Source organism: Gemmatimonadaceae bacterium, assembly GCA_036003045.1.
GTDB lineage: Bacteria > Gemmatimonadota > Gemmatimonadetes > Gemmatimonadales > Gemmatimonadaceae > JAQBQB01.
The window spans coordinates 1-57,671 of the sequence record DASYSS010000070.1; the positions used below are offsets into that span (position 1 = coordinate 1).

The 57,671-nt window shown below is 66.2% G+C and carries 39 protein-coding genes (1 of these 39 running past the window's edge); 18 read left to right on the forward strand and 21 right to left on the reverse strand.

From position 1 onward, the window contains the following. The 4 genes from VGQ44_16855 to VGQ44_16870 form a co-directional block, all read right to left on the reverse strand. A partial coding sequence (locus tag VGQ44_16855) for a hypothetical protein (GenBank protein HEV8448503.1) occupies positions 1–187 on the reverse strand: 187 nt, incomplete at its 3' end. A 518-nt stretch (positions 188–705) separates the two neighbouring features. Then, positions 706–2,481: a mechanosensitive ion channel domain-containing protein gene (locus VGQ44_16860; GenBank protein ID HEV8448504.1), complete on the reverse strand. Its 1,776-nt coding sequence runs from the start codon at positions 2,479–2,481 to the stop codon at positions 706–708. 90 nt (positions 2,482–2,571) lie between these two features. Then, the gene (locus tag VGQ44_16865; GenBank protein HEV8448505.1) at positions 2,572–5,046 is read right to left on the reverse strand and encodes an ABC transporter permease; all 2,475 of its coding nucleotides are present in this window, start codon (positions 5,044–5,046) and stop codon (positions 2,572–2,574) included. An 86-nt stretch (positions 5,047–5,132) separates the two neighbouring features. Further along, a complete protein-coding gene (locus VGQ44_16870) occupies positions 5,133–5,687 on the reverse strand; it encodes a DinB family protein (protein ID HEV8448506.1) in 555 nt (184 codons plus the stop codon). Between the two features lie 123 nt (positions 5,688–5,810). On the opposite strand from VGQ44_16870, the gene VGQ44_16875 reads away from it, so the two are divergent. The 3 genes from VGQ44_16875 to VGQ44_16885 all read left to right on the forward strand — a co-directional run bounded on the left by VGQ44_16875 (position 5,811) and on the right by VGQ44_16885 (position 9,609). Next, on the forward strand, positions 5,811–7,091 hold the full coding sequence (locus tag VGQ44_16875; protein ID HEV8448507.1) for an MFS transporter: 1,281 nt from the start codon (positions 5,811–5,813) through the stop codon (positions 7,089–7,091). Between the two features lie 501 nt (positions 7,092–7,592). Then, a complete protein-coding gene (locus tag VGQ44_16880; protein ID HEV8448508.1) occupies positions 7,593–9,137 on the forward strand; it encodes a hypothetical protein in 1,545 nt (514 codons plus the stop codon). Continuing rightward, positions 9,085–9,609 carry a GNAT family N-acetyltransferase gene (locus VGQ44_16885; GenBank protein ID HEV8448509.1) on the forward strand — a complete coding sequence of 175 codons (525 nt, stop codon included), beginning with the start codon at positions 9,085–9,087 and terminating at the stop codon, positions 9,607–9,609. Before VGQ44_16880 ends, VGQ44_16885 begins: the two co-directional genes overlap by 53 nt. A 40-nt stretch (positions 9,610–9,649) precedes the next feature. Here the strand turns inward: VGQ44_16885 and VGQ44_16890 are convergent, their stop codons facing one another. Further along, complete coding sequence (locus tag VGQ44_16890) at positions 9,650–12,145, reverse strand: ABC transporter permease (GenBank protein HEV8448510.1); 2,496 nt, start codon at positions 12,143–12,145, stop codon at positions 9,650–9,652. Positions 12,146–12,226: 81 nt separating this feature from the next. After that, positions 12,227–15,514: a glycosyl hydrolase gene (locus VGQ44_16895; protein ID HEV8448511.1), complete on the reverse strand. Its 3,288-nt coding sequence runs from the start codon at positions 15,512–15,514 to the stop codon at positions 12,227–12,229. Between the two features lie 216 nt (positions 15,515–15,730). Here VGQ44_16895 and VGQ44_16900 point away from each other — a divergent pair, with 216 nt between their 5' ends. The 3 genes from VGQ44_16900 to VGQ44_16910 all read left to right on the forward strand — a co-directional run bounded on the left by VGQ44_16900 (position 15,731) and on the right by VGQ44_16910 (position 18,742). Next, on the forward strand, positions 15,731–16,123 hold the full coding sequence (locus VGQ44_16900; protein HEV8448512.1) for a DUF1761 domain-containing protein: 393 nt from the start codon (positions 15,731–15,733) through the stop codon (positions 16,121–16,123). A gap of 143 nt (positions 16,124–16,266) precedes the next feature. Further along, positions 16,267–17,502, forward strand: a complete 1,236-nt coding sequence (locus tag VGQ44_16905; GenBank protein HEV8448513.1) for a S53 family peptidase — start codon at positions 16,267–16,269, stop codon at positions 17,500–17,502. A gap of 199 nt (positions 17,503–17,701) precedes the next feature. Continuing rightward, on the forward strand, positions 17,702–18,742 hold the full coding sequence (locus tag VGQ44_16910) for a hypothetical protein (GenBank protein ID HEV8448514.1): 1,041 nt from the start codon (positions 17,702–17,704) through the stop codon (positions 18,740–18,742). Positions 18,743–18,809: 67 nt separating this feature from the next. On the opposite strand, the gene VGQ44_16915 is transcribed toward VGQ44_16910, so the two are convergent. From VGQ44_16915 to VGQ44_16950, 8 genes are all read right to left on the reverse strand, one after another. Then, on the reverse strand, positions 18,810–20,249 hold the full coding sequence (locus tag VGQ44_16915; GenBank protein ID HEV8448515.1) for an amidohydrolase family protein: 1,440 nt from the start codon (positions 20,247–20,249) through the stop codon (positions 18,810–18,812). 61 nt (positions 20,250–20,310) lie between these two features. Then, positions 20,311–21,552, reverse strand: a complete 1,242-nt coding sequence (locus VGQ44_16920; GenBank protein HEV8448516.1) for a di-heme oxidoredictase family protein — start codon at positions 21,550–21,552, stop codon at positions 20,311–20,313. Between the two features lie 240 nt (positions 21,553–21,792). After that, positions 21,793–23,037 carry an alpha/beta hydrolase gene (locus VGQ44_16925; protein ID HEV8448517.1) on the reverse strand — a complete coding sequence of 415 codons (1,245 nt, stop codon included), beginning with the start codon at positions 23,035–23,037 and terminating at the stop codon, positions 21,793–21,795. Between the two features lies 1 nt (position 23,038). Then, positions 23,039–24,580 (reverse strand): amidohydrolase family protein, encoded by a 1,542-nt coding sequence (locus VGQ44_16930; GenBank protein ID HEV8448518.1) that lies wholly within the window; start codon positions 24,578–24,580, stop codon positions 23,039–23,041. A gap of 109 nt (positions 24,581–24,689) precedes the next feature. Then, the gene (locus VGQ44_16935) at positions 24,690–25,130 is read right to left on the reverse strand and encodes a MaoC family dehydratase (protein ID HEV8448519.1); all 441 of its coding nucleotides are present in this window, start codon (positions 25,128–25,130) and stop codon (positions 24,690–24,692) included. Positions 25,131–25,140: 10 nt separating this feature from the next. Beyond that, on the reverse strand, positions 25,141–25,755 hold the full coding sequence (locus VGQ44_16940; GenBank protein ID HEV8448520.1) for a hypothetical protein: 615 nt from the start codon (positions 25,753–25,755) through the stop codon (positions 25,141–25,143). A gap of 41 nt (positions 25,756–25,796) precedes the next feature. Further along, complete coding sequence (locus VGQ44_16945; GenBank protein HEV8448521.1) at positions 25,797–26,990, reverse strand: hypothetical protein; 1,194 nt, start codon at positions 26,988–26,990, stop codon at positions 25,797–25,799. After that, the gene (locus VGQ44_16950; GenBank protein ID HEV8448522.1) at positions 26,987–28,318 is read right to left on the reverse strand and encodes an NHL repeat-containing protein; all 1,332 of its coding nucleotides are present in this window, start codon (positions 28,316–28,318) and stop codon (positions 26,987–26,989) included. The genes VGQ44_16945 and VGQ44_16950 overlap by 4 nt, the downstream gene beginning before the upstream one ends. A gap of 117 nt (positions 28,319–28,435) precedes the next feature. Here VGQ44_16950 and VGQ44_16955 point away from each other — a divergent pair, with 117 nt between their 5' ends. From VGQ44_16955 to VGQ44_16965, 3 genes are read left to right on the forward strand one after another with little or no spacing between them, the layout of a single operon-like run. Next, positions 28,436–29,809 carry a HupE/UreJ family protein gene (locus tag VGQ44_16955; protein ID HEV8448523.1) on the forward strand — a complete coding sequence of 458 codons (1,374 nt, stop codon included), beginning with the start codon at positions 28,436–28,438 and terminating at the stop codon, positions 29,807–29,809. A gap of 17 nt (positions 29,810–29,826) precedes the next feature. Further along, the gene (locus VGQ44_16960; GenBank protein ID HEV8448524.1) at positions 29,827–30,303 is read left to right on the forward strand and encodes a c-type cytochrome; all 477 of its coding nucleotides are present in this window, start codon (positions 29,827–29,829) and stop codon (positions 30,301–30,303) included. After that, positions 30,300–32,627 carry a PQQ-binding-like beta-propeller repeat protein gene (locus VGQ44_16965; GenBank protein ID HEV8448525.1) on the forward strand — a complete coding sequence of 776 codons (2,328 nt, stop codon included), beginning with the start codon at positions 30,300–30,302 and terminating at the stop codon, positions 32,625–32,627. The genes VGQ44_16960 and VGQ44_16965 overlap by 4 nt, the downstream gene beginning before the upstream one ends. Positions 32,628–32,881: 254 nt before the next feature. Here VGQ44_16965 and VGQ44_16970 read toward each other — a convergent pair whose 3' ends face one another. Together VGQ44_16970 and VGQ44_16975 are read right to left on the reverse strand one after the other, a co-directional pair. Beyond that, positions 32,882–34,039, reverse strand: a complete 1,158-nt coding sequence (locus VGQ44_16970; protein ID HEV8448526.1) for a peptidyl-alpha-hydroxyglycine alpha-amidating lyase family protein — start codon at positions 34,037–34,039, stop codon at positions 32,882–32,884. 9 nt (positions 34,040–34,048) lie between these two features. Then, on the reverse strand, positions 34,049–34,549 hold the full coding sequence (locus VGQ44_16975) for a cytochrome c (GenBank protein HEV8448527.1): 501 nt from the start codon (positions 34,547–34,549) through the stop codon (positions 34,049–34,051). Between the two features lie 113 nt (positions 34,550–34,662). Here VGQ44_16975 and VGQ44_16980 point away from each other — a divergent pair, with 113 nt between their 5' ends. Beyond that, on the forward strand, positions 34,663–36,465 hold the full coding sequence (locus tag VGQ44_16980) for an FAD-dependent oxidoreductase (protein ID HEV8448528.1): 1,803 nt from the start codon (positions 34,663–34,665) through the stop codon (positions 36,463–36,465). 321 nt (positions 36,466–36,786) lie between these two features. On the opposite strand, the gene VGQ44_16985 is transcribed toward VGQ44_16980, so the two are convergent. Further along, positions 36,787–37,236 carry a cytochrome c gene (locus tag VGQ44_16985; GenBank protein HEV8448529.1) on the reverse strand — a complete coding sequence of 150 codons (450 nt, stop codon included), beginning with the start codon at positions 37,234–37,236 and terminating at the stop codon, positions 36,787–36,789. Between the two features lie 10 nt (positions 37,237–37,246). Beyond that, positions 37,247–38,395 carry a hypothetical protein gene (locus VGQ44_16990; protein ID HEV8448530.1) on the reverse strand — a complete coding sequence of 383 codons (1,149 nt, stop codon included), beginning with the start codon at positions 38,393–38,395 and terminating at the stop codon, positions 37,247–37,249. A 176-nt stretch (positions 38,396–38,571) separates the two neighbouring features. Here VGQ44_16990 and VGQ44_16995 point away from each other — a divergent pair, with 176 nt between their 5' ends. The 4 genes from VGQ44_16995 (at position 38,572) to VGQ44_17010 (ending at position 44,158) form a co-directional block, all read left to right on the forward strand. Then, entirely contained in the window at positions 38,572–40,092 is a 1,521-nt protein-coding gene (locus VGQ44_16995; GenBank protein HEV8448531.1) for a S8 family peptidase, read from the forward strand. Positions 40,093–40,101: 9 nt separating this feature from the next. Beyond that, on the forward strand, positions 40,102–41,439 hold the full coding sequence (locus tag VGQ44_17000) for a hypothetical protein (protein ID HEV8448532.1): 1,338 nt from the start codon (positions 40,102–40,104) through the stop codon (positions 41,437–41,439). A gap of 143 nt (positions 41,440–41,582) precedes the next feature. Further along, positions 41,583–42,542 (forward strand): branched-chain amino acid transaminase, encoded by a 960-nt coding sequence (locus VGQ44_17005; GenBank protein ID HEV8448533.1) that lies wholly within the window; start codon positions 41,583–41,585, stop codon positions 42,540–42,542. Then, positions 42,488–44,158: a lysozyme inhibitor LprI family protein gene (locus tag VGQ44_17010; GenBank protein ID HEV8448534.1), complete on the forward strand. Its 1,671-nt coding sequence runs from the start codon at positions 42,488–42,490 to the stop codon at positions 44,156–44,158. Before VGQ44_17005 ends, VGQ44_17010 begins: the two co-directional genes overlap by 55 nt. Before the next feature lie 7 nt (positions 44,159–44,165). Here VGQ44_17010 and VGQ44_17015 read toward each other — a convergent pair whose 3' ends face one another. Then, positions 44,166–47,777, reverse strand: a complete 3,612-nt coding sequence (locus VGQ44_17015; protein ID HEV8448535.1) for a hypothetical protein — start codon at positions 47,775–47,777, stop codon at positions 44,166–44,168. Between the two features lie 112 nt (positions 47,778–47,889). On the opposite strand from VGQ44_17015, the gene VGQ44_17020 reads away from it, so the two are divergent. After that, on the forward strand, positions 47,890–49,869 hold the full coding sequence (locus VGQ44_17020) for a protein kinase (GenBank protein HEV8448536.1): 1,980 nt from the start codon (positions 47,890–47,892) through the stop codon (positions 49,867–49,869). A 55-nt stretch (positions 49,870–49,924) separates the two neighbouring features. Then, the gene (locus VGQ44_17025; protein HEV8448537.1) at positions 49,925–50,311 is read left to right on the forward strand and encodes an OsmC family protein; all 387 of its coding nucleotides are present in this window, start codon (positions 49,925–49,927) and stop codon (positions 50,309–50,311) included. Positions 50,312–50,411: 100 nt separating this feature from the next. Here VGQ44_17025 and VGQ44_17030 read toward each other — a convergent pair whose 3' ends face one another. Beyond that, positions 50,412–51,446: a glycosyl hydrolase family 18 protein gene (locus VGQ44_17030; GenBank protein HEV8448538.1), complete on the reverse strand. Its 1,035-nt coding sequence runs from the start codon at positions 51,444–51,446 to the stop codon at positions 50,412–50,414. Positions 51,447–51,648: 202 nt separating this feature from the next. On the opposite strand from VGQ44_17030, the gene VGQ44_17035 reads away from it, so the two are divergent. Beyond that, a complete protein-coding gene (locus VGQ44_17035) occupies positions 51,649–53,790 on the forward strand; it encodes a formyltransferase family protein (protein ID HEV8448539.1) in 2,142 nt (713 codons plus the stop codon). 51 nt (positions 53,791–53,841) lie between these two features. Here the strand turns inward: VGQ44_17035 and VGQ44_17040 are convergent, their stop codons facing one another. Continuing rightward, positions 53,842–55,488, reverse strand: a complete 1,647-nt coding sequence (locus tag VGQ44_17040) for a M1 family metallopeptidase (protein ID HEV8448540.1) — start codon at positions 55,486–55,488, stop codon at positions 53,842–53,844. Positions 55,489–55,604: 116 nt separating this feature from the next. Here VGQ44_17040 and VGQ44_17045 point away from each other — a divergent pair, with 116 nt between their 5' ends. Further along, positions 55,605–57,671: the 5' portion of a M13 family metallopeptidase gene (locus VGQ44_17045; GenBank protein HEV8448541.1), read on the forward strand. It continues 6 nt past the right edge of the window; 2,067 of the gene's 2,073 nt are visible here — the first part of the coding sequence; the start codon lies at positions 55,605–55,607; its stop codon lies off the right edge, out of view.

The following is a 57,671-nucleotide window of genomic DNA, read 5'->3' on the forward strand; positions in this document are numbered from 1 at the left end:
TCGCGCCGTCGAGAACAGATGAGAGAAGCGGAGGTGGCGAGAGCACGATGTGCCCGCTCACGGGAACGAGACTGCTGGTCGGCGACTGCCAACTGATGATCGACTGGGCCGCCGCGTCGTCGGTCGCGAAGAATCGTTGAGACACGACGAGACCGACGACGACGGCCGCCGCCGCGGCGATCCACACTCGGGCGTGAGCTGCAGGACTTCACGTTGTCGCCGTGAAAGGCGAGCGAGCGCACGCGCGAGCGTCACAGTCCGCTCATCGTCCTCGACATGCCTGTCGGCCGGAATCGCCGAATCCGCCACGTCGCGCGCCGCCTCTGTCCGTTGGTGGCGAGTGCTCCACAACCACGCCCGCCGTCTTTCGGATCGTGCCGTCATTCGTATCACGCCGAACACCCAGGTCTTGAAGCTCGATTTTCCGCTGAAGCGCGCCCGTCCCGACACGATTCGGAGGTAGGCCACCTGAAGAACCTCCTCCGCCAAGTCGCGGTCGCGCGCGCAACACGTAAGGGCCCATCCCCAGCTCTCGGCGTGCAGACTCTCCAGGTCGCCTTCCAACGCGCAGCGTTCCACCGCCAATGGCCGAGGCTCGATCGCTGTCATGCTGGAGATGAGTGCCGGCGAAGCGCTCGTCATATGACGTCGGCCTTGAACGGACGCCCAGCGTCCTTGACGACGGGCTCCTTGATCGGAAGCCGGCTATCGGGTTGGCGCCGCCTGCGCGACGCCGGCGCTGTACCTGGGCCCGTCCTTCGCCGCGAGCAATTCGATCGCGGTCTGGTAAAGACGCGCGCGAAGCGTGTCGCGCTCCGAAGCCTGCGTGATGTAGCGCGCCACGATCTCGAAGCCGCTCGACGCCGGACGAATGCTGATCGACGGCGCGGCCTCGATCGTTGCGGCGTGCGGCGACCGCCGCGCCTCGCGCCACTCCTCCTGGGCTCGTTGCGCGCTCTCGGTCGTCGCGGCCTCGATCTGCGCCTCGAGGGCCGCGGCGATGGCGTGCGGGTCGCGCGCGGACGGGACCTGGATTCGAACTTCGTCCCACATCCAACGGCCGGACGTCGAGAAGTTGAAGTAGTGTCCTTCGATCGCGAAGCTGTTCGTGAACGTCACGCGGCGGCCCGTCGGGTGTGACTCGGACCACGCGCCGGTCTCGAGCAGCACCGTGTAGAACATGCCAATCTCGACTACTTCTCCGGTCACGCCGTTGATCTCGACCTGGTCGCCCACGCGGATGCCGTTCTTCCCCATCAGCACGAACCAGCCGAGGAAGCCCACGATAAAGTCCTTGAGTGCGACGGAGAGTCCGGCGGCGGCAAGCCCGAGGACCGTTCCAACGTCGTTCGGCGGACCGAACACGACCAGCAGGATCAAGAGAACGCCGAGCACTTGGAGCGTCGCGCGGGCGATCATGTAGATCGTTTGCGCGCGCCGGTGATCCGCCGTGCGTCCGCGCACCAGTCGTTCGAACCAGCGCGCGAGCAGCATTCCCACCAGAACGATGGAGAGAATCGTGGCGGCGCCGCGCAACACCTGGTTGAGCATGGCGCGCGCTTGTGACGCGACGACCGCGCTCCAACCGGAGTAGGTCTCGGACAGCCGGTGCTGATTATCGACGCGCTGGTCGAGCGTCGCGCGGCGCTTTTCGCTCGCGGCCCGGTTGCGCGTGAGCTCGAGGAGCGCCGCCGACGAGTCGTGCGTCAAATGCGCGTTTGCGCTGTCGACCATTCGCGCGACGCGCGCCTCGATGCTGTCGTGGCGTTGTTGGAAGATCGTGGCGAGAGAATCGGCCGAGCCCTTCGCGACGTCGAGCTGCCGAACCTTGTCGCGGAGCGTGAACACCGCGTCCGCGGCGCCGAGCATGCCGCGCGGCGGCGCCGCGCGGGTGATGACGATTCGCGTGCTATCCGACGCGCGTGAAGCCGCTTCGTGCTCGGCGACGATCGACTGAATTCGTCCCTGTGGGTCGCCGCCGGCGCGCTGCAAGTCTTGGCGGGCGTCGTCGACTTCGTCTTGGTCGAGCGCCAACTGTGCCTTCGCCAGCTCGAGCCGGTCGGTGAGCGCCTGCACGGTCGAGGGCCCCGCTTTCGCGACCGCGGCCGTGAGCTCGGTGACCTGCGCCTGATCGGCGGCGGCGGCGCGAAGGGCTTGATCGAGTTGCTGGGTGAGCTGCGAGACCTCCGGGGACTTGGTCGGCGCCTGCGTCGAGGCGCGGCGCACGGCTTGAGCAAAGGCGAGATCCATCTCCTGGTCCGCCAGCCGCAGCGCGTCGGAGGCGAACGACCGTTCCTCGGGGGTCGTCGGCTGTCTCACGAGCTGCTCGGCGGTCACGAGCGAGCTCTGATCGACGTTCAGCGACCGACGCGTGGCGCGCGCCTGAACGACCGTCTTTTGATTGGTGCGGAAAATCCCGATCCCCACGGCGACGAGCGCCGCGGCGATGAGGAGGAGGAAAGTGTTCTGTCTGAAACGCATGCGAGGGAGGAGGCCAGAGAGCTTGGCTTTTGGAATATCGGGGTTGGCGCAGATGAGGGGGAGCCCAACCCCGATCTCCTCTCCGCGGCGTCAGTCCGAGCGGAGAGCCTCGGTCGGGTCAACCATCGACGCTCGACGCGCCGGAATCCAGCTCGCCAACAAGGCGAACAGCGCGAGGAGTACCGTCGCGGCGGCGATCGTCGTCGGGTCCATCGGCGCGACCTCGAACAAGAACGACCGCACGAATCGGCCGACGATCGTGAGCAGCACCACACCCGCGACGATCCCGAACGCGCTGAGGGCGAGGCCCTGGCGCGCCACCATCACCGCGACGGAGGCCGGCTGCGCGCCGAGCGCGATGCGCACGCCGAGCTCGCGCGTTCGCAACGTCACGATGTACGCGATGACGCCGTAGAGGCCGACGACGCCAAGCGCGAGGGTCACGCCGGCGGCCACACCGAGCATGATCATCGTAAACGAGAGTCGGGCGAGCGATTCGCTCACCGTCGTCTCCATCGACTTGGCGTCGAAGGTCGGCAGAGCGGGGTCGAGCTCGCGAACGAGCTGGCGCAGCGATCGCGTCGTCGCTGCGACGTCACCCGTCGTACGCGCGACGAGCGCCATCCGCCAGCCCGGACCGTACAGCGTGTCCGGGGACACCGATTCCGGCATGTAAACGGAGGGAGTGGGCGCGCCGAAGAGCGACGTATCGCGCGCCGAACGCACGACGCCGATGACCGTGTGGTAGAAGCCTTTTGGCAGAACCTGAAATCGCTTGCCAATGGCTGACCTGCCGGTCGAGTCGCCGAAGGCGATCCTCGCGGTCTCGCTGCTGATGATCGCCTCGTCGCCGCGCTGGTTCTCCATGCGATCGAACATCCGGCCGGAAACGAGCTGCATTCCCATGGCGGTGAAGTAGCCCGCGTCGGCCACGCCGTACAAATGGAGCGAGCCGAGCTTCTTGGATGGATCCCACTGTCCTTCGACCAGCAACGGGTCCTGGTCCATGCTTCCGTTCTGCAACGGAAGCCGCGAGGAGAGGCCGAAGGCCGTCACGCCGGGCAAATGCTTCGCGCGCTCCGCGAGGTTGGCGTAGAATCGCACGACCGACGTGTCCGTCTTGTATCGCGTCTGCGGCAGCGAGACCCACACCGTCGCGACGCCGTCCGGTCTGAAGCCGGGTTGCACAGAGTGCAGTCGTTGAAAGCTTCGCAACAGCAAGCCGGACGCGACGAGCGCGACGAGGGCGAATGCCATCTGCGCCGCCACGAGGACGCCGCGCGCCCGCTGGCGCGAAGCTCCGGCCGTGCCGCCGCGGCCGCCGTCGCGAAGACCGGACAGCGCGTCGCCGCGCAAGAAACGAATCGCCGGAATCGCGCTGCACGCCACGGCGACGATCGCAGTGACGACGAGCGTGAACACGGCGACTCGCCAGTCCATTCCCACCTCCGAAAGCCTCGGCAGTTGCGCCGGGCCCGCCGCGACGAGCGCCCGCAGCGCGAAGGTGGCGGCGACGAGTCCGAAACCGGCCGATATCCCCGCGAGAACCGCCGCCTCAGTCAGGAAATGCGCGACGACGCGAGTGCGTCCGGCGCCGAGCGCGGCGCGCACCGAGAGCTCGCGATGCCGCCCGTCCGCGCGAACGAGAAGAAGATTCGCGACGTTCGCGCACGTCACGAGCAGAACGAGCAACGCGGCCGCGGCGACCATCCAGAGCGTTTTCGAAGCCTCGCCGACGATGTCGTCGCGCAAGGGATAGAGTCGCGGACGCGGCTTGGCCTGATCCATGAGCAACTGCGTCGTGACTCCCGGCGCGACCGTCGGAAACATGTCGACCATGCGCGGGAGCACGGACGCGAAGTCTCGCTCGGCGTCGGCCACGGTGACGCCGGGCTTGAGCCGCGCGATCGCCGAGTGATTGAAGCCGCCGGGATACGGATCCTTGGGATCGTGCCGCTGCGGCACCCAGATCTTCGTCGTCGCGTTCGGGAACGTGAAGCTCCCCGGCATCACACCGACGATTTCCGTCGACTTCTCGAAGATCGAGAGCTTCTTGCCGACGATGTTCGGGTCGCCGCCGAAGCGCGTGCGCCAGAGTCCCTCGCTGATGACGGCCACCTGCGGGCCGTCCTTCACGTCCTCTGCTTCGGTGAAGGTGCGCCCCACCAGCGGGTTCACTTCGAGGAGTGGAAACAGATTCGCCGTGACCCACGCGACGGGGAGACGATCGGGTTCCACGCGACCGTCGGGGTCGGACACGTTTGCCGACCCGCTGTTGTAGGTCGCGATCCCGGAGATCGTGCGCGCGAGTCGCTTGTACGTGTAGTAGGTGCCCGTCGTCTGCTGGGCCTTCATCAATCCGATCGGCGGCAGGTCGTGCCATGCGCCGATCAGCTGCTCAGGATGGCCGTACGGCAGCGGTCGCAGCAGCACCGCATCGACGACGGCGAAGATCGCGGCCGCCGATCCGATGCCGATCGTCAGCGTGGCGACGACCGCGAGGCTGAACCCCGGGGCGCGACGGAGCGAGCGAACGGCGTACGAGATCGGCGACCACGGTTTCATGGCACGGCTCGCGGAGGGGTGACGTCTCCCCTACGGGGCCGGCGCGCCGAGGTTTCCGACGGCGCGCCGGCGTTCCGGCCGTTCGGTCAGGCGGCGCCGCTCGCGGCCGTTGCTCGCTCGCGGGCGCGTTGGCGCTCTTCGCGCTGTCTCGTGAGGTGCGGCACGACGCCGATCATCCGCTCGATGAGCATGAGCTGACCGCGATGATGCATCTCATGCTCCTTGATCGACATCAGATTCTCGAGGCGCGTCTTGGGATTCTGGCCCATCGGATCGGTGAACGTCTCGTGGAGGAATTCGGGCGACATCGATTCGAGCCATCCGGCGACGCGCTCTCCTTCTGACTCCAGCAGCGCGATCGTCGCCGCCTTGTCGAGCGGGGCCCGCTCCTTCGCGGCGGTCTCTCGGCTGACCGCGCCGAAGTCGTAGCCTTGAAGCGTGGTGATGTGACGCTTGCGGTGAATGTCTTCGTAGAAGTTGGACGCGAAGGCGATGTGGCGAAGCAGCTCACTCACCGATCGCGCGCCGGGCGCCGGCACGAAGTCGTAGCTGCTCTCCGGAATGTCGTTCGCGATTTGAAGCGTGTTGCGGCGGACCGTTCGATAAGCGTTCGCCAGCTCTGTCGCACCGTAGGCGGTCATCGATCGTTTGTTCGGGTTGAGGAGATTGGGAATGCGCGGCGAGTTCGTCCGCTCGACGTAAAATGTCGACGAGTCGCGCGATCTGGAATTGCTCGGCCAAGTCCAGGCTGGGTACATTCCCACTTGGCCATCACGCTCAAGGTCCCCGTCAAGAACCCGTGGGCAGGCCTGCGCGGCCTGCCTCGCACGGTGTGGATCGTCGCCGCGACCTCGCTCGTCAACCGCGCGGGGATGATGGCGCTGCCGTTTCTCGTGCTGTATCTGACCGGACACCTCGGCACGTCGGCCTCGCTCGCCGGACTCGCCGTGAGCGCGTACGGACTCGGCGGAATCGTCACCGGCCCCATCGCGGGCCGCCTCTGCGACCGGCTCGGACCGTTCACCGTGATGCGCGCGTCGCTCGCGCTGACCGGCGTGATGCTCATGGTGATTCCGCTCGCGCATTCGTTCACGGTGGTCGTGCTGCTCGTGTTCGTCTGGGCGCTCATCGCGGACGCGAACCGCCCGGCGACGATGGCGGCGCTCGGCAGCGCGGCCGCTCCCGAACAACGCAAGGCGGCGATCGCGCTCAATCGGCTAGGCGTGAATCTCGGCATGAGCATCGGTCCCGCCGTCGGCGGATTTCTCGCGCTCGTATCGTTCCCGCTGCTGTTCGTCGTCGACGGCCTGACGTCGCTCGCCGCCGCTGTCGTCCTCTCGCTGTTGTTGCGACCCGAGGACATTCGCCTCGTAGCGCCCACGCTGCATGCCGCCGGCGATGAGAGCTCCGATGCGGTGTCCGCCCCGCGACCTACCGGGCCGCCGGCCCACCCGGGCGTTTGGCGCGACCGCAGCGCGCTGACGTTCCTCCTCGCGATGGTTCTCGTCGGGCTCGTGTTCACGCAACACCAGGGCGCGATGTCGGTGTATCTGGTGCGCGACCTACACTATCGCGAGTCGTTTTTCGGCTCGCTCTTCGCCGTCAACACGCTGATGATCGTCGCGATCGAAGTGCCGCTCAATCTCGCCATGGCTCACTGGCCGCATCGGCGCGCGCTCATCCTCGGCATGCTGCTGACCGGAATCGGCTTCGGCGCGATGGGAGTCGCGAAGAGCATCGCGCCGCTCATCGTCACCGTCGTGATCTGGACGTTCGGCGAGATGATCACGTTCCCCGTGGGCACGGCGTATCTCGCCGACCTCGCTCCGCGCGGCCGCATGGGCGAATACATGGGAGCGTACTCGAGCACCTTCAGCTTGGCCGTGATCATTGGTCCGTGGGCGGGAACGGCCGCGCTCGATCGGTTCGGCGGCGCCGCGACGTGGGCCGGCGTGCTCGTCTGCGGTCTCTTCGCCGCCGCTGTGACGGCGTTGACCCATCCGCAACCGGCGGAGGAGTCCGGTCTCGATCTCGTTTCTTCGTAGGCCAACCAGCCTTGTCGCCAACGAGTTCGTACGCCGTCGGGCAGCCGCGGGCGAAACCGCTCGGCAAGACGCGTTGACCGGAACGACATAAACAGAAAAGAACCTCTTTTGCGGAGGCCTCGCGGCACGAAATGAGCAAAGTTCAGCTCGGGGCCGCCTGCGATTTCTAGAGAGGCACGGCCGCCCTGGTTCAGCGTAACCGACGAGGCCGCCACAGTGAGTCCAAGCTCCGATCCGCCCCGCGATCCGCAATCGAATTCGCGCGAATCGCCGGATGAATCGCAACCCGATTCTCGAGAAGAGTCTCGTACAGAGCCTCGCGCCGAGTCCGGCGACGAAACTCGCGCCGAGTCCGCTGGCGAGTCTCGCGCCGAGCCCGCCGGTGAACCACCCGCGGATTCAGGCGGCGCGCCTCCCTCCGAACCGAAGATCAAGCCTCGCGGACGGCGAGAATCGGGCGGCGACGCGGAGCTGATCGGATCGCTCGCTGAAAATTTTCGCGTGATCGGCGAGGTGCGCGGTCCGGACGGCGTACGCCGGTTCGTCGCCGTGCGGGACGACGATCATCAAGAAGTCGTGATCGACGTCATCCAGGTGAGCGGCGCGGTGGGGAACGACCTCGCTCATCTCGCGTCCGACGTGCAGCTGCGATCGACGATGAGCCACCCGAAGGTGCCGCCGATCATCGAAGGATTGTGGCTCGACGCGAACCGCTACGCGTGCATCTCGGAGCGCATCAAGGGCGACACGCTGCAAGAACGTCTCGACCGTGGCGACCGCCCGGGCACTGCTGAAGTCGCGACGATCCTGAATGACGTGAAGGCTGTCCTCGATTGGGCGCGCGCTGGCGGCGTCGTCCATCGGGGGGTGTCTCCCGATTCGATCATCATCGAGCAGGACACGAATCGGCTGCTCGTGACACTGACTCCCACACCTATTCCCCTCGCGGGGCTCCCGGGAGAAGTCGCCGACGCGCGCACGCTCGGAGCGATCGCGTGGTCCCTTTTCACTGGACGGCGCTTCGTCGACGACGACGCGCGTCCGCCGCTGGGCGAGTTGTGCCCGAATCTCGCGGCACGCGTCGCCGACGCGACCGAGCGGATTCTTCGAGCACGCCCGAGCGATCGGGCCCCGGATGCGGCGGCGTTCATCGGCATCGTGGCTGTGGGCGACGTGCTCAAACAGGCCGAAGTCGAATTCGCCGCGCTCGACGAGGAATTCGCGTCGCACTTCACCGGCGATCGATCGAGCGAACCGTCGGGAGGGGAGGCGCCGGAGCGACTGCTCACCGCCAGATCGCCGGGTGCGCGAGAGTCGATATTCGCGCTCGGCACCATCGCCGCGCTCGTGCTCTTGATCGCGCTCGGCGTGGGTCTCGCCGGCCGGCAGCATCGCGCGGCGGCGCCGATCGTCGCGCAGCAGATGCCGACGGTACCAGCGCCGGGCGGCGTCGATTCGGGCGCGCCCCCGATGCGCAACGACAGCATCCTCACGCACTCGGCCGCGGGCAACGTGGCGGATTCCGCCGTCCGTATCCAGGACAGCATCCTTCGCGAGAATTCGCTCCGCGACAGTCTGATGCGCGATAGCGTGATGCGCGATAGCATCGTGCGGGACCGCGCGGGCCGCATGCGGCGAATGCGCGACAGCCTCGACCGCGACAGTCTGGATCGCGACAACGCGCGCCGCGACAGTCTCGACGAAGACGCCTATCGCCGCGACAGCGTCCGCAACGCGTTCCGCGCCGAGGCTCGGCGGGACAGCGTGCGCCGCGACAGCATTCGCCGCGAATTGTCGCGAAGCGACAGCGCGCGGATCGACAGCCTGCGCAGCCAGGCGTTGCTCCAGGACAGCATTCGCCGCGCGGCGGCGAAGCGCGACAGCATCAAGCGCGACAGCGTCCGGCGAGATACACTTCCCCGGCGCCCGCCCGATTCGACCCGTCCGCCTCCCGACAGCATTCTTCGTCCCGACAGCATTCGACGAGACAGCGTTGGCATTCCACCCGCGCGTCCCCCTCACGATTCGCGAGGCACGACGCGATGAGCTCCAAGCGGTCCACGAGCTCACGCGCCGCGCGTACGCCGAGTACGCGACGGCCATGGACCCCACGTCGTGGGAGGCGTTGAGTGGCGCGATCGACGCGGGGCTGGCGAGCGATCAGGAGATGGATCGGATCGTGGCACTCGAGGGCGACACGATCGTCGGGAGCGCGCTGCTCATGGCGCCGACTGAGGACGCATACACGGGGTTCGGCGTTCGCGTCACCGCCCCCGAGGTAAGGCTCGTCGCCGTCGACCCATCGGCGAGAGGGCACGGTATCGCGCGCGCGCTGATGGACGAATGTCTTCGCCGTGCGCGCGCGTCGGGAGCGACCGAAATCGGGCTGCACACCTCTCGCAGCATGCAGGCGGCGATTCGGATGTATGAAGGAATGGGCTTTGAGCGCGCACCGGAGAACGATTTTCAGCCGCCGGGAACCGAGCGGGTGATCGGATACAGGCTGATGCTGAAGTGATCCGTCTCCGGTCACCGGGAACATCGGTGACCGGGAACCGCTATTCGTATCGCAGCGCTTGCATCGGATCGATCCGGCTCGCCCGCAGCGCTGGAATGAGCCCGGCGCCCAGCGCGACGACGCTCAGAGCCACGGCCGCGACGACGATGACCATCGGGTCGTGACCCTGCAGTTGGTAGAGTAGCGACTGCGCCGATTTGCCGATTCCGACCGCGCCCAGAATTCCGATCACTCCGCCGATGAGCGCCATGCGTCCCACTTGCATGAGCACCATCGTGCGGACGCGGACGCCGTTGGCGCCGAGCGCCATGCGCACGCCGATTTCGCGAGTGCGCTGAGCGACGGAATAGGCGAGCACGCCGTACAGGCCCACGGCGGCGAGCAGCGTCGCAAGAACCGCGAACGACGCCGACAAGGTCGTGATCATGCGATCCAGGAACACGTTCTCCTCGACCTGCTGAGGCACGAGCTTGAGCTCCTCGATGGGAATGTTCGGGTCGACCTGCTTCATTGCCGCCGGGATCGCGCGCAGGATCTGCACGGGCGGGAGCGATGACCGAACATAGAAGCTCAGGCTGTTCACGCGCCCGACTTGTTTGTACGGACGCACGAAAACCGGCGGAATCGTGTCTTTCACCTCGGAGTACTTGGCGTCTCTCACCAATCCGATGATCGTGATGTCGAGCGAGTCGTTGTCCATCGACATCTTCTTGCCGACCGCGTTCCGGCCGATTCCGAACTTCTTCGCGAAGGTCTCGTTGACGATCGCCACCTTCATCGAACCCGCCTCGTCGAACTCGGTGAAATCGCGGCCCGCGAGCAACGGGACGCCGATGACGTGGAAGTAGTTCGCGCTGGCAATGTTGTATCGTGAGCCGTTGTCGGTGTCCGGCCCTTTCTTGAATCCCTCGACCGCCACGCCCTCGCCCCAGTTGTTTCCGGCGAGCAGTTGGATCGCCGCCGCCGTCACCCCGATCACGCCCGGGATAGACGACAGCGCTTCTTCGATTCGCGGGTAGAGCGCCAGCGCCCTCGTCGAGTCGTACCCGCTCCGCGCCGGCGACACCGTGAACGTCACCATGTTGTCGATGTTTACCCCGAGCTCGACGCGGCTGATGTTGCGAAGGCTCTTCACGAACATGCCGGCCGAAGCCAGCAACGCCATCGACAGCGCGATCTGCGCGGTGACCAGCCCCGAGCGAAAACGCGCGGCGCCGCGGCTGCCCGAGAGTTTGCCGGAATTGTTGCGCAGTTCAGTCACGAGATCCGGCCGCGTGCTGTGCAGCGCCGGCACGATTCCGAACAACAGGCCCGTCGCGGCCGAGACGAGCATCGTGAACGCGAGCACTTGCCAGTTGAGCGAAAAGTCGAGCGTCCTGGCAATGTTCGGCGGCAGCATCGACGTGATGCCGGCGAGCGTCCAGTGCGCGATCGCGATCCCCGCCAAGCCACCCAAGGCGGCGAGGAGGAACGATTCGGTCAGCAGCTGGCCGATCAGTTGGCGGCGGGTCGCACCCAACGACAACCGCACCGCCATCTCCATGCTTCGATTCGCCGCGCGCGCCAGCAACAGGTTGGCGATGTTGGCGCAAGCGATCAGCAGGACGATGCCGGTGATCCCGAAGAGCAGCGTAATGGGCGTGCGCGACGACTTGATGATGCTGCTCTGACCGCGGCGCCCGTCGGAGAGCAGGATCTTCTTGGCGCGGAACTCCTGCTTCGTTCGGTCGCTCATCCCCTTCCGCTGCGGAGCCTCGACGTCGTTGATGATAGAGTGGTAGACGGTATTGACCGAACTCGCTGCCTGGTCGAGCGAGGCCCCCGGCTTCAGGCGACCAAACAGATAGACCCAGTAGCTGTCTCGACGCTCGTATCCCGTCCAACCTTGCGTCAGGACGCCGCGCATGGTGATCGGTACGAAGACATTCGGACGCGAGCCGAGCGTCGTGCCGGTAAACCCCTTCGGCGCGACACCGACGATCGTCATCTGCTGGCCATTGATCGTGATCTGCTTGCCGATCACGCTCTGGTCGGACCCGAGCTGAGTCTCCCAGTACCCGTAACTCAGGACCGCGAGATAGTTGCCCGCGATCGTTTCGTCGTCACGCGACGTGAACAGTCGGCCGAGCGCCGGACGAAGCCCGAGCACGGAGAAATAGTTTCCCGTGACGTACACTCCACGCCCGCTGATCGGCGTCTGTCCGGACATCGCGATGCTCACGCCGAACAGGAAGTGGCCCGCGATCCCACTGAACGACGTGTTCGCTTTTTGAAGATCCCGAAGCATCGGGTAGCTGAACACTTCGTCGCAGCCGCCGGCGTCGTTGCACGAGTTGCTGCCGTACTGGGGGCCGGGGGCCTTGAAGTTGGCGAGCCGCGCCGGGTCGGACACAGGCAGCGGCCGAAGCAGTAGCTCCTCGAACAGCGAGAAGATGCCGGCGTTCGCGCCGATGCCCAGCGCCAGTGACAAAATGGCGACGACGGCGACGAACGGCGTCTTGAACAGCGTGCGAAAAGCGAGCTTCAGATTCCGCATTTACGCGCTCGGGACTCTGGGTTGAGGAGCGGGTACTGAGTACTTCGACAACCCAGAGCCCCGAAACGGTTGAGACCTCGGCTAGAAAACCACCGACTGCTTGTTGATCACGATCGGGTCGAGCCCCAGCCGCTTGGCTTCCGCGTTGAACGCCGGCAGATCTGTCTTGAGGATGATCGTGAGCCGGTCGGTTTGCGTCTTCAGCTCACCCTTGAGGTCGTTGAAGATCGGATAGGCGCTGGCGATCGGCTTGGCGTCTCCACGCGACACGACGCCGAGCAGCGCGGCGAGCCGGTTGTTGACTTTGATCGGGAAGTTGAGCGGATCCTGACCACTCTGATTCCGCACCTGATAGATCTCCTCTTCGACGGCGTTCAGGTCCGTCGACAGCTTGTCGCCGGCCGCCTTGAGCTTGTCGTCCTGCGACTTCTTGAGCCGGTCGTCCACCTGCGTCTTGATGGCGCGCGACTGCACGACGGAGGCGTTCGCTTCGCTGACCTTGTCGCGCAATTGGATCGCCAGCGCGAACTGTGCTTGGAGATCGGCGTCGGTCGCGTCGTGATTCGGATTGCGCTTGACGATGAGCGGCTGCGTGAGGGTCTTGCCGTCGGCGATGAGCCGAACCGTGTATTTCCCCGGCGGCGCCGACGGGCCATTGGTCGATCCGCCCCACAGAATCATTCCCGGGAATGTCGTCGACCCGGCGTACTGAAGGTCCCAGTTGAACGTATTGAGCCCCGCGACGCGTCCGGGGTTCGCGGCCCCGCCACCGAAGCCGCCGCGTCCACCGCCTCGGCCTCCGCGACCGCCGCCGGCCGCTTCACCGCCCGCGGCCGAATCAGCACCGCCACCCGGAACGCCTGCGTTGGCCGCGTTGAGCGTCGCGCGTCCACCACCACGGCCACCCCGACCACCGGCGTTCGCGGTATCCGGATAACTGCGGATGACCTGACCCTTCGCGTCGAGGATCTCGATGCGAACGTTTTGCGCGGGCTGCTTGAGCACGTACTGAATCGTCGCCTGCGTGCCGGATCGATACGCGGCCGCCGGCTTGAACAGCACCGGGTCGGCGCCGGCCATCGTCGTCGCGCTGTATTGCCGCAGCGGCTCGATGTTGTCGAGGATCCAGAACCCGCGACCGTGCGACGAGACCGCGATGTCGCGCTCGGTCACGATGAGGTCCCACATCGGGACGTCGGCAAGATTCAGGTTGAGCGACTCCCAGTGGTCGCCGTCGTCGAACGAGACGTAAACACCGTGCTGCGTCGCCGCGTAGAGAAGGCCTTTTCGCGCCGGATCCTCGCGCACCGCGTGCACGAAGTCGTCGCCCCGGATGCCGGTGACGATCTTCGTCCACGTCTTGCCCATGTCGTGGGTGCGGTAGATGTACGGCGCCTTGTCGTCGAGGAGGAATCGTTTCACCGCCACGTACGCGGTGGCCGAATCAAAAGCCGACGCGTCGATCAGGCTCACTCGGCCGAAATCGGGCATGTCCTTCGGCGTGACGTTGCTCCACGACTTGCCGCCATCTTTCGTGACGCTGACGACGCCGTCGTCGGACCCGGTCCAGATGACATTCGTCGTGCGCTTGGAGGGCGCGATCGAGAAGATCACCGCGTAGACCTCGGGGCCGTTCATGTCGCGCGTGATCGGACCACCCGACGGACCCATCGTCTTCGGGTCGTGACGCGTGAGGTCCGGGCTGATGCGCTCCCAGCTGTCGCCACCGTTGGTGGTCTTCCACAGATGCTGCGAGCCGGTGTAGAGCGATTTCTTGTCGACCGGCGAGAAGATGATCGGGTACGTCCACTGCCAGCGCTCCTTGATCACGGCGGATTCTTCGCCGGAGAACATGCGCGGATACGGGCTCACCTCGCGGACCTCGCCCGTTCGTCGATTGAGCTTGGTCAGAAAGCCGCCGCCGTTCGCGTTCGTGCCCGAATAAAAAACGTCGGGATCGCGCGGATCGGGCGCGATGTAGCCGTCCTCGGAACCGCCGGGACTAAAGTCCGCCGCCCCGCCGCCACGGCCTCCTCCTCCTCCTCGACCGCCGAACGTCGGCGCCGTCGGGACGCAGGTTTCGCTCGCGTCTTGCTGCGAACCGCACACGAAGTACGGGACGTGCGACGTCGCGACGACGTGATAGAACTGTCCGGTCGCAACGGTCTTCGCCGTCCACGTCGGGTTGTCGGCCTGCGCGTTGAAGGTGATGTCGCCGCCCGGATCGGCCGCGTGCAGCACGTGATTGTCGTCGTCGGGATCGATCCACAGATCGTGCGAGTCGCCGCCGGCGAATTGCTGCTGCGCGAACGTCTTGCCGCCGTCGCGCGAGCGGAACGTGCCGACGTTCTCGACGTAGACGAGATCCTTGTTCTTGGTGTCGGCGAAGACGTGCGTGTAGTAGAACGCGCGCTGCCGGAAGCGGCGCTCGTTGTTGACGAGCGACCAGGTCGTGCCGCCGTCGTCGGTGCGGAACAAGCCGCCGTTCTCGTTTTCGACGAGCGCGAAGACGCGGTTCGGATCGACCGGCGAAATGGAGATGCCGATTTTCCCGTCGATGCCGGCCGGCAAACCGCTGACGTGCGTGATGTCGGTCCAGGTCTCGCCGCCGTCGGTGGATTTGTACAGAGCGCTTCCCGGGCCGCCGCTCGACATCATCCACTCTTTTCGATACGCCTCCCAGAGTGAGGCGTACATGATGTTCGGATTTGTGCGGTCGATCTCCACGTCGGCCGCGCCGACGTTCGGGCCCGTGAACAACACCTTCTTCCACGTTTGGCCGCCGTCTGTGCTCTTGAAGACGCCGCGCTCCTCGCTCGGCACGCCGTATTTCCCGAAGTCGGCGACGAAGACGATGTTCGGATTCGTCGGATGGATGCGGATCCGCGAGATTGCGTCCGAGTTCGAGAAGCCGACGTGCGTCCACGTCTTCCCGGCGTCGGTCGATTTGTAGACGCCGTCGCCCGGCTGAACGTCGCCGCGGAGGCACGACTCGCCCATCCCAATGAAGACGACGTTCGGATCCGTCTCAGAGACGGCCACGGCGCCGACGGACGAGCTCTTGATCTGCCCGTCGGTGACGTTGGTCCACCGCTCGCCGCCGTCGGTGGTCTTCCACAGGCCTCCGCCGGTCGCGCCGAAGTAGCCCACTTTGGGCTGGCCCTTGACGCCGGAGATCGCGATCGACCGGCCGCTGTGCTCCGGTCCAAGGCTCCGCCATCGCAGACTTTTCAGGATCACCGAGTCGGTTGCTGCGGTGCGAAGCAGGTAGCCCGGACGCTCTGCGCCACGGGTCAATCCAACCGCGGCGGCGACACCGCCGAACGCCAGCATCGCCGACACGCCGGCTCGAACAAGCCGTCGAATCATGCCAAATGTCTCCAACGAGAAATGGGGGAGGGGACAGGAGAGCGATCGAAGATACCCGCCCGAGAAACTTGCCAAGGAGCGCATGACGTCGCCATGCTCTCGGCCGAGTCCGTCAGCAGGCGTTGCCGGCTCCGTCGTCTGCCGTTCGCGTCCACCGGCCCACCGGCCCACCCGTCCACCCGTCCACCCGTCCACCCGTTCTCTCCCGAGCCTCGCATGTCGATCAACTATCTCGCGGTGCTGGTGTCCGCCGTCGTGATCTTCATCCTCGGCGGGTTGTGGTTCTCGCTGCTCTTCGCGAAGCCTTGGCTGCGCATGATGGGCGTGAGCGATCCGCAGCGCTCGCCTGGCGCCGCGCTGTTCGTGCAGTTCTTCGTCTGCGCGCTGCTGACGTCGTGGACGATGGCGATGATTCTGAGCCACGCGGGCGCGATGGAAGCGGGTCGCGCGGTCGGGTTTGGGCTCATTTGCTGGCTTGGTTTTGCCGGTGCGACGAGCTACTCGACCGCGAAAGCGGGCAAGAAGCCTGTTGCATTATGGGCCATCGAGACTGGATACAACCTCGTCTCGTTCGTGCTCGCGGCGGTCATTCTTTCCGCCTGGCATTGAGGCCGGCGCACAAACCTGCTCGGTTCGCGTTTTCCCACAAACTTTAGCAAGTGGCAAATTGCGAATCACAATTTCGCTTGTACGTGACGTTCGATTTCTATAGAATGGTCGACCCCTCTCCCCTCCCTCGACCGGAGGATCGGATGTCCGATTCCAGATTTTCGATGCGTGTCGCCGCGATGGCTGCTTGCGCGGTGACCTTTGGTTTAGCGGCTTGTTCTGACTCAGTCGTTCCCACCGCGTCTCCATCGGCCAGCGCATCGCGCGACGCCGGCGGCATTCCGAACGGCGGCAACGGAAATGCGTTCGCCTATGGCCACGTGAAGGTGTGCGCCGCTCCGCCGGTGGGCGAAGCGTCGTGTCACTCGTGGATCACGATCGACGACAAAGGCAATCCGCTCGTGACCTCTGGGCCGACGGGCTTCAACCCGGCAGACCTCCAGGCCGCCTACAACCTCACCACGGGCGGAACGTCGGTGACCGTCGCGATCGTCGACGCGTATGACGATCCGAACGCCGAGTCGGACCTGGGCGTGTACCGAGCCAAGTTCGGACTCCCGGTATGTACGACGCAGAACGGCTGCTTTAGAAAGATCAACCAGAACGGCGGGTCGACTCCTCCACGCGCCAACGCCAGCTGGGCGGAGGAGATCTCCCTCGATCTCGACATGGTTAGCGCGATCTGTCCGAACTGCCACATTCTGCTGGTTGAGGCCTCCTCGAACTCGTTCGCGAATCTGGCCGCGGCGGTCGACCAGGCGGCGGCGCAGGGAGCGATCGCCATCTCGAACTCTTACGGTGGCAACGAGTATGCGGGCGAGGTATCGGACGAATCGCACTTCAAGCATCCGGGCGTCGCGGTCACCGTGAGCTCAGGCGACAATGGGTTCGGCGTCGAGTTTCCGGCGGCGTCGCAGTGGGTCACGGCGGTCGGCGGCACCCACCTCACCCATAGCGGAAGTGTCTGGACGGAGACGGTCTGGAGCGGCGCGGGCAGTGGATGCAGCGCCTACATCACCAAGCCCTCATGGCAGCATGACGCATGCGCGAAGCGAACGGTCGCCGACGTTTCAGCGGTCGCGGATCCCAACACCGGGGTTTCGGTCTACGACACGTACGGCCTGAGACCGCGCGGTGGGTGGCTGGTGTTCGGCGGAACGAGTGTTGCCGCCCCAATCATCGGTGCGGTCTACGCACTCGCGAAGGATCTGGGCCAGACCAGCTACGGCTCGCTCTCATACGGCGCCGCCGCCGGCTCACTGTTCGACGTCGTGTCGGGTTCGAACGGGAGCTGCCAGGGATCCTATCTCTGCACGGCCGGCGCGGGATACGACGGGCCCACGGGCAACGGCTCGCCGCGCGGCACAACCGCATTCTAGATCAGAGGCCTCGAACAACGGGCTCGGCGATTCGCCGAGCCCGTTTCGTTTTCGGCTCGAGAATTCGACGGTTTCCACTTTGGAACCCCGATCCCTCCCGGGCGTGCTCTCTTGTCGGCCGCCAGACGCTTCCATACAATTGGTCTCCGCGCCCCGGCGATGGTGCGCTGCTCCGCTTTCCGCCCCCTTCGGAGGCTCCATGCACCGGTCGTATCACGCCGCACAAATCGTCGCGAGCGTTGCGTGCGCCGCAACGCTCTTTCTCGCCGCATGCTCGGACTCCGCGGTCACTCCACCCAGTCGAGACGTCGCGTCGGGCGGTCCTAGTCGGACGCAGATTGTCTCCGCGAACGGCCGCCACGAATTCCACACGAAAGACTGGTATCAGACGAACAACGCCAATGGCAATTCGCACGGCCACGGTGGTGGTGGCGGCGGAGGCTCAACCGGAATTTCGTATCACGGCGGACCGGTCCTGCAGGGCGGTACAAACGTGGTCGCGATCTATTGGTCCTCGGGGCGGATCTACAACGGCGGCCCCACGGCGCCGAGCACCGGCGCGGGATCCGCGGACAACTCGCTCGTCGGATATTTCCTGAACCATCTCGGCGGGTCGACTTACTTCAATATCAACACGACATACACCGACGGAAGCGGGCGCGCCATCGTCAATCAAGTCAACTACACGTCCTACTGGGCGAATGACGTCAACGCGCCGTCAGGGACGCAGTCGGTCAGCGATTCGCAGATGCTGTCGATGCTGGCGAGCGGCTTCAGCTCAGGCGCAATCCAATACAATTCCAGCACGCTGTACCTGATTTTCACGGCCGGCGCCGTCAACCTCGGTGGCGGATTCGGCACCCAGTATTGCGCGTACCACGGGTACGGGACGGTCAACGGCCAGACCGTCAGATACGCGGCGATGCCGTATGACTACGCATATCCGAGTGCCTGCACCAATGGCACCGCCGCGGCCAACGGAGACCCGGGCGCCGACTACGAAGTGAACACGATCGCCCACGAGACGGAGGAAACGACAACCGACGAGCTCTTGAACGCGTGGTACGATGTGCGCGGGAACGAGAACGCCGACAAGTGTGCTTGGAATTTCGGTTCCACGTATGTGGGTGCCGGCGGCGGAGTGGCCAACATTCACGTTGGCACCAAGGACTTCTTGGTGCAGCAGAATTGGGTGAATGCCGGATCGGGCGGCTGCGCACAGGGGTGGCCTTTGCTTTGAGCAGTCCGCTCCAAGATCAGCCACGAACGCATCGGGTTCGGCACTCGCCGAGCCCGATGTTTTTTTTCTAGAACAACCCGACCTTTCCTTTCACCGACGCGATGAGCTTGGCCGGGTCGTAGCCGATGCCTTGCTTGAACACGAGTGAGACTTTTCGAATGTCCTCGATGCGCGCCGACGGGTCGCCGTCGATCACGACGAGATCGGCCTGCTTGCCGGTGGTGATCGAACCGATCTTGTCGGCCCGGCCGAGGTACGTCGCGCCGTTCAGCGTGCCGACCTTGATCGCCTCGACAGGCGAAAGTCCGCCCTCGGCGAGTAATTCGATCTGTCGTTGGTCCGAGTAGCCGGGAATCACGCCGCCGCCGCCGGTCGGATCCGTCCCGGAGATCAGCAGCCCACCCGCTCGAAGGAAGCTGATCTCCATCGCGCGCTCCTTCGGAAAGAGCGCGGCGTAGTTCGACCGCGCGCTGTTCTGCGCGGCGCGGGTGCGCTGCTGCTGGAATTGGTCGCGGAGCTCCGGCACCAGCACGTCGAGTCCGGGCGGCTCCGGCCGGCCGGCTGTGAACGTCTCGAAGACCGTCAACGTGGATGTCATTGCGACGTGTCGCTTCACCAGCTCCGCGACGAGCGACCTGAACGGAGCGCCGGCCGTGTCGAGCGCGGCGATCGACGCTTGCCCGACGCCTTGCCCCGGGCAAATGTCCGGCTTCTTGCCGGCGACGAAGTCCGTGGACGCGAAGAAGCCGTGTTCCAAGTCGTCGATCCCGAGCTCGGCGGCCTCGCGATAGGTGACCGAGCAGAGATGGCCCGTCGTCTTGATGCCGCGCTTGTGTCCCTCGTCGATCGCCGCCTTGAGCTCATCGCGCGTGATGTGCATGTACGCCTTGAGCGACGACGCCCCCATGTCCGTCCAGTAGTCGACGAGGCGCCGCGCGTCGGCGGCGTCCGTCAGCTCGTGCACCTGCGGCAAATTCAGCCCGGGCCCCTCGAGGTACGGCGCGGTCGCGTCGATCCACGGGCCCGCACGTTCACCGCGGTCGATCGCCCGCTTCACCCCGATTTCGCCGAACCCATTCATGTTCCCGCCGCTGCGCATCGACGTCACGCCGCCGGCGAGGTAGAGGCGAGTGAAGCTCTCGGCGAGATATGCGTAGACGCCCGGTCCGGTCGGGTAGAAGAGATGCTCGTGGACCATGACGAGTCCCGGAATCACCGACTTCCCTGAGAGATCCATCACGAGAGCGCTCGCCGGCGCGCTCGTCGACGCCGACGGTCCGAGCGCGGCGATCCGCCCGTCACGAATCACGACCGTTTGATCCGTGCGAGCCGGCGAGCCGGTGCCGTCGATCACGCGAACGTGCGTCAGCGCGACGACGTTCGTGTCGACCTGAACGAATGGTCGCACAGCGGCGGCGATGGTCGGCCGCTGTGCGATCAGGGTTGCGGGCGCCGCCAAAATGGCGACGACGAGCTGCCGAATGCCGAAGGAGGATGGTGAGCGCATGGCGCTCAGCTTATCGCCCATCCTCCTCGGCGTCGAGGTGCGCTACGCGTTCGGGGCCACGTCATAGCGTCTTGAGATACGCGATGAGCGCGGCTTTCTGGTTCGTTTTGAGACCGGCGAATCGATCGCGCGACCGGGATGCTTCACCGCCGTGCTGCGCGATCGCGTCCTCGAGCGTCGGCGAACGCGCATCGTGCAAAAAGTGCGTGCGAAATCGAAGACCCATGAGCGGTTCAGTGCGGAACTCCGAGGCGCCGGCGCCGCCGCGACAAATGTCGGCGAGTCCCGGTCCCATGTCGTGCAGCAGCAAATCGGTGAATGCCTGAACGTTCACGTTGCTGAGCGCCGCGATGGACGACGGACCGGTGCGGAGGCTGGGCACGTGACAGGTGGCGCAGCCGATCGACGAAAACAGTTGGCGTCCGTCGTTCGCGTCCGGGCCGCCGTGGAGCTGGGGCGGCGGCGCCAGGAAGCGCACGAAATCCGTCGCGAGAGCGAGGTCGTCGTCGCTGATCTCCGGCCCGGGAATCGGATCGATGGTTTCGTCGAACGGGAACGGGATGCCGGCGAGCCGCTGTTCGGCCGGCGCGATGCTGCTCGTGATGCCCATCTCGTTCTGGAACGCCCCGGCATTGAAGCCCAGGAGCGTGACGTCCGTCGCCTTCCGTCCGAAGCGGGCCACTTCGCCGCTCACCATGCTCGGTCGTCCACGCACGCCGTCGCCATTCGCATCGGTCGGGTCGGCGAGAGCGATGATCGTGCTCGCGGGAATGGCCTCGAGAAGCCCGAAGCCAAACAATGCCGGCGTCGTACGATGCGCGGCGTGACTTCCCGCCTGCGACGGAATCGCCTCGGCGAGGTAGTCGGGATAATAGGTCTGCAGCATCGCCGTCGTATGATGCTGGATGACCGCGCCGCCGAACGCGGCGAGATCGAGGCACGCTCCATCCGATTCGACCGACACGTGCATCTCTACGTCCTCATCCAGATCGTCGCCGAACCCGCCGGTCGACGGCTCCTCGTGGCAACTCGCGCACGCGTTCGAATTGAACGACGGCCCGAGGCCCGTCTGGTCCGTGAACACACGGCTGAAGACCGCGCGTCCGCGATTGAACCGATCGAGTTGATCCGGCGTCAGGCCGGGGAGCGGTTCGTCGAGCTGCTCGTCGTCGCCCGAGACGTCTCTGCTCGATCCTTGCGCGACGACCGCGCTGCGCGGCGCCGATGGCGGTGAGTCGAGCGTGCACGCCGAGAACACGAGAGCAATCGTTCCGGCGGCGGCGAGGTGGGGTCCGCGTCGCATGGGGAGCGCTCCGATGAAAGGCGCGCCATGCTATCGTCGCGCACCGGCACCCGCGGTGCGCCGCAGCACAATTTTTATGAAATTCTAAAGACAGTTCTGCTCGCTTGGATGCTCGACGCGTGATCCTTTGCCTTGTTGCGAGCTCAGCGGCGTCCAGCGTGCTATGGCACCGGCGGCGGGGCTGATAACCGATACGCGAGCACCGTCGCCGCGCTGGAATTCGCCGTGGCTACCGACCGATCACCGCATCGCCCAGGCGAGAAACCGTTCGGTGTAATACAGGCTCAATTGAGAGCTCACCCCGTCGAACACCTCGTCGAAACCGTGTTCCGCCCACGGGATCTCGAGATACGCCGCCGGCGTTCCCGACTCGTTCAGCTTCTCGGCGAACACCCGCGCGTACTTCGCTTCGACGACGTTGTCTCGCCCGCCGTAGATCAAGAGCGTCGGCGGCAGCGAACGGCCTCGGTCGGCGGTGGCGTACGACATCGGCGACGCGTCGGCGTACTCTCTGGGGAATTTGCCGGGCCCACCACCGATGTATTCGTCCATGATCGACTGGACGTTCAGCGGATCCGGACGCGGGGGATCCCGATACGATGTGGGCAGATCGATCGGACCGTAGAAGCTGATCACTCCGCGCACGCCCGGCCGCTGCTTCGCGTATGCCGCGAGCAGCGCTAGCTGGCCGCCGGCCGACCGCCCGAGCAACACGACCCGCGTCGTGTCGGCCTCGTACTCATTCGAGTGCGCGTTGATCCACGCGAGTGCGGTGTCGACGTCCGCCAGTTGTCCCGGCCAGCGCGTCTCGGGCGCGCGCCGATAGTCGATCGAGAACACCACATATCCGGCATTCGTCAGCCACTCGGCGAAATTGGAATGGTCCTCTGGCGCGCCGTTTTGCCACGACCCGCCGTGAATCTGCACGACCACGGGGAATCGTCCCGGCTTCTGCGGGCGATACACGTCCAACGTCAACGCTCGGCCGTTCCGGGAAACGAACGTCAGGCCGCGATCGACCCGCGCATCGTTCGTCGAGATGCCCCGGAACAGATCCAGCGCGCTCACGGGGGCCGCGCGAAGCGGCGCGGCCGGCTCGCGGATCATCACTCCGCTCTGACCGTCGAGCTCGTGAATGGTGGCGCTCAGCCTGAAAAAGATGCTTTCGGCGAGTCCCAACGCGATCAAACCAATCAGCGCGCCAAGCTGCGCGAGACGGGAGCGCGACGCGCTACGGAGCGCGAAGATGATGCCGAGGAGCGCGACGACCCCGAGCCACGCGCACAGCTCGGGCGCCGCGACGGCGAGGCGGAGGAAGAAATAGCTGGGCGGCGGAATGAAGATCCACATGGCGCCCAACAGCGCGGCGACCGCGAGCGTGATACCCGTCCAGCCGGTGACGCCCGGGCCCGTGGGCAGCGGCGCCTCACCCGGCTCTTCAATCTCCCAACGGCTCTGCCATCGAGAGGCGGGGGGGGGAGTCACGTCAGCGGTTTCGTTCACTCTTGTCGGTTCGGTCTGCCTTCGTTCGGCGGTCCGCGCGAGCCCTGGCGACGAGCTGCTTCACCTCGGCCATGAGCGTGGGACCGTGATAGGGGATGCCGTCCTTGATCGTCCACTCGACACCGCCGGTGTGCACCGGCTTGCCGTTCTTGATGTCGTCCACGCCGGTTGGGTAGAGGACCTTCAGGTTCTCGAGCGGATTGCCGTTTACCACGATCAGATCCGCCTTGAATCCCTGACGAACGCGACCCAATTCGGTTTCTTTGCCGAGGATGCGCGCGTTGTTGAAAGTCGCGTGCTGGACGACCTTGATCGGATTGAAGCCGGCTTCCTGGTGCAGCTCGAGCTCGCGCAGCAACCCGAAGCCGTACATCTGGTAGATGAACCCGGCGTCGTCTCCCGCGCCGACAAGTCCGCCCTTTCGCTCGAAGTCGCGGACGGCGCTCATCCAGATTCTATAGTTCTCTTTCCAGAACGTTTCGTCGGTCGACGTCCAGCCGAAGAAGTACGATCCGTGGTTCGCCGGGTCGGGCTTGAAGTACTCCTCGAGCGTCGGATGGAGGTAGTCGCCGAACCAGGGCTGCGTTTTCGCGCGCTGCAGATCGCGCGACGCCTCATAAATGTCGAACGTCGGCACCCACGCGACATGTCGCGCGACCATCGAGTCGAGCACCATCTGCAGCCGCGCCGGGTCGGCCTCGCGCCACAGATGTCCGGCCCATCGGAAACGGTCCGTCTCGTTGTTGTAGTTGTAGTACGACGGAAAATTCTGGACGCCGTCGACGATCGCCGCGTCGGGGATGCCGTACCAATGCTCGATGCTGGTCGTGCCGAAGTGAATGTCGTCCCAGGCGTTCGTCTCCTCGACACCGACGTGATGCGCGATGCGCAGTCCTTCCTTGTGCGCTTCGTCCTCCATCACCTGCATGATGTCGCGGTCGATGCCGAGCAGCTTGATGCCGTCGGCGCCCATTGCCTTGAGTGAACGCACGCGAGCGCGCGCCGAATCGGCGTTGGTCGGCCGGCCGAACTGCGGATAGACGAAGATGCGCGGCGCCTGGAGCGTGCCCTTGTTGCTCGCATCTCGCCACGCCAGCGCCTTCCTCGTGTCGCTGCCGACGTCGCGCACCGCGGTGATGCCGCACGCGAGCCAGATCTTGAACTCGTACTCGATCGGCTGCGCGGTGCCGCCGCGTTCATCTTGCAGGTGCGCGTGCGCGTTGATCAGCCCGGGCAATACGTACTTGCCGCTCGCGTCGATCTCCGCCGTGTTCGCGTCGGCACGCGGTCGGCGATCTGCGCCGTTGCGCCCGAGCGCAACCGGATCGAGCGCGACCAACTGCGTGATCATCCCGCCCTGCACGACGATGTCGAACGGGCCCTTTGCGGGGGTGCCGTTTCCGTCGACGACGGTAGCGTTTCTGATGATCAGTCGTGCCGGACGCGTCCCGCTGACGACCGCCGTCTGCGCGACGGCCGAACCAGCGGTGAGCGCCAATGCCAGCAAAGGAGGGAGGCGCCGCATCGGATGATCATCATATACCCGGAGAAGGTCCGCAAGACCGCAGGCCTCGGGCGGCCCGAATCGTTACCCGGGGAATACCACGACCCGATCCACCCTACGGGCGTCGCGGCTACCGGGCGGCTGGAGCATCGCCGTCACCGTTCTTCGCCGCCATCGTATAGCACCATGCCTCGCCTTCGAGCACCGTCTCGCCCGTCTGCCGAGTGACCACGCATCGAAGCTGCGTAACAGGCTTGGAGGGGTGGACGCTCACGACTTCGGCGTTCGCGGTGATCGTGTCGCCGATGTAGACCGGGGCGGTGAACTTCCAGTTCTGGCTGAGGAAGACCGACCCCGGTCCCGGCAGATCCATCGCGACCAGCGCGTGGAGCAAACCGGTCGTCAACCCGCCTTGCACGACGAGCGCGCCGAACCGCGTCCGTTCGGCGAACGCGGTGTCGAAGTGCAGTGGATTGTAGTCGCCAGTGAGCTCGGCGAAAATCTCGACGTGCTTCCCGGAGAGCGTGAGCGAACGGCTCGCGCGTTGACCGACCGTCGGCGGTCTCGTCATCGGATGCCGATTACATCTTCGGCGAAAGCATGATGTGCGCCTTCGGCGTGCCCGGGTACATGATCCACATTCCGTTTTCGGACGGCTTTTCCGGAAGACCCGTGGTCGCGCCCGTCGCCCCCGAGATGTAGACGACGATGAGCGGCTGCGCTCCGGTGACCGTGTTCGCCGCCGGATCGAACTTGCCGCCGAACAGCTGATACATCGACGCCGGTTGCTTGGGCATCTCGAGCTTGCCCGCCTTCACTTCGGCGAACCGTACTGTGTCGACCTGCTCGTCCTTCGTGCCGCTCGCGCGCAGCGCTCTGCCGCGTGCCATGAATGGCTCCAGGGCCTGGTGGTAGCAGGCCGCGTGATACCCCCGTTTGCCGTCCGGTTCGGGAAGGAAACAGGTGAAGACCTTGCCTTCGCGAAGCGTCACGAGGGCGGGGCTGCCGTTGCGATACCCCAGGACTTTGGCGGACGCGCGGGCTTCCGCCGGCAATGGAAGCACGGCGGCCGCGATTTGTTCGGCTTCGGTCATCGAGACCGGGGGCATCGCGGCCGCGCCGGCCTGCTTGGCCGCGCCCTGGGCGAACGCGGCGCCGAGTGGGGCGCAGAGGACGATCAACGCTGAGAATCGCACGATTGGGTTCCTTGAGAGAGTGGGGGGGAAAGAGCTCGCGGTCACCGCTTGGGCCACACGACGCCCTGGCTCGGGTCGACGGACGCCATGCCCTTATATACGAACTTCTGAATTCGCTTTCCCTCGTACGTCTCGGTCGTGTAGATGTTGCCCTTCGAGTCGGTGGCGATGCTGTGCACGGCGAACCACTGGCCGGGTTGGCGGCCGCCGTCGCCGAACTCGGTGATGATGTCCAGCGATTGCCGGTCCATCACGTACACGCGCTCGTTCTTGCCGTCGGCGAGGAAGATGTACTTCTGCTGCGGATCCTTCGAGAAGGCGATGTCCCACACCGAGCCGTCGCCCTTCGTCGCGGGTTTGATGATCTTTTCCTTCACGAATTCGCCGCTCTCCTTGAACACCTGAATGCGATCGTTGACGCGGTCGCAGACGTAGAGCAGGCCATCGACCGAGGGCTCGGCGCAGTGCACGGGATTTCGGAAACTCGGCTGCGGCTGGCCGGGCTCGTACGGCGGAAGCGCGGAGTCGTATGGGGCCTTTCCGTAGGCGCCCCAGAAACGCTTGATCCTGCCGTCGTTCATGTCGAGGACGGCCACACGCCTATTGCCGTAGCCGTCGGCGATGAACGCTTCGTTCGCCTTGTAATCGAACGAGATCTTCGCGACGCGGCCGAAATGCGACGTGCTGTTGCTGTTCGTCGCCTGACCCGGCTCGCCGATCTGCATCAGGAACTTGCCGTCGTGCGTGAATTTGAGGATGTGGGAGTCGCTGCCGGCGTCCCCGCGGCCGCCGTTGCCGCCGATCCACACGTTGTTCTTGTTGTCGATCGAGATCCCGTGGTTAGACGACGGCCAGACGTACTTCTTGTCTTCGGGCGGACCGCCCCACGCGTTGACGAGATTTCCGGCGGGATCGAACTCGAGCACCGGCGGCGCGGGGACGCAGCACTCGCTGAGCGGCGGATTTTGCGCCGCGCCGATCTCATTTCGCGCATCGAACGTGTCGTTGCGATGCACGATGAAAACGTGGTCGTTGGCGTCTACGCCGACGCCGATCACGTTGCCGAGGACCCAGTGGTTGGGGAGCGGCTTGGGCCAGAGCGGATCGACTTCGAAGCGCGGCGCTTGCACCAGCGTCGCGCGCGCCGACGCGTCGAGCGCGCGTTGACCGATGCCAAGCGAAACAATCGCGCCGGCAAGCGTGGCGGCGAGAACGAGTCTGCGGCGTCCGGTCACTTTTTCGCTCCCGCGGAAGGCCAGAGCGCGCCCTGACTGGCTTTGGTCACGGCGCCTACGCCCTTGTAGTTGAATTTCTGGAGACGCTTTCCTTCGAACGTCTCGATCGTGTAGAGGTTGCCTTTGGAGTCAGTGGCGACGCCGTCGACGGCGTAGAACAGACCGGGCTGGCGGCCGCCGTCGCCGAACGCGGTGAGCTCCTGCAAGCTCGCGCGATCGAGGATGTGGACCTTGTCATTGGCGCCGTCCGCGACATACACGTACTTCTGGCCGGGGTCGCGCGAGAATGCGATGTCCCACACCGACCCGCTGCCGCGCGTCGAGGGCTCGACGGTCGCTTCCTTCACGAACGAGCCGTCCTTCTTGAAGATCTGGATGCGGTCGTTCGTCGCATCGCAGACGTAGACCAGCCCGTCGTTGGCGATTCGCACGCAGCGCACCTGGCCGAACTGCTTCGGCGCCGCGCCGCCCGGCTCGTACTTCGCGGTATCGGCGTCGTCCGGCTTCGCGCCGTACGCGCCCCAGTAGCGCTTGATCGCGCCGGTGTTCATGTCGACCACCGCAACCCGGTGGTTGCGCGAGCCGTCGGCAACGAAGATCTCGTTCGCTTTGCTGTCGATCGCGAACCCCATCGCGCCGCCGAAGCTTTCCATGCTGTTGCTGTTGGCGGGAAGTGCCGGCGCGCCGCCGCGGCCGCCCCGTCCGCCGCGGCCACCGCCGCGGCCAGCCGCGCCACGACCCGGCGAGACCCCGGCGTACGCAGTATCACCCCCGCTCCGGCCCGCGGCCGCGACCGGCGGAGGCGCCGCCGGAGCAGTACCGTACTGCGCGATGAATTTGCCGTCCTTCGAGAACTTGAGAATTCTCGAATCGGCGCCGCCCGCGCCGCCGATCCAGAAGTTGCCCGCGTCGTCGATCGCGAGACCGGCGTTTTGTTCCGGCCAATTGTAGCCCTCGCCCGGGCCGCCCCAATGGGCGACGAGCGCGCCGCTCGGGTCGAACTCGAGCACATTCGGCGCGGAGGCGCAGCACTCGCCGTACGCGGCGCCGCCAACGGTCAAGCCGATCTCCGTGCGCGGCGTGAAGCTGTCGGTCAGGTGGACGACGAAAATGTGGTCGCGCGAGTCGATGGCCACGCCAGTCGTCGATCCGAGAATCCACCGATTGCCCATCGGCTTGGGCCACATCGGGTCGACCTCGAACTTCGGCGCCTCTTTGGCGGCCGTCCTGGCGCCGGTCTTAGCGGGCGCCTGCGCCGCGCTCGCGCCCACACCCCACCCTCCTGACAGCAACAGCAACGCGCCAACGAGCGTAATACCTCGGTTCATGCGATCTCCTCGACTCGAGTCGGCCCGCACCCACATCCTCCAGCCCCGGTCCGCGGCCGTTCCAACCCCCGTGCACGTGCACTATACTCGTGCGTCGATGGAGGGGGAGTGAATGGCGTGATTCTACGCGGTCGGAGTCGGGTCCGTCCAGGTGTCAACGTCGTTGTCGCCGCAGTCGTTGCGTCGGGGCTCGTGCTCGCGTCGCCGAGCGTGAATTACGCCCACGACATCCCGGCCAGCGTCCGCGTCTTCGTTTTCATCAAGCCGGCCGGCCAGAACCTCCGCGTGGTCATCCGCGCGCCGCTCGAGGCGATGCGCGACGTCAGTTTTCCGCTCAACGGGCCGGGATACCTCGACATCGCGCGCGCGACGCCGCTGCTGGGCGACGCGGCGCGGGTCTGGCTGGCCGGCGACCTGCACCTCTACGAGAACGATTCGCCGCTCGGCGACGGCAAGATCGTGGCGACCCGCGTTTCGCTCCCATCAGACAGATCGTTCACGACCTTCGACAGCGCCGTCGCGCACGCGACGTCGGCGCCGCTCGACACGGCGACGCAGCTCGTGTGGAATCAGGCGATGCTCGACGTCGTGCTCGACTACCGCATCGCGTCGGACAGCGCGCGCTTCTCGATCGACCCCGCGCTGGCGCGTCTCGCCGTGCGTACGACGACCGTGCTGCGTTTTCTCCCGGCTTCCGGCGGCGAGCGCGACTTCGAGTACCTCGGCAACCCGGGCCTCGTGCACCTGGATCCGCGCTGGAGCCAGGCGGCGCTCAGCTTCGTGAAGCTCGGCTTCGAGCACATCCTGAGCGGCTTCGACCACCTGCTGTTCCTGCTGTGCCTCGTGATTCCGTTCCGTCGCGTTCGCCCGCTGATCGCGATCGTGACGGCGTTCACGGTTGCGCACTCGATCACGCTCATCGCATCGGCGGCCGGCTTCGCCCCCGACTCGCTCTGGTTTCCGCCGCTGATCGAGGTGCTGATCGCCGTGTCGATCGTATACATGGCGCTCGAGAACATCGTGGGTGCGAAGTTGGAACGCCGGTGGCTGGTTGCGTTCGGCTTCGGGTTGGTCCACGGATTCGGCTTCTCGTTCGCGCTGCGCGAGTCGCTGCAGTTCGCCGGCTCTCACCTGGCGACGTCGCTCGTGTCGTTCAACGTGGGCGTAGAGCTGGGCCAGCTGGCGGTGCTGGCCTTGACCGTCCCGGCGCTCAACTGGTTCTTCTCGCACGCCGTCAAGGAACGAATGGGGACGATCATCCTCTCGGCATTCGTCGCGCACACGGCGTGGCATTGGATGCTCGACCGCGGCGCTGTGCTCGCCAGCTACCACGTCGACGTGCCGGAGCTCACCCCCGCGCTCGTCGCGAGCCTGCTCCGCGGGCTCATGTTCCTGCTGGTGATCGTCACCGCGGCGTGGGGCGTTTTCGCGGTCTACGGGCGGCTGACGCGCGGTTCGCGCGATCTATCGGCGGGCGCCGAGGCGAAATGAGGACGAGGTTTTTGGCCTTGACGGGTGCCATGATCGCGCTGTCGTCGTCGGTCGCTGCCGGCCAGACGAAGCAGCCGTCGAGCGGGCACGCTCCCTTGAAGGCGACGAAGACCGGCGCCGCCGATACGGCGAAGGGTCCCTCGACGCTCGACGGCCTCTATACGGACGAGCAGGCTTCGCGAGGCAAGGACGTCTACTTCAACAGCTGCCGGTCCTGCCACACGCCGGCGTCCCATACCGGCGCCACCTTCAATCAGTGGTGGCGCGGGAAGCATCTCTCTGATCTATTTGCGTTCGTCAGCACGAGGATGCCCAAGAACGATCCGGGAAGCCTGGCGCCGGAAGACGTTGCCGACGTCATGGCGTACCTGCTCAAGATGAACGCGATGCCGGTCGGACCGAACGAGCTGCCGGCCGATGTCGATTCGCTCAAAAAGTACCGCATCGAAGCCAAGCCGAAGACGACTCCACCACCAAAGAGGAAGAAGCCATGACGCGACGCTGGTTCTCGCGGCGATTCATCGGAACGACCGTTCCGATGACCGTGCTGATTCTTGGCGGCGCCTTCGCCGGCGCGAAGCTGCTCGATGCCCGCCAAGGGCTGCCGCTCGCGCGCGGCAACAAGCCCGGTGAATGGCGCTACTGGGGCGCCGACGCGTGGAGCACCCGATACTCCGCGCTCGATCAGATCAATGCCAACAACTTCGACTCGCTCCAGGTGGCGTGGCAGTGGAACGCCGCCGAGTACGGCGAAGACGAGTATTACCGCACGACGCCGCTCTACGCGGACGGCCGGCTGCTCACCGTCGCGACGAACCGGCGCAAAGCGTTCGCGATCGACCCCGCGACCGGCAAGACGCTCTGGCAGTGGGGCATCGACGAAGGCATCCGCTGGCAGAAAGCGCCGCGGCAGTTTGCCGGACGCGGTCTCTCGTACTGGACCGACGGCACGAACGAGCGCGTGATCGTCGTGACGCCGGGCTACCACCTCGCGATCATCGATGCCAAAACGGGCAAGGGCGATCCGAACGTCGGCGACAAGCACGATGGCGTCGTCGATCTCATGACGGGTCTCGGCTATCCACTCGTGCCCCTCGCCGTGGACGACACGTTCGCGCTCGAGATCAGCGAAGCGTATCCGGCGCGAAAGGCGCGGCCGGGTGAGAAGTGGAACGCCGCGACGAAGACGGGCGCCGACGGCACGGTCGGCATCGATCCGGCGAACGGCCAGATCGCAAACAGCTCACCGGCGATCGTCATCGGCGACGTGATCGTCGTCGGCAATTCGTCGATCCACGGCTACTACCCACTGCACGACCACAACATTCCGGGATTCATCCGCGGGTTCGACGTCCACACCGGAAAGCAGCTCTGGAAGTTCAACCTCGTGCCGCAGCCGGGAGAGTTCGGCGCCGACACGTGGAAGAACGGTTCCAAGATCGGCATGAAAGGCGTGGGCAAGGTCGACGCGTGGGCCACGTATTCGGGAGACCCCGAGCTCGGTCTGGTCTACATCCCGGTCGGGATGCCGATCGCCGACGAGTACGGCGGTCTGCGTCCCGGCAACAACCTGTTCAGCAGCAGCGTCGTCGCGATCGACACCAAGACCGGCAAACGGAAGTGGCACTACCAGTTCGTGCACCACGACATCTGGGATTACGACACGCCGATGGCGCCCAACGTCCTCGACGTCACGATCGACGGGCAGCGGAGGAAGATCATCGCCGCGACCACGAAGCAGGGTTTCGTCTATGTCCTGGATCGTGTGACGGGCCAGCCGATCTGGCCGATCGCCGAGACGGCGGTCGGGCAAACGGAAGTGCCGGGCGAGGAAACGTCGCCGACGCAGCCGATTCCGTCGAAGCCCGCGCCCTACTCGCAGCAAGGTTTGCTCGAGTCCGACCTCATCGACTACACGCCGGCGATCAAGGACTCGGCGCTCAAGCTGGCGCAGAAGTGCCGCATGGGTCCGTACTTCATTCCCGGCTCTCCGCTCGACGGCAAAGGCAAGAGTGGTCCGGCGAAGTACAACTGCTCGTGGTACGCTCCCGGGGCGAGCGGCGGTGTGAACATCGACGGCGGCACCGCGGCCGATCCAGAAACGGGCATGATTTACGTGGGTGGACAGAGCGGACTGAGCACGATCGCGATCGCACACGATCCGTGCTCGGAGCTTCCCTATACGTCGCCTCACAACAGCTGCGGCAAGGGTGGCGCGACCAAGCCGCCGCCGGGCTACAAACCGCCCGCTGAGGGAGCCGGTGAGACTGGAGGCCGCGGCGGCGCGTTCTCACGCATCGCGGCGACGACCACCATCGGCGGCGTGTCGATCCTCAAGCCGAAGGAAATGGGCGGTATCACGGCCTATGATCTCAACACCGGCGACAAGAAGTGGTGGGTGCCGAACGGCAATCGGTGGCGCGATCAGACGAGCAACGATCCGCTCTTCGCGGGCGTGACGCTGCCGAAGATTCCCGCGATCGGTGGTCAGCCCGAGGTGATCACGACAAAGACGCTCGTGATTCACGGCACCGGCCGCAGCGGCGGCGCCGGCGGTGGTCGCGGCGGGGCTCGTGGCGGCGGTGGTGGTCGTGGAGGCGCCGGCGCGGCCGCGGCGACGCCGCAGCTGTACGCGTTCGACAAGGCGACCGGCAAACAGGTCGGCGCCGTGAACGTGCCGAGCGTGAACTCAGCCGTACCCATGACGTTCTTGCACGACGGCCGGCAGTACATCGTGTTCGCGACCGGAGCCGGCGACAAGATCGCGCTGGTCGCGTTGGCGTTGCCGAAGAAGCCGATCGATCAGAGCAAGCACTAGGACGAGGAAGAGCAAACGGCGCTCGGCCATTCGAGGTCGAGCGCCGCGGCGAAGCGTCGATCCGCGCGAGAAATCGGACGTCTGACGTCACACATCTGACATCAGACCGGCGCTACGCAAAGCGGCTTCGATCCGGCGAGAGCTGGTCTGATGTCAGACGTCGGATTTCAGACGTCCGATTTCTCGCGGCAGATCCAGCCCACCCGGTGCGAGACAGCCGCCAGACTGGCCGCGATCCCATCGCGCCGTTTGCTCTACGGCTTCGTGTACCTCTTGAGGTGCGCCGTCTCCCCGTACACCGGCGGCCCCACCTCCGCGCCGTAGATGTGCCCCGCCGCATCCACCGCGACCCCTTCCGCCGAGCTGGTGTTGGTCGCATTGGTCGTCGGATCGGGGATGAAGTACTTCACCGATCCATCCTTCGCGCTTCCGATGCGGATGCCGCGCTTCCAATCGCCGTGCGCGGGATTTACCGAGCCCGATTCGGAATCGGCGACGTACATATTGTCCTGCGCGTCGATGAAGATTCCGCTTGGACGGCTGAACTGGTACCAGGTGTCGAGCAGCTTGCCGTCCTGGTCGAAGATCTTGATCCGGTTGTTGCCGCGGTCGCCGACGAAGAGGCGGCCCTTGGAGTCCATCGCCAGCGCGTGCGGCTGGTCGAAGTCGTCGGGGCCTTTGCCGGGCTGACCCCATGCTTTGATCAGCGTTCCGTCCTTTGAGAACTTGTATACGCGCGCTGCGCTGCCGGGGGCTGATGAGTGTCCCTCGGCGACGAAGATGTCCCCGTTGGGCGCGATGAGAATGGCGTTGGGCTGGAAGAAGTAGTCCGGATCGCGAGCGCCGCCGGGTTTGCCGAGGGTGCGCAGCAGCTTGCCGTCGGGGCTGAACTGGAAGATCTGATGTCCTTTCGGCGGCGCGGTTGAATCGGCGCGTCCGCCGCCGGCAGCTGGAGGAGCGCCGCCGGCTGTGCCACCGGCACCCCGTCCACGGCCGCCGCCGGTGCACGCGCAGTCGATCACCCAGATGTTGCCGTCTTTGTCGGCGAGAATGCCGTGCGGGGAGACGAACAGGCCGCCGCCCCAGTGCGCGACGACGTTGCCGTTCTCGTCGAACTTCATCACGGGATCGAGCGTCGAGTTGCCGCAGCTGTTCGCGGCGCAGCGGTCGGCCATCCAGATGCTCTTGCCGTCGCGGTCGATCGCGACCGAGCTCGTCGCGCCCCATACGCGACCCGCGGGCAGCTTGGCCCACGTCGAATCCGTCTTGTACGGGTTCGGCAGGTCGTTGAGCGGCGCCATCGTCGGCGACGACGCCTGCGCGTGCGCGATCGCGGGCAGGACGGCCAGCGCGACCAGCGGAAGTCGTCGCGCGAGCGCGCGCGAGTGAATCACCATCGGCGTCGTCCTCAAGAAGCGAAGCTACGGATAGTGAACGTCGATCTTATGTGAACGAAGCGCGGTGGTGTCGACGGCGAGCGAATCCGTTCCCGCCGGTGCGTGATTCGCCTTGAGCAGGTACGCGATCACGTCGAGGTACTCCTGATCCTTCAGGCCGCCCGGGTTGTCGAGCGGCATCGTGCTACGCACGAGGGCATAAAAATCGTAGACGCGGCGGTCGCTCCACGTCTCGACGAACCCCTGGCCGACGAGCGACCCGGGTTGATGGCACGCGCCGCACGTGTTGCCGTACACCGATTCGCCGCGGGAAGCCTGCGCGTTCGAGTACGACGCGGCCGGCAGGTTGGCCGCCGTGGACCGGATGACACGCGCGTTGGGGTCGAATCGGAGGGGAAGCGGTGCGCCCGTGAGTGCGCCGCTGACGAGGTCGGCGCCGAGAGGCGGGCGCACGTTCGGGGCGGCCGACATGCAGCCGGCAACGAGCATCGTCCAAGCGAGGAATTTCAGACGGCGGTTCCGCATGCGCCCAATAATACCGCGCGCGCAGCGTTTTGCGACCGGTCAGCCGTTTGATTTGAGGTGGTCCTCAGGACATCTTCTGCACGCTGTTTCTCCCCCCAAGCCCCACCGCGGAAATGCCGACTGACCCGACGAAGACCTCAGTCTCACCCGACGCGAACTCCGCCCCGCCGGAGAGTCCTCTTCTTCCGAACGCTTCAGAGCTGCCGGCCCCCTCCCCCCCGGTCGCGGGCGAGAATCCGGATTTCAGCTACAACGCCGCCCCTCCCAGTCGGCGCGACTTCCTGAAAGTCGCCGGCGCGAGCGCCGGCGCGTTGCTGGTCGGCGGGGGGAATCTCCCGAAGCCAAAGGTCGCGCCCGCGCCGCGCGTGCCGTTCGTGCGCGCTGGGGAGTCGCCCGACATCGTCGTGGTCGGCGCCGGAGCGTGGGGCGGCTGGACGGCGCTCAACCTGCGCAAGTTGGGCGCGAAGGTGACGATCGTCGACGCGTACGGCCCGGGCAACGCGCGGTCGACGTCGGGCGACGAGACGCGCGGCGTGCGCTCGTCGTACGGCGACCGCCCCGGCGAGCTGGGCGAAGTCTGGATGCTCTGGGCGCGCGAGGCGATGAAAAAGTGGATTCAGTTCGACGACGAATGGGGGCGCGAGCTGCGGCTCAACCTCTTCCACGTTACCGGCGATCTGATCATGCGATCGGAGTGGGACAACTTCCAACTCCGCTGCAAGGTCTGGTGGGACAAGAACAAGATCCCGTACCAGGTCCTCAATCCCGACGACGTGAGAAAGGCGTTCCCCGTGATGTCGATGGACGACATCACGGCCGTGCTCTACGAACCGGACGCCGGCGTCGTGCGCGCGCGCCGCGCCGCGCAGGCGGTGTCCGCGGTGTTCGAGCACTTGGGCGGCAAAGTCGTGATCGGGCGCGCGTCGCCCGGCAAGACGGTGAATGGACGTCTCACGGAGCTCAAGCTCGACACCGGCGCGACGATTCGCGGCGACACGTTCGTCTACGCCGTCGGTCCGTGGCTCGGCAAGACGTTTCCCGAGATCTTCGCCAAGAAGACGCGCGTGCCGATGGGGTACGTTTGCTACTTCGCGACGCCGATCGGTGATTATCGGTTCACGTACCCGAACATCCCGAGCTACAACTTCCCCGGCGTGACCGGATGGGCCGCGTTACCCGTCGACAATCGGGGCTTCCGCGTACGTGGCGGTGAGCGCGCGCCGGATCAAGTCGTCGCCGCCGACGGCCGGGGCGGCGGTCGCGGCACTCCCGCGAATGGCGCCAACGCCGCCGCCGGTTCCGGAATCAGCAATGCGAGCGTCGCCGCTGCCGCGCCCCAGGGCGCCGCATCCGGCGCGGGCGCGAGCGCGACCAACGCCGATGGCCGCGGCGGCGCCGGCGGGAGGGGTGGGCGAGGCGGTGGTGGCGGTCGGAATGGAAACGCCGCCGGCGGACAGAGAGGCGGCGGAGGATTCGGCAACCTGCAAGACGTGCCGCCGCAGCAGCAGGACCCCGACACGAGCGATCGCTGGGCGAATCAAAGCCAGATCGACGGCCCGCGCCGTTTCGTCGCACACCGTTTTCCGCTGCTCAAAGACGCGCCGATCGCGCAGACGCATTCATGCCACTACGAGTCCACGTCGAGCGGCAACTTCATCTTCGACCACCACCCAGGCTGGAACAACGTCTGGATCGCCGCGGGGGGCAACGCCGAAGGATTCAAGATGGGCCCCAAGGTCGGCGACTACATGTCGAAGCGCGTCCTCGGCTATCAGGATCCGCAGGACAAGCTGTTCACGATTCCTGAAAAAGATTTCGAGCCGCCGCCGACTCCGGCCGATAGCACGAAGAAGGCCGCTGCTGATTCCGCCGCGAAGCCCGTTCCGCCCGGAGGAAAACCGCCCGGTCTTCGGTAGTCGGCTGTCTTGGTCGGCGGCCTCGGTGCCGGCGGTTCCGGCGGGTACGTCTCCTTGAACTGCTGGCGGATTTCGCGGAAGACTCGGATTACGCGGAAAAGGCAAAGCTTGAATGAAATACAAAAGCCCCTTCGAAAGAGGGGACTTGTTCTAGAGAACACAAAGCTTCTGTTTTTAAAACAAAAACCTTCTCCGCGAAATGCGTCCAATCCGCGAAGTCGTTGCAGTATCGTTTCGTAGATGCTGACCAGTCCATTCGGGTTTAGTCCGCGACATGGAGCCTGACCGAATCAACGGATGCGCCCATTAGACCGACAACTGCTACGGCCTTGTCGTCGTGATCTTGATGTCTTTGAGCTGATCGAGGCTGTCGGTGAGGACCTTCGCGCCGGCGGGAAACTGGTTTTGCGCGAGGAGGTATGCGACGAGGTCGGCGACGTCGCGGGTTGCGATCGACTTCGGGTTGTCGGGCGGCATCGACGAACGGATCTTGTCGAACAATTGGTCGAGCGTGAGATCGCGCCAGTTGCCGAGGAACGCCGAGCCGACGAGCGGCGAGCCTTCGTCGCCGCCGCTGAGGCTCGCGCCGTGACACTTGACGCACGCGCCCCTGTAGAGCGAGTCGCCGTGCGATGCTTGCGCCGCGGTGTACACGCTGTCCCACACCGTATGCGTCGGCGCGATGGCCCGAGCCGCGTCGCGGCGCGCGAATGCCGTCAGCGCCGATACGCCGACGGCAACCGCGGCGGCCCATAGTGCCCGATTCGTCATGCGGGCGAATCTAACGCCGCGAGCGCGGCCCCGTCGCTGACGGCGCCGCCGGCGTGCCGCTCGTCACATTTCCCGGCGAATCGCCATTCGACGCATCGGGTACCTCGAGCTGCTTCGGATCGACGTCGGCATTCTGGATGTTCGTGATTTGCGTCTGCTGCACGATCGTCAGCTTGTCGACCGTCGGGTCGTCCGTGACGAAACTCTGAAAGCCGACGATGTCGCGAATGTTGCCGAGCGTGGTGGTCGTCACGACCTTGATCGGCGTGCCCTCGATCTGCGCGCGGGCCGAGCGCAGCTTGAGCGCGTACTCGATGAGCGGGCCGTCCGTCGATTGATCGGCGACGATGAGCGGCTCGAACGGATTCGGGATGAGCGTCGGCAGCGACGTCGTCCACACGTCGGTCACCGCGTGCGCCGGGAATCCCTGATCGCTCCACACCACTCGATAATCGCTCGTGATGCGATAATGCTGCGTCGGGCGACCCTCCATCGCCGAGTCGGCGCCGAGCTTCTCGACCTTGAACGAGACGTCGAGCAGCGAGATCTGGCTCAGAAATCCTTGCCCGACGCTTCCTCGGCCGCGACCACGTCCGCGACCCGCCGCGCCGGGATTGCCACCGCCCCCACCGCCGCCGCCGCGGCCGAATCCACCGCGGCCAGCGGCGCGTCCGGCGCCACCACCCCCACCGCCGTTGGCGTCACCGTTCGCTCCGCCGCCCGGCGGTCCACCGCGCCCGCCGCGACCACCGCCGAGCACTCGGCCGAGTGCGACGACCGCTGGTCCGCCGAAGGTGTCGTTGGCCGGCGCGAACGTTTGACTCGCCGAGTGATTGATGAAGACCTTTCCCGAGTCGAGCGAGACGAGGTAGTCGTCGGTCGTGACGTTCGACGGAAGCGGCGTGTACGCCAGGAATTCGATGCGCGAATGGTTGTTCACCGCGATGCCGCGACCGCGCATCACTTCGTCGTCCTGACCGCGCGGCGTGTCGCCCGGATAGATCCTCACCTGCGAATTCACTCGGAACGAGAGGCCGGGCGCGAAATGGCGGGACGAGGTGAAACCCGGCAGCGATGCGAGCAACGCGCCCAAGCCGAGAAGCGCGAGGCCGGCGCGTGACGCGCGACGAGAGAACGAACGATTTATGTCGACGCCCACGTGAGCTCCAATACGATAGATGACTACTGATAATACGCGTCGGCCCGCGCCATCGTTCGTCCGTCGGGCGGGTCCGGTCCTTGTGCGAGACGTCGTATATCCCTTGCGCCAAGGCGTTGGTCTGGCTCAGCATACTGGCGGCGCCGCCGCCATCGCTCGCCCCTCAAGCCTGCCGGATGGCCACTAAGAAATCAGAAACGCGATTCGATCCCACCGTCCTCGACCGGACGGTGATCGCGCGCCCGCTGCTCGAGCTGCTGGATCAACAAGGCGACAACGCGTTGTTCGACGTCGTCATCGACGTCAACATCAACTATGCGGGCGGGCGAGAGCGCGCGCGCGAGCGCGTCGCCGATCTGATCGCCGTGGCGCTCGCCGCCGGCGCCGACGCGCGAGTCGCGAGCACCGGCATCGGGGTCGATCATCGCAAGACGGACCTGAGCGACCAATACGTCTTCGCGCGCCTCGACGGACGCGCGATTCGCGCGTTGGTGCGGCTCGACTCGGAGACGGCAGGCGGTGGTGGAGCGTCGAGCTCTCCGGCGAGAGTAATCTTCCACATCTGGCCGGACTTCGAGGTGCGTGCGCTTCTCACGCACTCGGTCAGCACCGTGAAAGCCGACGCCGCGTTCACGGCGTTCACGGCGAGCGGCAGCCGCATCGTGTGGGCCGTGCTCGACTCGGGCGTGCAGGGCGACCATCCGCATTTTCGAAAACACAAGACGCTGCTGCTCGATGCGCCGCTCGCGCACGCGGATTTCACCGTGCCTCCCGGCGCGCCGGGCGCGCCGCTCGTCGACGCCTTCGGCCACGGCACGCACGTCGCCGGGATCATCGCGGGCGAGCTGACCCTCGGAGACGTGCCGAGCGGACAGACGATTTCCGCGGTGGCGCGACACCGCGACGAGACGGGCGCGGTGACTCGCGAGGTCGTGCCGCTGACGGCGATTCGAGGCATCGCGCCGCAAGCGACGATCGTGAGTCTCAAGGTGCTCGGCGCGGACGGGCGCGGGCCGGTGAGCAACGTGATCATCGCGCTCGAGTCGATCGACCGCGTGAACGGCTATGGCAAGGACATCAAGATCCACGGCGTGAACCTGAGCGTCGGCTACGACTTCGACCCGGAATGGTTCGCCTGCGGCCAGAGTCCGCTGTGCAACGTGGTCGACCGTTTGGTGCGATCCGGCGTCGTGGTCGTCGTCGCGGCGGGGAACACCGGCTACGGCTATGCCGACACGCTGGACCGCGGCTCGGTCGCGGCGGGACTGTCGCTGAGTATCAACGATCCCGGAAACGCCGACCGCGCGATCACCGTCGGCTCGACACACCGCGACATGCCGCACGTGTACGGCGTGTCGTATTTCTCGTCCAAGGGGCCAACCGGCGATGGCCGGCCGAAGCCGGATCTGGTGGCGCCGGGGGAAAAGATCATCTCATGCGGCGCGGGGGCGGCGCTCGACGCCGCTCGCTCGGCCACGCAGAGCGACGCGCTCTACGTCGAGGACAGCGGCACGAGCATGGCCGCGCCGCACGTGTCCGGCGCCATCGCCGCGTTCCTCTCCATTCGCCGCGAGTACATCGGCCAGTCGGAGGAGGTGAAGCGGATCTTCATGAAGGCCGCGACGGACCTCAATCGTGAACGCTACTTCCAAGGCGCGGGGCTCATCGACCTCATGCGCGCCATTCAATCGGTGTAGGCGACTCGGATGCCCTCTCCCACGAAGATCGGTCCGTTCCCGTACTTCCCGCTCGAGTTTACGAAGGACGGCGCGGTCAACAAGGACGACCAACTCGCGGCGCTGGTCGACGCGCTCACCAAGCCGACGGGAAACCAAGTCGTCACCGACCTGCTGGTGATCTCGCACGGCTGGAACGACGACATTCCGGAAGCCGAGGAGCTCTACACGACGATCGGCGACCGCATCTCGGCGGTCCTGCCCAAGCAGTCGCCGGCCTGCGCCACCGTGCGCGGCCGGAAAGTGATCGTGTGCGGGATTCTCTGGCCGTCGAAGAAGTTCGACGACAAGTCGCTGATCCCCGGCGGCGCCGCGTCGATGAGCGCCGGCGGGGCGAGCGTCGCCGACGCGACGGCGGCGGTGGATCTGCTCGCCTCATTCGTCGACACGCCCGATTCGAAGAAGGCGCTTGCCCGGGCGAAAGCGCTGGTCCCGTCGCTCGCGGATTCGCTCGAGGCGCGCGACGAGTTCGTGCGGATCGTTCGCGCGTTCATGCCGCACAGCGCGAACGACGAAGAGCCGGTCGTCGCCGACGATTTTTTCACCCTGGGCGGCGACGAGCTGCTGCGTCGGCTGAGCCGTCCGACGCCGGGCGCCGCGGGCGCGTCCGGGATGGGGGGGGCGGCCGGGCTCGGCGACTGGATCGGCAAGGCGGTCGACGGCGCGAAGAGTCTCGCGAATCTGGTGACCTATTACCAGATGAAAAACCGCGCGGGCGACATCGGCCAGGGCGGCGTACACGACGTCCTGCAGCGGATTCGCGGCCAGCGGCCGGCCGACGGCCCACAGGCGCTTCGTATTCATCTCGCCGGGCACAGCTTTGGTTGCCGCCTGGTGACGGCGGCGGCGGCCGGAGCGCCTGGCTCTACGCCGCTTCCGGTGAACTCGCTCACCCTGCTCCAGGCGGCGTTCTCGCATTTTGCATTCGCCGTTTCGTACGACGGAATGCACGACGGCTTCTATCGGCGCGTCGAGACTGATCCCGTTCGTGTTAGAGGTGTGACGGCGATCACTTTCACGGCGAAAGACAAAGCCGTCGGACTCGCGTACCCGCTGGCGTCGCGCATCGCGCGACAGATCGCGGCCGCGTTGGGCGACGCGAACGACCCGTACGGCGGACTCGGACGGAACGGCGCGCAGAAGACGCCGGGCGCACAGGCCGTCGCGCTTCAGGGCGTGAGCAGCCCGTACAGCTTCGTGCCTCGCGGGATCTACAATTTGGATTCCAACGCGATCATCGGCGGCCACTCGGATCTCGGCCATGACGAGGTGGCTTTCGCGTTGATCAGCGTCATCGCCGCCAGCTAGCCGAGCGCCGCTACTGGCGGACGATGGTGCTTCACGGAACTTTGGTACCGTTGACTGTGGCGGAACTCGGCGTCGACTAGCGATATTACTGCCGTGTCGGCCTAGCTGGGCCCCCCGCCTCAAAAAATTCCTCGAGGAGTTTCGTGGCCAAGCTCACCGAGACCGAGTGGATCTGGCACGACGGTGCGTTCATTCGGTGGCAGGACGCGACCATTCACGTCCTGGCGCATTCGCTTCAATTCGGATCCTCGGTGTTCGAAGGGATCCGCTGCTACGCGACTCCGCGCGGCCCGGCGATCTTCCGCCTCGAAGACCATCTCCAGCGCATGGTCGATTCATGCAAGATCTATCGCATGGATTTGTCGTACTCGATCGACGAGCTGGTCGCCGCGTGCTGTGAGCTGGTCGAACGCAACAACGTCGACTCGTGCTATCTCCGCCCGATGGTCGTACGCGGCTACGGGGCGGCGGGCATGGTGCCGTTCGACAGTCCGGTCGAGGTCTATCTCCCGTGTTGGCCCTGGGGCACGTACCTCGGACACGGCGCGCTCGAGAACGGAGTCGACGCATGCGTGACGAGCTGGCATCGCGTCGCGCCGAACACGATTCCGGCCATGGCGAAGGTGGCCGGCAACTACCTCGGCAGCCAGCTCGTGAAGATGGAGGCGCTGCGCAACGGGTTCGCCGAAGGGATCGCGCTCACGACCGACGGGCTGATCAGCGAAGGCTCGGGGCAGAACGTCTTCCTCGTCCACCGCGGCGCGCTCTACACGCCGACGATCAACGGCACACTGCTTCACGGCGTAACGCGATACAGCATCATTCAATTGGCGCGCGACATGGGTTTCGAGGTGCGCGAGCAAGAACTGCCGCGCGAGATGCTCTATACCTCTGACGAGGTCTTCCTTTGCGGTACCGCGTCTGAAGTCACACCGGTGCGCAGCGTGGATCGTATAGAGATTGGCAACGGCCGACGCGGGCCGATCACGACGCAAATTCAGCAGCGCTTTCTCGATATCGCGCGCGGGGCAGTCGACGATCCCTACGGTTGGCTGACCTACGTCCGCGCCGAGCGAGAAAGCGGACGAGCGGTGGAAACCTGAGCGACGAATCGCAAGGCCCGCGACTCGACTGGCGGCGCTTTCTCGCGTCGCGGGAACCGCCTGCGCCGCCGACCGAACCGGAGCCGCTCGTTCCGGATCTCTCCGAGCTGGAATCGCGTTACGAGATCATCTCGGAGGTCCGCAGCACGAGCGACTCGATTTCGTATCTCGCGCGTCATCGCACGATCAACCGCGAGGTGACGATCGACATCGTGCGCGCGCCGTGGGGGCAGGCCGCCAGCCTGATGATGCAGCTCCAGGCGGACGCGCGGCGCGAGTCCGCCATGCGACATCCGAACGTCGTGCCGGTGCTCGAGGGACGGCAAATCGCGCGCGACACGTTCGCGACCGTGCGGCCCCGCGTGCGCGGCGCGACGCTGGAAGAACTGCTCTCCTCGCAGGAGATGGTCGACACGATCTCGCCCGACCGTCTCGCGTCGATCTTCGAGCAGCTGAACGCGGCCCTCGACTGGGGCTGGGCGAACGGGATCGTGCATCGCAAGGTCACGCCGGCCGGTCTCGTGTTCCAGCAGGGGAGCGGGCGCGCGTTGTTCACCTTCGAGCCGCAGCTCGACGCCATCGACGTCCCGACCAACCTCGCCGACGACGCGCGCACGATCGGTCGTCTCGCGTGGACGATGCTCGCCGGTTTCCCGTTCGGCTCGGCCGGGATGACGCTCCTCGCCGAAGTTCGCCCGGATCTGCCGAGGCGCGTCATCGAAGCCGTGGACGCGCTCTCGCACTACAGCCACGATGACGACACTCCGGACATCGACGGCTTCATCGCCGTCCTTCGATCGTTGGCGGGACCGACGACGCCGGTGCGCGCGCGAATCGCGCCCCCGATCGCGCCGGAGCCGGTGGAGACGGGCGAGACGGACGAGTACATCGTCCTCAAGCAGCCGTCGTTCTTCGGCCGCCGATTCGTCGCGACCGTCGCGGTCGCCGCGGCCGTGGTGACGGCGGCATTCATCATTCTCCGGCATGGTGGAACCGATCCGACGACGATCGCCGCCGCCCTGGATAGCGCGGGCCTCGCCTCCGGCGATCTCGCGCTCAAGAAGATCGACAGCGCGGCGGGAGCGGACACGACGGCGGATACTTCGCGGTCGCCCGCGAGCGCGGCGACCGCAAAAACGACATCCGCTTCTCCAGAGCGTGTGACGCGGCTCGCCGCGAGTCATCCGCTCAACTCGACCGTCACCGACGTCACGAAGACGGGTGGATCGAACGACCTGTGCGGCTCGGCTGATGCCGCCGACCAGAAGGCCTGTCTGCGGGCCTCCCTGGAGCAGGGTGACAACCAGGTCAACGACACTTACAAGCTCGTGATCGCCGGCCTACGCAAACAGGCGAAGGTGTCCGACGACGCGCCCGACCCGCCGTCCGTGGAGCGAGTGCGGGACGCCCAGCGCAAATGGCTCCAGACGCGCGACGAGGTGTGCCACAACGTCGGCGCGAAGGTGCGTTACGCGCGGGACCGCGCGGCATGCTACAACAGCAAGTCGGCGCTTCGGCTTCAGGAGCTACAGTCGATGCTCGACTCGTTGCCGCAAACGCATTCAACGCCGCCGGCGGGCGATGAGCGGCAACCGATCACCGCCGCCCGTCGCTGAGCCTCGGCTACGGCGTCTTCACCTCGACGCCGGCGTCCTTCAGCGCCTTGAGCAGAGCAGGCAGCTGATCGGTCGAGACCTTCTTCACACGATCGCCCTGCTTGTCCAAATCCGCCGGCAGCGTCTGCAACAGTCGCTTTTGCTCCGGGTTCGGATTGAAGGTGGCGTTGAGCAGCTCGGTCGTCGTGCCGAGTCGCGCCTGAATGTTCTCTGGAGCAACGGGTCCGGTCGGGTTCTGATCCTGGTCGCTCGCCGTGCCGGCGGCTCCCGCGCCCGCAGGAGCCGCGGCTCCGCCCGCGGCCGGCGCATTCGCGGTGCCGGCTTGTTGAGGCGCAGCGCCTCCGCCGGAGCCACGACCGCCGCCGCGACCACCACGTCCACCACCGCCAGCGCCACCTGCGGCGAGCGCGCCGCCGCCGACCGCTCCGCCTCGACCGGCACCACCACGGCCGCCGCCTGCCGCGCCCATCTCGCGCGTGATGTCAGCGAGCTCCTTCTCGACCGCGGCGATTTGCGTCTTCAGCTCGGGCGTCACCTTCGTGCCCGCCGAATCCGCGGCCCGTTTCGCGGCGGCGAGTGTGCGCTCCGCCGTGTCGAGCTGGGCTTGTCGGTCGCGTAGATCGCGCTGGAGCTTTACGACGCCAAGGCGGAACGCGTAGAGCTGCTTCAACTCGTTGTCGCTGAGGATCACCATCGGGTCTTTCGTCAGAGCGAACGATTGATCGAGCGTCGTGGGCGCGCCTTCTGCCGGCACGATCGACAGACGCGCGATGTAGCGGCCCGGCAGAGCGGGGAACGTCCCATCCGCACCGCCGCGCCCTCCGCCGAATCCACCGCCCCCGCCCCCGCCCCCGCCACCGCGTCCGGTCGAATCCGCGGCAGCGCCGCCGCCCGGACCGCCACGTCCGCCGCGACCGGCGGAATCAGCCGCGCCACCGGCCGGCGCGCCGCCTCCGCCGCCACCAAAACCTCCGCGGCCGCCGCGGCCACCGCCTGCTGCGCGGCCGCCGTTCGCCAACGCGAGCGTGTCGATCGGGCCCGTGAGCGGCGGTCCGACTCGCATGTCCCACGAGATGCGATAGAGGCCCGGCTGTTTGTTCACAGGCAACGCGCGCACGGGCGCGCCGCTCTGATCGAGCACCGTGAGCGAGACCTTCGCGGACGGCGGCACGTTGTTGATCGTGTAGTCGATGTGCGGACCCGGCTCGGGGTTCTGTCCGGTGAAGCCGCGCGAGCCCATGCCCGAGCTGCGGCTGCCGTTCGGCTGGAAGAGCAGCGCGTCCTGTACCGGGAAGAGATACGCGACGCTCGCTTGCTTGGCCTGCGCGAGATTCTCGAGCGGCGAGAGGTCGTCGAGGATGAAGATGCCGCGGCCGTGCGTGCCGACGACCAGGTCGTTGGCCCGCGTTTGGATTTGCATGTCGTGAACGGGAACGCCGGGGATGCCGCTCTTCAGCTGGGTCCAGCGCGCGCCCCCGTCCACCGTGAAGTACGCGCCGAATTCCGTGCCGACGAACAGCAGATTCGGTTGGCGCGGATGCTCGCGGATCACTTGAACCGAGCCGCCATCCGGAAGGTTGCTCGTGATCGAGGTCCACGTCGTGCCGTAGTCGGTGCTCTTCACGACGTAGGGCTTGAAGTCGTTGCTGCGGTGACCGTCGAGCGTGGCGTAGATCGTTCCCTCGGCGGCGCTCGACCACACGACGCGGCTTACGAAGGTCGTCTCGGGGACGTTCGGGAACTTGTCCGTCTTCGTCCACGTCTTGCCGCCGTCGCGCGTCACCTGGATCAGGCCGTCGTCGGTGCCGACGGCGAGCAGGTCCTTCTTGAGCGGCGACTGGTCGATCGTCGAGATGTTGCTGAATTCCGCCGTTCCCTCGTTGCGGCCGAGGGCCGTCGAGTCGGGAACGCCGCCGCGCATCGGGAGCTTGTTGCGGTCGATGCCGCGCGTGAGGTCGGGGCTGATCTTCTCCCACGAGTCGCCGCGGTCGGTGCTCCGGAACACGAACTGCGCCGCCATGAACACGCTCTTCACGTCGTGCTTGCTCGGCAGAATCGGCGCGCTCCAGTTGAAGCGGAAACGCTCGCCCGGCTTCGGCGCGGGACGGATGTTCTTCGTCTGTCCGGTACGCGCGTCGTAGCGCACGACGCCGCCCTGCTGCGACTCGGCGTACACGAGATCACGGTCGAGCGGATCGGGCACCGCGTAAAAGCCGTCGCCGCCCGCCATACGGAACCAATCCGCGTTCGTCGGGCCGAAGGTCGTGCGGGTGCGGCTTGGGCCGCCCCACGTCTGATTGTCCTGCAATCCGCCGTAGACGTTGTAGAACGGCTGCGCGTCGTCCACCGCGATCGCGTAGAACTGTCCGGCGACGATGCTCTCATTGTGATCCCACGTGCGCCCGGCGTCGTACGTCGTGTACATGCCACCGTCGCCGCCGAGGATCATGTGTTCCGGATCGTCGTCGCTGATCCAGAGGGCGTGATGGTCGCTGTGCACGCCCCCCGCCGCGAACGGCGTGAGCGTCTTGCCCGCGTCCTTGGATTCACGCGACTGCGCGTTGAGCTGAATGACGTGATCCGGATTCGCCGGATCGCAGCGCACCTGGCTGTAGTACCACGCCGTGCCGTCCTGGTCGTTCATCTGCTTCCACGTCGCGCCGCCGTCCTCGCTGCGGTAGAGACCGGCGGCCGGCGGCTTCGCGTGGATCGTGGCGTACAGAGTGCTCGGCTTCGATTTGCAAACGCTAATCCCGATGCGCCCGATATCGCCGGTGGGAAGACCTTCCTTGAGCTGCGTCCACGTTCGGCCGGCGTCGGTCGTCTTGAAGATTCCCGTCTCGGGGCCGCCCGGGAGGAATCCGTACTCGCGGCGCTCGCGCTCGAGCGACGCCGCGTAGAGCACGTCGGGGTTCGACGGATCCATCGCGATCTCGGTGAACCCCGTGTACTTGCTGATTTCCTTGAGGTTCGTCCACGTCTTGCCGCCGTCGGTCGTCTTGAACAGACCGCGCTCGCCGCCCGGCGCCCAGAGGGGGCCGACCGCGGCGACGTAGACGACGTTCGCGTCGCGCGGGTCGATGACGATCTTGCCGATGTGTTGTGACGTCGGCAGCATCGCGGACGACCAGGTCTTTCCGGCGTCGGTCGACTTGTAGACGCCGGTGCCCCACGACGAGCTGCGCATGTTGTTCGCTTCGCCGGTGCCGACCCAGACGACGTTCGGATCGCTCGGCGCGACGGCGATCGCACCGACGGAGCCGGTGCGCACCGAATCGAAGACCGGCGCCCAATTCACGCCCGCGTTGATCGTTTTCCAGACTCCGCCTGTCGCCGCGGCCACGTAGATGACGGTGCCGATGCGGGCCCTCGACGCCTTCGGATCGACGACGACGGCGATGTCGGAGATTCGTCCCGACATGACCGCGGGACCGATCGAGCGAAAAACAAGCGACCGGGCGAGCACCGAATCCGGCGGCAGCGCGGCATCGCTGCGCACGGCGGTCAACGGAACCGCTCGGCCAGGCTGGTTGACGGTCGGGCGACCCTGGGCGCCGGCGAGTGAAGCGACGGCGGTCAGAAGGCTCGCCGCGCGGAGCGTGGACTGGAGTTGGCGCATCGTCTGTGCGGGGAAGGGAAAAGGACGCCTAATTCTACGCCCTGGGCCGTTGGCCCGCTGGCGAAGGAGGACCTCGAATCGCCAATCGCGCCCGCGGTTCTTAGTATTGGCCATGCTCTCTCCCTCGGCGCTGGGCAGCCGATATCGGGTGGATCACGAGCTCGGCCGAGGCGGGATGGCGGCCGTGTACGAGGCGGACGACGTCGCCCATCACCGTCACGTCGCGATCAAGGTGCTCGACTCGAGCGTCGGCGCGGCGCTCGGCGCCGAGCGGTTCCTGCGCGAGATCCAGGTTGCGGCCGGGCTTCAGCACCCCAACATCCTCCCGGTCTACGACTCGGGCGAGTCCGAGGCCGGCGGCCTGCTGTACTACGTCATGCCCGTCGTGCGCGGCGCGTCGCTGCGCGCGAAGCTCGAGCGGGAGCGACAGCTGCCGATCGACGACGCGGTGCGCATCGCGTCGCAAGTCGCCGCGGCGCTCGACTACGCCCACGAACGGGGAATCGTCCACCGCGACATCAAACCCGAAAACGTTCTTCTCGACGGCGATCACGCGTTCGTCGCCGACTTTGGTCTCGCGAAGTCGCTCGAAGCGGCGAACGATTCGTTGACCGCGACCGGAATCGCGCTTGGAACGCCGGCGTACATGAGTCCCGAGCAGGCGTCGGGCGAGCGCGTCGACGGCCGTACGGACGTCTACGCGCTCGGCTGCCTGCTCTACGAGATGCTCGCCGGCGAACCGCCGTTCACGGGTTCGTCGGCACAGGCCGTGATCGCGAAGCGGATGGCCGCGCCGGCGCCGAGCGTGCACGTGCTCAGAGACAACGTTCCGTCGAACGTCGAAGCGGCGGTCGCGCGGGCGCTGTCCCGGGCCGCGGCGGATCGCTTCGCGACCGCCGGGGAATTCGCCGGCGCCATCCTGGCGCCGCCGCGCGAGCAGGGCGCGCCCGGGATGTCCGCCCGCGCGAGGCGGCGTGCGACGACGATCGGCGTTGCGGCGGCGCTCGTGCTCGGCGCGACGGCGTTGTTGTCACGAATGTACTCGACGTTCATCGGACCGACGGCCAAAGCGCAATCGTCGCATCGCTGGCCCGGCACCGACGATTCGCTCGCGTATGATCTGTTCATGAAGGGCAAGGCGCAGGAGGTGCGCCGCAGCGAGCCCGCGATCGGCCGGTCCATCGATCTCTATCGCGCATCGATCGCGCGTGATTCGAACTTCGCAGGCGCGTGGGCTGGATTGGCGCGCGCCGTGCAATTCGCCCAGCTCTGGCGTTACCACATCGCGAGCGTACCGGTCGAGAGTCTCGTTCCGGTGATGGTTCGCTCGAGCGAGCGGGCGGTTGAACTGGATACGACCAGCGCGGAAGTGTGGCTTGCCCGCGCTCTCGCGCTGCGAGGCATCTCGCCGAGTACGCGGCGCGGGATGCTCGACGCGGTGCAGCGAGCCATCCGGATCGATTCGACCAAAGCAGATGCGTGGGTCGTGCTCGGCACCGTGTGGGCCGACAGTCTCGTGCCGCGGCGCGCGATCGAGGCGTATCGCCGCGCGATCGCGCTCAATCCGCGACAGACGAATGCCATGGGCTATTTGTCGCTCGTCTATTTATGGAACCACGACGTCGATTCCGCGCTGGTGTGGGCCGACAGCGGCACGAGGGTCGATCCATCCCAGATTTTCGTGCGCGGGGCGCTCGGCTTGACGCGGCGCGAGCGGCACGAGTGGGCGCTCGCGGCGACGGAATACGAGGCGATGCTCAACATCGGCACCGGGCCCGATCGTGTCGAGGGTTGGGCGGGCCTCGCCGAGCTTGCGTGGCGGCGCGGCGACCGGCACGCGGCCGACACACTTCTCACGCGTGCCATCGCCGGTGCCGACACGTTGCATCCGACGGTGCATGATGCCGTGTACCTGGCGTGGGGTTTTGCGTCGACCGGGCGCCGCGAAGCTGCCATTCGCCTGCTGCGCCGCTTCGATCCGCCCGGGGACTCACACTTCCAACAACACCTGGTGAGTGATCCCGTGCTCGACAGTCTCCGTTCCGATCCGCGTGTGGTCGCCCTGTTTCGCGAGAAGCCAGGGCGATCGTGACGCGCGTCGCCGCGGCTCGTTTGTCAACGACGTCCGACTTCGACATGATTCGACCATGACCGCTCCCGCTTCCACTCTTCGCACGTACGACGTCGGCGCGCGCTCGACCGACGTCTTCGGCCGCGTCCTCGTCAGCTCGCGCGACCACCATTTCATCGTCGACGGACCGGTGCAGAACGGTTGCCCGGGCGAGGAGATCACGCCCGTGGAGCTGTTTCTCACGGCGGTCGCGGCATGCGGCGTAGAGCTCGTCCACGTGATCGCGCGCGACACGAACGCCCCGCTCGATCGCGTCGCCGTGCGAATTCACGGCGAAGTCGATCGCACGAAGCAGGCGCGCACCGACCTCACCACGCTCAACGCCGTTCGCCTCGACTTCACGCTCTGGGGCACCGACGGCGCCAGCGCCGCGGCACTCGTCGAGGGCTTCAAGCGGCGGTGACCGCTGTACGGCACGGTCGCGGTCGCGACCCCCGACGTTCACGTGTCGTTCGAGCTCGGCGACAAAGCCGCGCGCTAGTCGCCGATCGGCTGCGATTGTCTCAGTTGAGGGGCAGCTCCCATACACGCGGGTCTTCTGTTCCGAGCACCCACACGGAGTATCCGCGCAGCTTGTACTTCCGCACGAGCTCGAGCTTGGCCGCGAACGCGCGCGCGTCTTCGATCCACACGTGCTCGAACACGCCCGCGTTGCTCCAGAAGGCGTACGACGACTTCTCACGGTCGTCCCACGTTGGCGTCAGATGGAACGTTCGGACCAGCGAATCGATCTTGGAGAACTCCGAGTCACCGGCCTTCGAGCGGGCGCCGTTCGCCGAGTCGTACGAGGCGAACCAATGGTCGGAGTAGGACGGAATGCCGAGCGAGATCTTCGAGGGAGGCACCCCCAGCGAGAGAACGTACTGCAGGCATTCCTCCATCCACGGATACCCGGCGACCGGGCCCGGCGGCGTGCCGCCAGTGTGCTGCGCGTACGTCATGTACGAGAGGAAGTCGAGCGACTCGGCGAGCGCCTTGTAGTCGTACGCGCCGCGCCAGTTCTCGAAGATCCATTTGTGATAGGCGCTCGGACCCGGATCTTCGCCGGTGCGCGGCACGACGGCCGCCGAGACCGAGCAGTTCGCCGCGTGGAGTCGCGCCACGGCGTCGCGGACGAAGCTTGTGAAGGCGTTCTTGTCCACGACGTTCACGTTCTCGATGTCGAACTGAATTCCGTCGAGGTGTTGGTCGCGGCACAACGCGACCAGGCTCTCGATCGCGCGCCGACGGACGGACGCGACGTTGAGGATTCGGTGAATGAGCGGCTGGTTGAATCCGGGGTTCACGACGAGCGGAACGAGCTTGACCCCGCGCGCGTGCGCGGTGTCCACCAAGCGCTTGTCGAGGTGCCCGTGGATCGCTCCCTGGTTGTCGAACGAAAACACTTGCGGCGAGACGATCGAGATGTGGCTCGCGTGGACGAGGAAGCTATCGGTGCTTCGTTCGGCGCCGGTGGAATACCAAAGCGCCTCGAGCTGCTGCGCCGGCAGACGGTGCGACGCCGCGAGCATCGCCAGGGAAAGCATGAATTTCTGCACGACTCAGAATACGATCGTCCCCGCCACCGGTCCACCGGTCCACCGGTCCACCGGTCCATCGGTCCACCGGTCTACCGGTCTACCGGTCTACCGGTCTACCGGTCTACCGGGATTAGTATTCGCGACGGATCCCCTGCGTGCGTCCGCCGCGAGCGCCCGTCGTGGCGTCGGCGCAATTCTCCTCCACCTCCGTCGGGAATGAATGAGCGGCTTCGATAACGCGCGCACGATCCTCAAGACGTTGCGCGACGCCAAGGCGTGGAAGCCCGCGTCCTTCGGCGCGCTGAGCGACGGGCTCGTCCACCGAAATCGAAATGCGCTGCTGGGGATATCCGAGCAGGAACATCTCGTCGCCGCCGCGGAGTGGTTGGCGCGCGCGCAAGACGCGCAGGCGGACGGCGGTGTTTCAGGGAGGTTCCTCGTCGGTCGTGGCTGGTCGTCGTCGTACCCCGAAACGACCGGATACATCGTTCCAACTTTTTTGGCGCTCGAGTCGGAAGCGGGAATGCGCGGCTACCGCGGCCGCGCGCAACGCTGCATCGAATTCCTGCTCGGCGTGCAGCTTCCGAGCGGCGCCTTCCCCGGCCTCGAGATCGCCGAGAATCGCGACAAACCCTCGATCTTCAACTCGGCGCAGATTCTCAACGGGCTCACGGGATGGCATCGCGCGACCGGGGATGACACGACGCTCGGCGCCGCGCGCCGTGTGGCCGACTGGCTGATCGACGCCCAAGACGACGACGGCGCGTGGCGAAAGCACCTCTACGGTTCGGGGAAGACGTACACGTACATGGCGCACGCCGCGTGTTGGATCGCCGAGTTCGGCGAGCATGTCGGCGACGCGCGCTACCTCGACGCCGCGCGCCGCCATCTCGAGTGGGTGCTGGCGCACGTCGACGACAGCACGGGTTGGATCGAGGACTGCGGCTTCGAGGGACCGCCGGGCACGCGCGACGCCGTCACGCACACGATCGCCTACACGATCTGGGGCGTGCTGTTCATGTCGCGGGTTCTCGGGCACGAGCGCGGAATGTCCGCGGCTCGGCGCGCGGCTCGCGCCGTCGCGCGCCGGGTCGGCATCTCGAAGTGGCTCCCTGGGCGGCTCGACGCGCAGTGGAAGGGAACGACGACCTACGCCTGCCTTACCGGCAACGCGCAGATGGCGCTCATCTGGCTCGAGCTTCACCGCCTCGAGAGCGACCCCGCGTTGGTGAGCGCCGCCTTCACCGTGCTCGATTTGGTCAAGCGCGCGCAGCTCATGCGCTCGAGCGAGCCCGGTCTTCGTGGCGGCGTCGGCGGTTCGGACCCGTTGTGGGGCGGCTACATCCATCTCGCCGTACCGAATTGGGCCGCGAAGTTCTTCATCGACGCGCTGCTCGCGAAGCGACGCACGCTCGCGGGCATGACGGATCTTCCGGTACGAGGCCACGACACCGCGACCGACGTTCCGACGGGCCTGCCGCGCGCGTTGCCATCCGCGGTGCACGCCTCCGGCGGCGCTCAACGTCCGCGCGTCGTTCTACTCGCCGACGAGCACGGACACAAAGTCGAGCAGTTTCTCGATGCGTGGTCGAGTTGGGGATTTCGTCCGGATGGCGTCGTCGTGCGCCGCCTTCCGGAGCCGTCGACGCTCGAGCGCATGCGCACGCACGTGCGCGATCGCGGTCTAGTGAGCGTCGCCCGCCGCGTGCTCGGGGTCAGAACGAGCGAGCGGTCGAACGGCTCGAGCTCCGCAATGCGGGCGAGCACGGGTCGCACCGCGGGGACGGTTGGTACCCATTCAGGCACGCCGGTATCGGCCTTTTGCGCGGCGCGGGGCATTCCGACCGTCATCGTGGAATCGCGCGACGACCCGGCCGACGTCGAGCGCGTTCGATCGCTGCGTCCCGACCTGTTCGTGTACGCGGGCTACGGGATTCTTCGCGCGCGCATGCTGAGCGTCGCGCCCCTCGGAACGCTGAACGCGCACATGGGAATCTTGCCGCCAATTCGCGGCATGAACGCGACCGAGTGGAGCGCGTTCACCGGGACGCCCGTCGGCTGCACGATTCATTTGATCGACACGGGCATCGACACGGGCGACGTCATCCTCGTCGAGCAGGTCGACTCCGCGGGAGCGGACAGCATCGGCGAATTGCGCGACCGCGTTGACTTGGCGCAGGTCGACGCGCTCGGCCGAGTCGTGCGGTGGGTGCTCGAGCACGGGAAACTCCCGCCAACGTACGCGCAACGCGCGGACGAGGGGCGTCAGTACTTCCCGATGCACCCCGAATTGCGCGAGTTGCTCGAGGTCCATCTCGCGGGTCACCGGGTCACCGGGCACCGGGATACGGGAACCGCGTGACCCGGCGTCCTAGCGTACGCCGTTCCGGTATCCCGGTGCCCGGTTTTCCGGTCACCCGGTCGTCCCATCGAGATTCCGCGTAACGACGTAGAAGTTCGGATCCACGGCGAGCGTGTCGACGTGCGGCATGGTCTTCCACGCTTCCGTCGGATGAATCAGCACGCCGTTCGCGCGCACCGGCATCGCGAAGCCAGGTACCACTTCCGCCCATCGGTACGCGGTGCCCCCCGTCGTCTGCTTGTATTCGAGAACTGGAACCTTGGGCGTCGTCAGGTACTGCTCGAAGACCGGCTTGAGATTCAGGCCCGATGCCTGGATCATGTAGTCCTCGATCTGCTGTCCCATCACTGTTTGGTGCCGGAACCGGGACTGGATGCCGCGCAAGATCGAGCGCCACTTCTCGTCGTCGGCCACGAGCTGGCGAATCGTGTGCAACATGCTTCCACCCTTGTAGTACATGTCGCCCGACCCTTCCGAGTTCACGCCGTAGGTGCCGATGATCGGCCCGTCGTTCCGGATGTTGCGGCGGCTCCCGATGATGTACTGCGCGCCGGCTTCTTTCCCATCCTTGCATTCGGCGTACAGTCCCTCGGCGTAGTTCGCGAAGCCTTCGTGGATCCACTCGTCGGCCGCGTCTTTCACCGTGATGCTGTTCCCCCACCACTCGTGCGCGCTCTCGTGCACGATGATGAAGTCCCACGTCAGTCCTTCACCGGTGCCCGATAGATCGCGTCCGCTGTAGCCGTTCTTGAACTTGTTGCCGTAGGCTACGCCGCTCTGGTGCTCCATGCCCAGATGCGGCGCCTCGATCAGCTTGTAGCCGTCCTTGTACCACGGGTACGGGCCGAACCAGTGCTCGAAGCAGGCGAGCATCGACTTCGCCTGCTGGAACTGCACCTTGGCGGTGTCGGCGTGGTAGGAGAGCGGCCAGAAGTCGAGCGTGAGCGGGCCGCTCTCCCCGTTGAACGTGTCGCTCCAGTGCGCGTACTGACCCGCGTTCACTTCCACGTCGTAATTGTTGATCGGCTCCGTGACGAACCACTCGTACGTCGTCGTGCCGTCCGGATTGTGCCTCGTCGCCCGCAGACGGCCGTTCGAGACGTCCATCATCGAGTCCGGCACCGTGATCGCGATCCGCTGGCTGTCCGGTTCATCGGCCAGGTAATCTTTGTTCGGCCACCACACGCTCGCGCCGAGTCCTTCGTTCGCCGTCGCGACCCAACGCCGGCCGAGGCTGTCCTGCTGCCAGATGAAGCCGCCGTCCCAGGGCGGACGCATCGCCGCGCGCGGTTTGCCGTGGTAGAAAACCGTCACTGTGCCCGACGCACCCGCGGGCAGCAATGGAACCGCCGCGAAGAATGCGTTGCCGTCGCGGCGGTACGTGACGCGTTTGCCGCTCTGCACCATGCTGTCCACCTCGAGCGGCATCTGGAGATCGATCTGCATCTCGGGGGGGCTCGCCGGCTTGAGGACGCGATAGGTGATGGCGTTCCAGCCGCGAATGCTGCTGTCGGAAGGACTCACGGCGACGTGCAAATCGTAGAACGTCGCATCCCACCAGGCCCGCCCGGGTCCATCGCTCCCACGAAGCGTGTCGGCGTGCGTGAAGGGGCGCGGCCGACGCTGTGCGGCCGCCCGTCCGGCGAACGCGGTGGAGAGCAGCGTGAGTATGACCAATGAGCGTGCGAGTGATCGCATCTATCGAAAGTAGAGGTTCAGGTAGGTCGGTTCCGGCGGCTGCCCGTCGCGGCGTTTGACCGCTTTCGAGCCGGGGACTACGTTCGACGAGACCATACCCCAATGCCACCACAACGATGAATCCGAATCTTCGCTGGCGCCACGCCGGCTCCACGATCCTGTCGGCGGTGGTCCTGGCGGCCGCGTCGGCATCGGCCTCGGCGCAGAAGGCGCTTCCGCCGCTCAAGGTCATCGACCCGGCCTACATGAACCGCAACGCGAAGGCCTGCGTCGATTTCTTCGATTTCGCCAACGGCGCGTGGTTCGCTCACGACACGATTCCGGCGGCCTACTCGTCGTCGGGCGTCGGCCGAGACATGGGCGACCGGAACGAGCTGGCGGTGCGCTCGGTGCTCGACGACGCGATGTCGAAGCGTGCCTCACTCCCGGCACAGAACACGACGAAGAAGCTCGGCACGTTCTACGCGACGTGCATGGACTCGGCGGCGGCCGAGCGCGACGGGTTCAATCCCGTCAAACCGATCCTCGTTTCTATCGACTCGATCAAGACGCGGCCGCAGCTGATCGCGACGATCGGTCACATGCAGATGGGCGGCGCGGACGTCGGGTTCGCGTACTACGCGCAGGTCGACGTGCACGACGCCTCCCGCTACATCGCCGGCTTCGACGCCGGCGGGCTCGGCTTGCCCGACCGCGATTACTACACGAAGACCGACAAGTCGTCCGACTCGACGCGCACGTTCTACGTCGACCATATCACGAAGATGCTGACGCTGGCGGGCGAGGATGCCACGACGGCTCGCGCCGATGCCCGTAAGATCCTCGCGCTGGAGACGGAGATGGCCAAGGCGTCGCTCACCCGGGTCGAACGGCGCGATCCCGCCGCGACCGACCACGTGATGACGATGGCAAAATTCCACGACACCGCTCCGAACGTCGATTGGGCGGCGTATCTGAAAGGAGTCGGTGTCACGGTTCCGGTCGGTAAGGTGAACGTGGCCGAGCCCGCGTTCTTGAAGCGGGTCGACGCCCTCATCACGAACACGCCGCTCGACGACTGGAAGGCGTACCTGCGCTACCACGCGCTTTCGAGCTCGGCGTCGTACCTCAGCAAACCGTTCGTCGACGAGAACTTCAAGTTCAACGCGCACTTCAGCGGCGCGAAGGAACTGCTGCCGCGCTGGAAGCGTTGCGCCCGCACGACGGATGCTTTGATCGGCGAGGCGCTGGGACAGGCGTACATCGCGAAAACGTTCTCGCCCCAAGCACGTGCCCGCGCGCGCGCGGTCATCGACGACATCCGCGCGGCGTTCGGCGAGCGCGTGAAGAAGCTCGATTGGATGTCCGACGCGACCAAGAAGCAAGCGCTCGACAAACTGGCCAAGATGCACGAGAAAGTCGGCTACCCCGACAAGTGGCGCGATTACTCCGCGCTCGAGACGACCGACGGGCCGTTCGTCGTCAACGTCGTGCGCGCGAACGCGTTCGAGTGGAAGCGGACGGCGAATCGGCCGGGCGGCGCGGTGGACACGACGGAATGGGGAATCACCGTTCCGACCGTCAACGCGTTCTACGATCCCACCAAGAACGAGATGGTGTTCCCGGCCGGCGCGCTCGTGCCGCAGACCTTCGACCCGAACGCCGACGACGCGGCCAACTATGGAGCCTTGGGTGGGAGCTGGGCCGGTCATGAGCTCACGCACGGATTCGACGACGAAGGCCGTCACTACGACGCGCAGGGCAACCTGCGCGATTGGTGGACGCCGACCGACTCACTCAAGTTCACGAAGGAAGCGCAGAAAGTGATCGATCAGTTCAACGGCTACATCCAGATCGACACGATCCACGTGAACGGCAAGCTGACGGAGGGCGAAAACATCGCCGACCTCGGCGGCATCCTCACGGGATACGACGCGCTGCAGCGCGCGTTACAGCGAAACGGCCGGCCGAAGCAGCTCATCGACGGATTCACGCCCGAGCAACGGTTCTTCATCGCGTACGCGCAAAGCTGGCGCACGCACAACCGCCCCGAAACGATGCGCACGCGCGCGGTCGTCGATCCGCACGCCCCGGAGCGTTGGCGCGACAACGGCCCGCTCTCCAACTTCCCCGCCTTTGCCGCTGCGTTCGGATGCAAGCCGGGTGATCCGATGGTGCGGTCCGCCAACGTCGTCCCACATCTC

What these genes read in the sequence shown, in the direction of transcription:
- VGQ44_17000 (HEV8448532.1), top strand. Translation starts at nt 40,102, where the DNA reads ATGCCCTCTCCCACGAAGATCGGTCCGTTCCCGTACTTCCCGCTCGAG.
- VGQ44_17035 (HEV8448539.1), top strand. Translation starts at nt 51,649, where the DNA reads ATGAGCGGCTTCGATAACGCGCGCACGATCCTCAAGACGTTGCGCGAC.
- VGQ44_16975 (HEV8448527.1), bottom strand. Translation starts at nt 34,549, where the DNA reads ATGCGGAACCGCCGTCTGAAATTCCTCGCTTGGACGATGCTCGTTGCC.
- VGQ44_16915 (HEV8448515.1), bottom strand. Translation starts at nt 20,249, where the DNA reads ATGCGCTCACCATCCTCCTTCGGCATTCGGCAGCTCGTCGTCGCCATT.
- VGQ44_17020 (HEV8448536.1), top strand. Translation starts at nt 47,890, where the DNA reads ATGCTCTCTCCCTCGGCGCTGGGCAGCCGATATCGGGTGGATCACGAG.
- VGQ44_16905 (HEV8448513.1), top strand. Translation starts at nt 16,267, where the DNA reads ATGTCCGATTCCAGATTTTCGATGCGTGTCGCCGCGATGGCTGCTTGC.
- VGQ44_16920 (HEV8448516.1), bottom strand. Translation starts at nt 21,552, where the DNA reads ATGCGACGCGGACCCCACCTCGCCGCCGCCGGAACGATTGCTCTCGTG.
- VGQ44_16950 (HEV8448522.1), bottom strand. Translation starts at nt 28,318, where the DNA reads ATGAACCGAGGTATTACGCTCGTTGGCGCGTTGCTGTTGCTGTCAGGA.
- VGQ44_16865 (HEV8448505.1), bottom strand. Translation starts at nt 5,046, where the DNA reads ATGAAACCGTGGTCGCCGATCTCGTACGCCGTTCGCTCGCTCCGTCGC.
- VGQ44_16910 (HEV8448514.1), top strand. Translation starts at nt 17,702, where the DNA reads ATGCACCGGTCGTATCACGCCGCACAAATCGTCGCGAGCGTTGCGTGC.
- VGQ44_16900 (HEV8448512.1), top strand. Translation starts at nt 15,731, where the DNA reads ATGTCGATCAACTATCTCGCGGTGCTGGTGTCCGCCGTCGTGATCTTC.
- VGQ44_16890 (HEV8448510.1), bottom strand. Translation starts at nt 12,145, where the DNA reads ATGCGGAATCTGAAGCTCGCTTTTCGCACGCTGTTCAAGACGCCGTTC.
- VGQ44_16895 (HEV8448511.1), bottom strand. Translation starts at nt 15,514, where the DNA reads ATGATTCGACGGCTTGTTCGAGCCGGCGTGTCGGCGATGCTGGCGTTC.
- VGQ44_17015 (HEV8448535.1), bottom strand. Translation starts at nt 47,777, where the DNA reads ATGCGCCAACTCCAGTCCACGCTCCGCGCGGCGAGCCTTCTGACCGCC.
- VGQ44_16870 (HEV8448506.1), bottom strand. Translation starts at nt 5,687, where the DNA reads ATGACCGCCTACGGTGCGACAGAGCTGGCGAACGCTTATCGAACGGTC.
- VGQ44_16995 (HEV8448531.1), top strand. Translation starts at nt 38,572, where the DNA reads ATGGCCACTAAGAAATCAGAAACGCGATTCGATCCCACCGTCCTCGAC.
- VGQ44_16935 (HEV8448519.1), bottom strand. Translation starts at nt 25,130, where the DNA reads ATGACGAGACCGCCGACGGTCGGTCAACGCGCGAGCCGTTCGCTCACG.
- VGQ44_17025 (HEV8448537.1), top strand. Translation starts at nt 49,925, where the DNA reads ATGACCGCTCCCGCTTCCACTCTTCGCACGTACGACGTCGGCGCGCGC.
- VGQ44_17040 (HEV8448540.1), bottom strand. Translation starts at nt 55,488, where the DNA reads ATGCGATCACTCGCACGCTCATTGGTCATACTCACGCTGCTCTCCACC.
- VGQ44_16860 (HEV8448504.1), bottom strand. Translation starts at nt 2,481, where the DNA reads ATGCGTTTCAGACAGAACACTTTCCTCCTCCTCATCGCCGCGGCGCTC.
- VGQ44_16930 (HEV8448518.1), bottom strand. Translation starts at nt 24,580, where the DNA reads ATGCGGCGCCTCCCTCCTTTGCTGGCATTGGCGCTCACCGCTGGTTCG.
- VGQ44_16980 (HEV8448528.1), top strand. Translation starts at nt 34,663, where the DNA reads ATGCCGACTGACCCGACGAAGACCTCAGTCTCACCCGACGCGAACTCC.
- VGQ44_16965 (HEV8448525.1), top strand. Translation starts at nt 30,300, where the DNA reads ATGACGCGACGCTGGTTCTCGCGGCGATTCATCGGAACGACCGTTCCG.
- VGQ44_16985 (HEV8448529.1), bottom strand. Translation starts at nt 37,236, where the DNA reads ATGACGAATCGGGCACTATGGGCCGCCGCGGTTGCCGTCGGCGTATCG.